Origin of the sequence: Bacillus sp. NP157 (assembly GCA_018889975.1) — a bacterium.
GTDB lineage: Bacteria > Pseudomonadota > Gammaproteobacteria > Xanthomonadales > Rhodanobacteraceae > Luteibacter.
Genome location: CP076546.1, coordinates 2,183,487 through 2,238,515 on the forward strand (window position 1 = coordinate 2,183,487; position 55,029 = coordinate 2,238,515).

General features: G+C 66.1%; 54 protein-coding genes, 10 tRNA genes and 1 other RNA gene (2 of these 65 running past the window's edge). 20 read left to right on the plus strand and 45 right to left on the minus strand.

Features of this window, described 5'->3' with window-relative positions; translation table 11 throughout:
- Both KPL74_09910 and KPL74_09915 read left to right on the plus strand, forming a co-directional pair.
- On the plus strand, positions 1-1,338 hold the 3' portion of the coding sequence (locus KPL74_09910; GenBank protein ID QWT22306.1) for a DUF3488 and transglutaminase-like domain-containing protein. The gene continues 660 nt to the left of window position 1, outside the view; the window shows 1,338 of its 1,998 coding nt (coding positions 661-1,998); its start codon lies off the left edge, out of view; it ends in the stop codon at positions 1,336-1,338.
- A gap of 42 nt (positions 1,339-1,380) precedes the next feature.
- Positions 1,381-1,986, plus strand: a complete 606-nt coding sequence (locus KPL74_09915; GenBank protein QWT22307.1) for a Slp family lipoprotein — start codon at positions 1,381-1,383, stop codon at positions 1,984-1,986.
- A gap of 143 nt (positions 1,987-2,129) precedes the next feature.
- Here KPL74_09915 and KPL74_09920 read toward each other — a convergent pair whose 3' ends face one another.
- From KPL74_09920 to KPL74_09955, 8 genes are all read right to left on the minus strand, one after another.
- The gene (locus KPL74_09920; protein QWT22308.1) at positions 2,130-2,474 is read right to left on the minus strand and encodes a histidine triad nucleotide-binding protein; all 345 of its coding nucleotides are present in this window, start codon (positions 2,472-2,474) and stop codon (positions 2,130-2,132) included.
- Positions 2,475-2,489: 15 nt separating this feature from the next.
- Positions 2,490-3,092, minus strand: a complete 603-nt coding sequence (gene recR, locus KPL74_09925; protein QWT22309.1) for a recombination mediator RecR — start codon at positions 3,090-3,092, stop codon at positions 2,490-2,492.
- Between the two features lie 18 nt (positions 3,093-3,110).
- A complete protein-coding gene (locus KPL74_09930; GenBank protein ID QWT22310.1) occupies positions 3,111-3,434 on the minus strand; it encodes a YbaB/EbfC family nucleoid-associated protein in 324 nt (107 codons plus the stop codon).
- On the minus strand, positions 3,431-5,164 hold the full coding sequence (dnaX, locus tag KPL74_09935) for a DNA polymerase III subunit gamma/tau (GenBank protein QWT22311.1): 1,734 nt from the start codon (positions 5,162-5,164) through the stop codon (positions 3,431-3,433). Before dnaX ends, KPL74_09930 begins: the two co-directional genes overlap by 4 nt.
- A 77-nt stretch (positions 5,165-5,241) precedes the next feature.
- Positions 5,242-5,338, minus strand: an RNA gene (ffs, locus tag KPL74_09940) — signal recognition particle sRNA small type.
- A gap of 205 nt (positions 5,339-5,543) precedes the next feature.
- Positions 5,544-5,634, minus strand: a tRNA-Ser gene (locus KPL74_09945).
- An 88-nt stretch (positions 5,635-5,722) separates the two neighbouring features.
- Entirely contained in the window at positions 5,723-6,481 is a 759-nt protein-coding gene (locus KPL74_09950; protein QWT22312.1) for an MBL fold metallo-hydrolase, read from the minus strand.
- Positions 6,478-7,203, minus strand: a complete 726-nt coding sequence (locus tag KPL74_09955) for a 3-deoxy-D-manno-octulosonic acid kinase (protein ID QWT22313.1) — start codon at positions 7,201-7,203, stop codon at positions 6,478-6,480. Before KPL74_09955 ends, KPL74_09950 begins: the two co-directional genes overlap by 4 nt.
- A 134-nt stretch (positions 7,204-7,337) precedes the next feature.
- Here KPL74_09955 and KPL74_09960 point away from each other — a divergent pair, with 134 nt between their 5' ends.
- A complete protein-coding gene (locus tag KPL74_09960) occupies positions 7,338-8,315 on the plus strand; it encodes a glycosyltransferase family 9 protein (protein ID QWT22314.1) in 978 nt (325 codons plus the stop codon).
- Here the strand turns inward: KPL74_09960 and KPL74_09965 are convergent, their stop codons facing one another.
- Positions 8,316-8,711 (minus strand): hypothetical protein, encoded by a 396-nt coding sequence (locus tag KPL74_09965; protein ID QWT22315.1) that lies wholly within the window; start codon positions 8,709-8,711, stop codon positions 8,316-8,318.
- A 109-nt stretch (positions 8,712-8,820) separates the two neighbouring features.
- Positions 8,821-10,128: an Nramp family divalent metal transporter gene (locus tag KPL74_09970; GenBank protein QWT22316.1), complete on the minus strand. Its 1,308-nt coding sequence runs from the start codon at positions 10,126-10,128 to the stop codon at positions 8,821-8,823.
- A 129-nt stretch (positions 10,129-10,257) separates the two neighbouring features.
- Between KPL74_09970 and KPL74_09975 the strand changes: the two genes are divergently transcribed.
- Positions 10,258-10,698, plus strand: a complete 441-nt coding sequence (locus KPL74_09975) for a hypothetical protein (GenBank protein ID QWT22317.1) — start codon at positions 10,258-10,260, stop codon at positions 10,696-10,698.
- Positions 10,699-10,719: 21 nt separating this feature from the next.
- Positions 10,720-11,373: a response regulator transcription factor gene (locus KPL74_09980; protein ID QWT22318.1), complete on the plus strand. Its 654-nt coding sequence runs from the start codon at positions 10,720-10,722 to the stop codon at positions 11,371-11,373.
- Here the strand turns inward: KPL74_09980 and KPL74_09985 are convergent.
- The gene (locus tag KPL74_09985; GenBank protein QWT22319.1) at positions 11,370-14,003 is read right to left on the minus strand and encodes a PAS-domain containing protein; all 2,634 of its coding nucleotides are present in this window, start codon (positions 14,001-14,003) and stop codon (positions 11,370-11,372) included. The two genes, KPL74_09980 and KPL74_09985, sit on opposite strands and share 4 nt — an antisense overlap.
- 116 nt (positions 14,004-14,119) lie before the next feature.
- Here KPL74_09985 and KPL74_09990 point away from each other — a divergent pair, with 116 nt between their 5' ends.
- From KPL74_09990 to KPL74_10005, 4 genes are read left to right on the plus strand one after another with little or no spacing between them, the layout of a single operon-like run.
- The gene (locus KPL74_09990) at positions 14,120-15,454 is read left to right on the plus strand and encodes a dicarboxylate/amino acid:cation symporter (GenBank protein QWT22320.1); all 1,335 of its coding nucleotides are present in this window, start codon (positions 14,120-14,122) and stop codon (positions 15,452-15,454) included.
- Positions 15,451-16,494, plus strand: a complete 1,044-nt coding sequence (locus tag KPL74_09995; protein ID QWT22321.1) for an alpha/beta hydrolase — start codon at positions 15,451-15,453, stop codon at positions 16,492-16,494. Before KPL74_09990 ends, KPL74_09995 begins: the two co-directional genes overlap by 4 nt.
- Positions 16,495-16,516: 22 nt before the next feature.
- A complete protein-coding gene (locus KPL74_10000; GenBank protein QWT22322.1) occupies positions 16,517-18,013 on the plus strand; it encodes an OprO/OprP family phosphate-selective porin in 1,497 nt (498 codons plus the stop codon).
- A 57-nt stretch (positions 18,014-18,070) separates the two neighbouring features.
- Entirely contained in the window at positions 18,071-18,313 is a 243-nt protein-coding gene (locus KPL74_10005) for a hypothetical protein (GenBank protein ID QWT22323.1), read from the plus strand.
- Positions 18,314-18,328: 15 nt separating this feature from the next.
- Here the strand turns inward: KPL74_10005 and KPL74_10010 are convergent, their stop codons facing one another.
- Positions 18,329-18,556: a hypothetical protein gene (locus tag KPL74_10010; protein QWT22324.1), complete on the minus strand. Its 228-nt coding sequence runs from the start codon at positions 18,554-18,556 to the stop codon at positions 18,329-18,331.
- Positions 18,557-18,880: 324 nt separating this feature from the next.
- Complete coding sequence (locus KPL74_10015; GenBank protein ID QWT22325.1) at positions 18,881-19,111, minus strand: hypothetical protein; 231 nt, start codon at positions 19,109-19,111, stop codon at positions 18,881-18,883.
- A gap of 156 nt (positions 19,112-19,267) precedes the next feature.
- Between KPL74_10015 and KPL74_10020 the strand changes: the two genes are divergently transcribed.
- On the plus strand, positions 19,268-20,437 hold the full coding sequence (locus tag KPL74_10020) for a GAF domain-containing sensor histidine kinase (protein ID QWT22326.1): 1,170 nt from the start codon (positions 19,268-19,270) through the stop codon (positions 20,435-20,437).
- On the opposite strand, the gene KPL74_10025 is transcribed toward KPL74_10020, so the two are convergent.
- The gene (locus KPL74_10025; protein ID QWT22327.1) at positions 20,432-21,433 is read right to left on the minus strand and encodes a hypothetical protein; all 1,002 of its coding nucleotides are present in this window, start codon (positions 21,431-21,433) and stop codon (positions 20,432-20,434) included. The genes KPL74_10020 and KPL74_10025 overlap by 6 nt on opposite strands.
- Before the next feature lie 125 nt (positions 21,434-21,558).
- Here KPL74_10025 and KPL74_10030 point away from each other — a divergent pair, with 125 nt between their 5' ends.
- A complete protein-coding gene (locus KPL74_10030) occupies positions 21,559-22,053 on the plus strand; it encodes a MarR family transcriptional regulator (GenBank protein ID QWT22328.1) in 495 nt (164 codons plus the stop codon).
- 2 nt (positions 22,054-22,055) lie between these two features.
- On the opposite strand, the gene KPL74_10035 is transcribed toward KPL74_10030, so the two are convergent.
- Positions 22,056-22,916, minus strand: coding sequence for a hypothetical protein (locus KPL74_10035; protein ID QWT22329.1), 861 nt, complete (start codon positions 22,914-22,916; stop codon positions 22,056-22,058).
- Between the two features lie 208 nt (positions 22,917-23,124).
- Positions 23,125-23,214, minus strand: a tRNA-Ser gene (locus KPL74_10040).
- A 144-nt stretch (positions 23,215-23,358) separates the two neighbouring features.
- On the opposite strand from KPL74_10040, the gene KPL74_10045 reads away from it, so the two are divergent.
- Entirely contained in the window at positions 23,359-24,066 is a 708-nt protein-coding gene (locus tag KPL74_10045; GenBank protein QWT22330.1) for a protein phosphatase 2C domain-containing protein, read from the plus strand.
- A gap of 18 nt (positions 24,067-24,084) precedes the next feature.
- On the opposite strand, the gene dnaQ is transcribed toward KPL74_10045, so the two are convergent.
- The 3 genes from dnaQ to KPL74_10060 are packed head-to-tail and all read right to left on the minus strand — an operon-like array spanning position 24,085 to position 25,970.
- A complete protein-coding gene (gene dnaQ, locus KPL74_10050) occupies positions 24,085-24,810 on the minus strand; it encodes a DNA polymerase III subunit epsilon (protein ID QWT22331.1) in 726 nt (241 codons plus the stop codon).
- Entirely contained in the window at positions 24,807-25,262 is a 456-nt protein-coding gene (gene rnhA, locus KPL74_10055; GenBank protein ID QWT22332.1) for a ribonuclease HI, read from the minus strand. The genes dnaQ and rnhA overlap by 4 nt, the downstream gene beginning before the upstream one ends.
- Positions 25,263-25,277: 15 nt before the next feature.
- On the minus strand, positions 25,278-25,970 hold the full coding sequence (locus tag KPL74_10060) for a class I SAM-dependent methyltransferase (GenBank protein QWT22333.1): 693 nt from the start codon (positions 25,968-25,970) through the stop codon (positions 25,278-25,280).
- A gap of 167 nt (positions 25,971-26,137) precedes the next feature.
- Between KPL74_10060 and gloB the strand changes: the two genes are divergently transcribed.
- Positions 26,138-26,905, plus strand: coding sequence for a hydroxyacylglutathione hydrolase (gene gloB, locus KPL74_10065; protein ID QWT22334.1), 768 nt, complete (start codon positions 26,138-26,140; stop codon positions 26,903-26,905).
- Positions 26,902-28,191 carry a transglycosylase SLT domain-containing protein gene (locus tag KPL74_10070; GenBank protein QWT22335.1) on the plus strand — a complete coding sequence of 430 codons (1,290 nt, stop codon included), beginning with the start codon at positions 26,902-26,904 and terminating at the stop codon, positions 28,189-28,191. The genes gloB and KPL74_10070 overlap by 4 nt, the downstream gene beginning before the upstream one ends.
- Positions 28,192-28,307: 116 nt before the next feature.
- Here the strand turns inward: KPL74_10070 and KPL74_10075 are convergent, their stop codons facing one another.
- The 10 genes from KPL74_10075 to soxR form a co-directional block, all read right to left on the minus strand.
- The gene (locus KPL74_10075; GenBank protein QWT22336.1) at positions 28,308-29,531 is read right to left on the minus strand and encodes a trans-2-enoyl-CoA reductase family protein; all 1,224 of its coding nucleotides are present in this window, start codon (positions 29,529-29,531) and stop codon (positions 28,308-28,310) included.
- A 146-nt stretch (positions 29,532-29,677) separates the two neighbouring features.
- The gene (locus KPL74_10080; GenBank protein ID QWT22337.1) at positions 29,678-31,588 is read right to left on the minus strand and encodes a SurA N-terminal domain-containing protein; all 1,911 of its coding nucleotides are present in this window, start codon (positions 31,586-31,588) and stop codon (positions 29,678-29,680) included.
- A gap of 86 nt (positions 31,589-31,674) precedes the next feature.
- Positions 31,675-31,751 (minus strand) — tRNA-Asp (locus KPL74_10085).
- 9 nt (positions 31,752-31,760) lie between these two features.
- Positions 31,761-31,835, minus strand: a tRNA-Val gene (locus KPL74_10090).
- A 16-nt stretch (positions 31,836-31,851) separates the two neighbouring features.
- Positions 31,852-32,124, minus strand: a complete 273-nt coding sequence (locus tag KPL74_10095) for an HU family DNA-binding protein (protein ID QWT22338.1) — start codon at positions 32,122-32,124, stop codon at positions 31,852-31,854.
- 333 nt (positions 32,125-32,457) lie between these two features.
- Entirely contained in the window at positions 32,458-34,968 is a 2,511-nt protein-coding gene (lon, locus tag KPL74_10100; protein ID QWT22339.1) for an endopeptidase La, read from the minus strand.
- Between the two features lie 169 nt (positions 34,969-35,137).
- Positions 35,138-36,427, minus strand: a complete 1,290-nt coding sequence (clpX, locus tag KPL74_10105; GenBank protein ID QWT22340.1) for an ATP-dependent Clp protease ATP-binding subunit ClpX — start codon at positions 36,425-36,427, stop codon at positions 35,138-35,140.
- 103 nt (positions 36,428-36,530) lie between these two features.
- Complete coding sequence (gene clpP, locus KPL74_10110; protein ID QWT22602.1) at positions 36,531-37,157, minus strand: ATP-dependent Clp endopeptidase proteolytic subunit ClpP; 627 nt, start codon at positions 37,155-37,157, stop codon at positions 36,531-36,533.
- Between the two features lie 59 nt (positions 37,158-37,216).
- Complete coding sequence (gene tig, locus KPL74_10115; protein QWT22341.1) at positions 37,217-38,509, minus strand: trigger factor; 1,293 nt, start codon at positions 38,507-38,509, stop codon at positions 37,217-37,219.
- 177 nt (positions 38,510-38,686) lie between these two features.
- A complete protein-coding gene (soxR, locus tag KPL74_10120; GenBank protein ID QWT22342.1) occupies positions 38,687-39,121 on the minus strand; it encodes a redox-sensitive transcriptional activator SoxR in 435 nt (144 codons plus the stop codon).
- A gap of 92 nt (positions 39,122-39,213) precedes the next feature.
- On the opposite strand from soxR, the gene KPL74_10125 reads away from it, so the two are divergent.
- Together KPL74_10125 and KPL74_10130 are read left to right on the plus strand one after the other, a co-directional pair.
- The gene (locus KPL74_10125; GenBank protein ID QWT22343.1) at positions 39,214-40,602 is read left to right on the plus strand and encodes an MFS transporter; all 1,389 of its coding nucleotides are present in this window, start codon (positions 39,214-39,216) and stop codon (positions 40,600-40,602) included.
- A gap of 351 nt (positions 40,603-40,953) precedes the next feature.
- Positions 40,954-41,499, plus strand: a complete 546-nt coding sequence (locus KPL74_10130) for a hypothetical protein (GenBank protein ID QWT22344.1) — start codon at positions 40,954-40,956, stop codon at positions 41,497-41,499.
- A 36-nt stretch (positions 41,500-41,535) separates the two neighbouring features.
- Here KPL74_10130 and KPL74_10135 read toward each other — a convergent pair.
- The 9 genes from KPL74_10135 to rlmE all read right to left on the minus strand — a co-directional run bounded on the left by KPL74_10135 (position 41,536) and on the right by rlmE (position 46,850).
- Positions 41,536-41,620 (minus strand) — tRNA-Leu (locus KPL74_10135).
- 76 nt (positions 41,621-41,696) lie between these two features.
- Positions 41,697-43,343 carry a phosphoethanolamine--lipid A transferase gene (locus tag KPL74_10140; GenBank protein QWT22345.1) on the minus strand — a complete coding sequence of 549 codons (1,647 nt, stop codon included), beginning with the start codon at positions 43,341-43,343 and terminating at the stop codon, positions 41,697-41,699.
- A 92-nt stretch (positions 43,344-43,435) separates the two neighbouring features.
- A tRNA-Lys gene (locus KPL74_10145) sits at positions 43,436-43,511 on the minus strand.
- A 25-nt stretch (positions 43,512-43,536) separates the two neighbouring features.
- Positions 43,537-43,613 (minus strand) — tRNA-His (locus KPL74_10150).
- A 13-nt stretch (positions 43,614-43,626) separates the two neighbouring features.
- A tRNA-Arg gene (locus tag KPL74_10155) sits at positions 43,627-43,703 on the minus strand.
- A gap of 24 nt (positions 43,704-43,727) precedes the next feature.
- Positions 43,728-43,804, minus strand: a tRNA-Pro gene (locus tag KPL74_10160).
- 140 nt (positions 43,805-43,944) lie between these two features.
- Positions 43,945-44,021 (minus strand) — tRNA-Arg (locus KPL74_10165).
- Between the two features lie 247 nt (positions 44,022-44,268).
- Positions 44,269-46,203 (minus strand): ATP-dependent zinc metalloprotease FtsH, encoded by a 1,935-nt coding sequence (ftsH, locus tag KPL74_10170; GenBank protein QWT22346.1) that lies wholly within the window; start codon positions 46,201-46,203, stop codon positions 44,269-44,271.
- Positions 46,200-46,850, minus strand: a complete 651-nt coding sequence (gene rlmE, locus KPL74_10175; GenBank protein ID QWT22347.1) for a 23S rRNA (uridine(2552)-2'-O)-methyltransferase RlmE — start codon at positions 46,848-46,850, stop codon at positions 46,200-46,202. Before rlmE ends, ftsH begins: the two co-directional genes overlap by 4 nt.
- A gap of 88 nt (positions 46,851-46,938) precedes the next feature.
- Here rlmE and yhbY point away from each other — a divergent pair, with 88 nt between their 5' ends.
- Genes yhbY through panE form a run of 3 tightly spaced genes read left to right on the plus strand, consistent with a single transcriptional unit; the run spans position 46,939 to position 48,564 of the window.
- On the plus strand, positions 46,939-47,235 hold the full coding sequence (yhbY, locus tag KPL74_10180; GenBank protein QWT22348.1) for a ribosome assembly RNA-binding protein YhbY: 297 nt from the start codon (positions 46,939-46,941) through the stop codon (positions 47,233-47,235).
- 6 nt (positions 47,236-47,241) lie between these two features.
- Positions 47,242-47,622, plus strand: coding sequence for an Mth938-like domain-containing protein (locus KPL74_10185; GenBank protein QWT22349.1), 381 nt, complete (start codon positions 47,242-47,244; stop codon positions 47,620-47,622).
- Between the two features lie 6 nt (positions 47,623-47,628).
- Positions 47,629-48,564, plus strand: coding sequence for a 2-dehydropantoate 2-reductase (gene panE, locus KPL74_10190; protein ID QWT22350.1), 936 nt, complete (start codon positions 47,629-47,631; stop codon positions 48,562-48,564).
- Between the two features lie 59 nt (positions 48,565-48,623).
- Here the strand turns inward: panE and KPL74_10195 are convergent, their stop codons facing one another.
- From KPL74_10195 to surE, 4 genes are read right to left on the minus strand one after another with little or no spacing between them, the layout of a single operon-like run.
- The gene (locus KPL74_10195) at positions 48,624-49,670 is read right to left on the minus strand and encodes a peptidoglycan DD-metalloendopeptidase family protein (GenBank protein QWT22351.1); all 1,047 of its coding nucleotides are present in this window, start codon (positions 49,668-49,670) and stop codon (positions 48,624-48,626) included.
- 23 nt (positions 49,671-49,693) lie between these two features.
- Positions 49,694-50,302 carry a hypothetical protein gene (locus tag KPL74_10200; GenBank protein QWT22352.1) on the minus strand — a complete coding sequence of 203 codons (609 nt, stop codon included), beginning with the start codon at positions 50,300-50,302 and terminating at the stop codon, positions 49,694-49,696.
- A gap of 29 nt (positions 50,303-50,331) precedes the next feature.
- Positions 50,332-50,967 carry a protein-L-isoaspartate(D-aspartate) O-methyltransferase gene (locus KPL74_10205; protein ID QWT22603.1) on the minus strand — a complete coding sequence of 212 codons (636 nt, stop codon included), beginning with the start codon at positions 50,965-50,967 and terminating at the stop codon, positions 50,332-50,334.
- 49 nt (positions 50,968-51,016) lie between these two features.
- Entirely contained in the window at positions 51,017-51,799 is a 783-nt protein-coding gene (gene surE, locus KPL74_10210; GenBank protein QWT22353.1) for a 5'/3'-nucleotidase SurE, read from the minus strand.
- 116 nt (positions 51,800-51,915) lie between these two features.
- On the opposite strand from surE, the gene KPL74_10215 reads away from it, so the two are divergent.
- Positions 51,916-52,458: a Smr/MutS family protein gene (locus tag KPL74_10215; protein ID QWT22354.1), complete on the plus strand. Its 543-nt coding sequence runs from the start codon at positions 51,916-51,918 to the stop codon at positions 52,456-52,458.
- An 83-nt stretch (positions 52,459-52,541) separates the two neighbouring features.
- On the opposite strand, the gene truD is transcribed toward KPL74_10215, so the two are convergent.
- The 3 genes in view from truD to ispF are tightly spaced (at most 12 nt apart) and all read right to left on the minus strand, a layout consistent with a single transcriptional unit that may run on beyond the window.
- Positions 52,542-53,558 (minus strand): tRNA pseudouridine(13) synthase TruD, encoded by a 1,017-nt coding sequence (gene truD, locus KPL74_10220; GenBank protein ID QWT22355.1) that lies wholly within the window; start codon positions 53,556-53,558, stop codon positions 52,542-52,544.
- A gap of 12 nt (positions 53,559-53,570) precedes the next feature.
- Positions 53,571-54,998 carry a magnesium transporter gene (gene mgtE, locus KPL74_10225; protein ID QWT22356.1) on the minus strand — a complete coding sequence of 476 codons (1,428 nt, stop codon included), beginning with the start codon at positions 54,996-54,998 and terminating at the stop codon, positions 53,571-53,573.
- Positions 54,995-55,029: the final stretch of a 2-C-methyl-D-erythritol 2,4-cyclodiphosphate synthase gene (gene ispF / locus KPL74_10230; protein ID QWT22357.1), read on the minus strand. Its footprint extends 442 nt past the window's final position; 35 of the gene's 477 nt are visible here — the last part of the coding sequence; its start codon lies beyond the right edge, outside the window — the gene reads right to left on this strand; the stop codon is at positions 54,995-54,997. The genes mgtE and ispF overlap by 4 nt, the downstream gene beginning before the upstream one ends.

Sequence of the window (55,029 nt, forward strand, 5' to 3'; positions counted from 1 at the left end):
GAGATGGCCGAATTGCTGGTCGACGACACGCCCGCCATGCGCGTGACCTTCGACGGCCGGGCTCCGCTGCCCGAAGGACGCTACTTCCGCGCGTATACGATGATGTCGTTCGACGGCAAGCAGTGGAGCGAAGGCTTCAGTGGCTACGCGTCGCCCGCGACGACGTTCAAGGGCGAACCACGCTTCCGCTATCACGTCACCCTTGAGCCCACCCAGCAGCGGATCCTGCCTGCGCTGGACATGCCCACGGCCCCACCGTCCATCGCCACGCTGCGTTTCGACCGAACCCTGCGAACACAGGATCCGGTTCGCACGCCGACGTCGTACGACCTGGCCGCTGCGACCGACTATCGTCTCGACGAGACCCTCAACCCGGGCCTGCGCCGGGCGGCACTGCAACTGCCTGCCGGCGTCGGCCCGCGGGCACGGGAGCTGGCCGCGGCCTGGGCCGACCACTACAACCACGACCCGCAGGCGATCGCGCGGGCGGCGCTGTCGCTGTTCCGCGATGGCGGATACAGCTACACGCTGGCGCCCGCCCCGCTGGGTGCCGACCGCATCGACGACTTCCTGTTCCAGACCCGGGAAGGCTTCTGCGAGTACTACGCGTCGTCGTTCGCGTTCCTGATGCGTGCCGCCGGCATCCCCGCCCGCGTGGTCACCGGATACCAGGGAGGCTACTGGAATACGCTTGGCCAATACCTGCTAGTGCGTCGGTCCGATGCGCACGCATGGGTCGAGGCATGGATCGAAGGGCGTGGATGGGTTCGTTACGACCCGACCGGCGCGGTCCGTCCCGAACGGGTCAGCCTCGGCGCACCGGCCGCGGCAGCCGCCGGTAACGACGGCACATCCTTCTTCGACATGGCGTGGCTGCGCAACGCGCGCGATCGCTGGGATGTCGTCAACCAATGGTGGAACGAGGCCGTTAACGGTTTTGATGCGCTACGCCAGCGGGGCATGTTGCGCCCCTTCGGCATACGGCGCACCGACGTCAGCGACCTGGCCGTGATCCTGGCGGTCGGCTGTTCCCTGCTGGTGGCGGTCGCGTTGGGCTGGGCTTTGTTCCAGCGCCGTGAAGGCGATGCACTCGACGCGTTGATGCGTCGCCTGCAACGCAAACTTGCGAAGGCCGGGGTCAGCCGGCGCACGGGCGAAGGCCCAAAGCATTTCATGGCAAGGGCGGCACGCTCACTGCCTGCGCATCGAAATGCCTTGGAAAGGTTGAGCGAGCTTTACTTGAGGTCACGTTACGCGCATGACGAACCGCCACCTGAACTGGTCGTCCAGTTTCGGCAAGGGGTTAGGGAATTCAAGCCGCGTGGCGTGGTCAAATAGGCCCATGGCGACGGTTGTGCCCGTTGCCCCGAGGAGAGTGACATGTCCATGTACAAACCGTTGGTCGTTGCCGCCGCCACCCTGGCTCTTGGCGCGTGCGCCACGGTACCGCAGCCACTGCAGGGCCAGTTCAACGACGTATCCACGGCAGGTGCCCAGCAGGGTGGCGCGCCGGGTGCGAAGGTGCGCTGGGGTGGTGAGATCATCAAGACCGAACCGGGCCCGCAGCAGACGTGCTTCTTCGTCCTGTCGCAGCCGCTCGACGACGAGGCCCGACCGACCGCCGGCAAGTCCGAGAGCTCGGGCCGCTTCGTGGCCTGCCGCGACGGTTTCTACGATCCGGAAGTGTTCGTCCGCGGTCGCGAGATCACGGTGACCGGTACCTTGCACGGCGCGGTATCGCAGAAGGTCGGCGATTTCGATTACGCCTATCCTCGGGTCGAGGCCGACGTGGTGTACCTGTGGCCGAAGCGTGTGCCGGTGAACCGCTACCCGCCAGGCTTCTATGACCCGTTCTGGGGTCCGGGCTTCGGGCCGGGCTTCGGCTACGGTGGCTGGGGTGGCTACGGCCCGTGGGGCGACCCTTACTGGTACCGTCCGCGCACGGTGATCATCCGCCAGCCGCCTCCGCCGCGTCCGGCGAAGTAAGCGGGCGTGCGCTAGCGGGGATCAAAAAAGCCGGCCATGGGCCGGCTTTTTTTTGGGACGGCTTTTTCCTGGGCCGGTTTTTTATAGACCGCCATTGGCGGGTCGCGCGCGGGCGCGCTCCTACAGGGGAAGTAGCGGATTGCTCAGCCGGGGGGCCAGTGCATCTGGCGGCCGGCCAGCAGGTGCACGTGGATGTGGAACACGGTCTGGCCGCCGTGGCCGTTGGTGTTCACCACCGTGCGGTAGCCGTCCTGGGCAAAGCCCTGCTCGCGTGCATACGCCGCCGCGGCGAGCAGCAGCTTGCCGAGCAGCTCGGCATCGCCGGGCACGGCGTCGTCCAGCGTGGCGATCGCCCGCTTGGGAATGAACAACACGTGCACCGGCGCCTGCGGATTGAGGTCGCGGAAGGCGAGCACGTCTTCGTTTTCATAAACGATATCGGCCGGGATTTCCCGGCGGACGATCTTTGCGAAAATCGTATCGGTCACGTCAATCTCCTTGGGTCAGCCGAGCGACTGGCGGCTGCCGAACGCGTGGGCCAGCGTACCTCGGTCGACGAATTCCAGCTCACCGCCCAGCGGCACGCCATGGGCCAGGCGCGTGGCCCGGATGCCTGCGGCGCGGGCCAGCTGGCCGATGTAATGCGCCGTCGCCTCGCCTTCCACCGTGGGGTTGGTGGCAATGATCATTTCTTCAACGTCGCCCTCGCCTAGCCGCTCGACCAGCAACGGCAGGCCGAGCTCTTCCGGGCCAAGGCCGTCCAGCGGCGACAGCCGGCCGAGAAGGACGAAGTAGTGGCCGCGGAAGCCCGTCGCCTGCTCGATCGCGGCAAGGTCCGACGGCGACTCCACGACGCACAGGATCTGCTTGTCGCGACTGCTGCTCGCGCAAAGCGAACACACCGGCGTTTCGCTGAAATTACGGCAACGCGTGCAGTTGCCCACGTCGCGCATCGCCGACTCCAGCGCGGCGGACAGGCGCATGCCGCCCTGCCGCTCTCGCTCGAGCAGGTGGAAAGCCATGCGCTGGGCGCTCTTGGCGCCCACGCCCGGCAGGCAGCGCAGGGCGTCGATCAGTTCGCCCAGTAGGCGGGAACCATTGCTCATCGCGTCGGCTCGCTTGCCTTAGAACGGCATCTTGAAGCCGGGCGGCAGGTTCAGGCCGGCGGTCACACCGCCCAGGCGCGAACGGCTCAGCTCAGCGATCTTGTTGACGGCATCGTTGATGGCGGCGGCAACGAGGTCTTCCGCCATCTCGGCGTCATCTGCGAATGCCTGGCGATCGATATGCACGGCGCGCACTTCGTGGCCGCCGCTCATGGTCACCGTCACGAGGCCACCACCGGCGCTGCCGGTCACTTCCGTCTTCGCCAGTTCATCCTGCGCGCGCTTCATCTCGTCCTGCATGCGCTGGGCCTGCTGCATCAGCTGACCGATTTGACCTTTCATGTTCCGGGCTCCACGGGTTTGATCGATTGGGGAATGACGCGCGCGCCGAAGTCGCGCTTGAGCGCCTGTACAAAGGGGTCGGCATCCATCGAGGCTTCGGCGTTGGCCTGGGCATCGCTGGCGGCCTGCGCGCGACGCTCGGCAGGCGTGCCGAGGTTGCCCTGGCTACCCTGGTCGGCGACGAAGCGGAAGCGCACCCGGCGACCGAGCGCCTGAGAGACCTTTTCTTCCATCTGGCTGGTGAGCGGCTCCACGGCCAGGTGCAGGTGCTGCGGCTGCAGCGCCATCACCATGGCCTCGCCATCGACCTCGCGCAACGAACAGTTCTGCGCCAGCTGGCCGATCGGGCCGCGCAGGTGCGCGCGCTCCACGATGTCGTGCCAGTCCGGCAGGCCATTGGCGCCCATCGCGATCGGACGCGCCGGCGCGGGGGCTGCCGCCGGGGCCGGGGCGCTGGCGGCCGGCGACTGCGTAGCCGGGCGCGGCGGCGCGGTGGATGCCTGCGCCTGCGCTGCCGGGCGGGACGGCGTTGCCTGTGCCTGCGGCGCCTGGCGCGAGGGGGCCGGCGCACTGGCGGCCGGGCCTTGCGAGGCCTGGCGCGCGGCCGTCGGGCCGGAGGCGCTACGCGGCGCCGGCGGCCCTTGTTCGCCATCCGCCGGCCGGAACGCGTGCATGCGCAGCAGCACCATTTCGAAGCCGATCCGCGCATCCGGCGCCATCGGCAGCTCGCGGCGACCGTTGGTGGCGATCTGGTAGTACAGCTGGACGTCTTCGGCGTTGAGCTGCCCGGCCAGCGTCGCCAGGCCGGCGTCGCTTTCTTCGGAGCGGTAGCCAGGCACCAGCTGCAGCAACTGGATGCGATGAAGCACGGTGGCGAGGTCGTCGAGCACGCCGCCGAAGTCCGGCGAGAAGGAGGCGATGCGATCGGCCTCGGCCATCAGGGCCGCGCCGTCGCCGGACGCCAGCGCCTCGAGCACGCCCAGCACCTGGCCGCGTTCGACGCTGCCCAGCATGGCGCGCACTTCGCCCGCGCGCAGCACGCCGCCGCCGTAGGCGATCGCCTGGTCGAGCAGCGACAGGCCGTCGCGCAGCGAGCCGTCCGCGCCGTGGGCGAGTTCGGTGATGGCTTCCTCGTCGTACTCGATCGCCTCGGCGCCGAGGATATGTTTCATCTGCCCCGAGATCTGGTCCGGCAGCAGGCGCTTGAGGTTGAACTTCAGGCAACGCGAAAGCACCGTCACCGGCAGCTTCTGCGGATCCGTCGTGGCGAGCAGGAACTTCACGTGCGGCGGCGGTTCTTCCAGCGTCTTCAGCAGCGCGTTGAAGGCCGGCTTGGACAGCATGTGCACCTCGTCGACGAGGTACACCTTGAAGCGACCCCGCGACGGTGCGTATTGCGCGTTCTCGATCACCTCGCGGACATCGTCCACGCCGGTATTGCTGGCCGCGTCGATCTCGAGCAGGTCGACGAAACGGCCGGCGTCCACCGCGGTGCAGACGGCGCATTCGCCGCAGGGATCGGCAGATTCACCGCGTTCGCAGTTCAGCGACTTGGCAAAGATACGCGCGATCGTCGTCTTGCCGACGCCACGGGTGCCAGTGAAGAGGTAGGCATGGTGCATGCGGCCGCTGTCGAGCGCATTGGTGAGCGCGCGGACCACATGTTCCTGGCCCACGAGTTCTGCGAACTTGCGCGGGCGCCACTTGCGTGCGAGGACCTGATAGGACATGCGATCTACCTTGGGGCGACAGTCGATTGTGCCAAGGAGAAGGGGCGCGCGATAGCGGCGGCCCGAAAAGGCGATGACCCTGCCAGCCACACCCCGGCACCCGAATCATCCGCTACCGTTGCTTCCTTCCGGACCTGGCGGAGTTTACGGACTATCGTCGCGGGGGGACCGACAGGGCCACCATAAAGACGTTGGAACTGGCGGAGAGAGCGGGATTGCTCGGGCATTCCTGCCCTCGCCCTCCGCTTCGCTCCGGGTCAGCCTACGGCTGACCAAATTTGTTCCAGACAAATTTGTCGAACCTCGCGGCCTCGATAAAGGCCCCGCAACCTCGACTAATTTGACTCCGCGCCACCTTTCGGCGTCGCGACGGTCGAACTGGCGGAGAGAGCGGGATTCGAACCCGCGATACGCGATTAACGTATACACACTTTCCAGGCGTGCTCCTTAAACCACTCGGACACCTCTCCGCACTTGTGTAGCCTCTTTCCCGGTTTCCGTTCCGGCAAAGAAGCGGAAGGATAACGGCACTGCACCTTCGAGACAAGCGTTCGAGGTTTATCCGGCAGTTGGCCGGGCGGGCTCGGGATCTGGCAACGTGACCCGCTCACCAGGGTGTGCGACGCGGTAGCCGCGGGCTTCGAGGGTTTCGCCGTCGGCGGTGCTGCCGTAGTGGTAGAGGGCCATGCGGGCACGGACGTCGGCGGGGTATTCGCGTTCCAGGTCGTCTACGCCAGTGTGCGACGGGTTGCCGACCACGCCGCAGTCGTGGGCGATGACTTCGCCGGATGCGCCGTGGATGGCCAGGGCCTCCGGTACGGGGCGGGTGTCGCCGGTGAAGACGAAGCTGCCGCGCAGGGCGATGCCGTACGAGGTGCCCTGGACGTGGTGCCGGGTCGGGAAAACGTCGAACCACAGCGCTTCGTGCCAGAAGCCTCGCGTGCATGGCACCAGGTGGAACGCTTCCCAGTAATTCACCCCGCCCTCGGCCAGCGCGCCGGGATAGTCGGCCACCCTGCCCTGCAGCCATGGCAGCAGCGCTGCATGCAGGAACACCTTGGTGCGGCCGCGTAGCGCTTCGTCGAACCAGAGCCGGAAGAACAGCCGCTCCATGCCGGCGACGTGGTCCATGTGGGTATGCGTGACGTACAGAGCCGTCGGCGGCGCACCGTAGGTATCCACGTAGCGGTCCAGCGTGTCGGGGCCGCAGTCGACCAGCAACAGCGGCTGGCCGTCGCGCTCGAGCACCACCGCCGAAGAGCCCAGGGCCACCGCGTGTGCGGCGCCGGTGCCGAGGAAGCGCAGGTCAAAGCTCATGGACGGAACGCCTCGTCGTAAGCCCGGGCCAGGGCCGGCCAGAGCACCTCGTCAAAAATGTCGCCGCCCTCGCGGGCACCGACTTTCACCAGCGAGCGCTTCAGCCGGGCCAGGTTGCCGCGTCGCCAGCCGATCCGGGGTCGACGCAGGCGGCCACGGTCGAAGTCGATCATGTAGAGGCCGTCGCCATTGACCAGGATGTTGTGCGCATTGAGATCGGCATGGCGCACGCCTTCGCGGTGGAAACGGGCCACCAGGGTGCCCACGCGCTGGGCAAGGGCTTCGTTGAACCCGCCGTCGGCCACGCATTCGGCCAGCGTCCGGGCGTCGGGAATGCGCAGGGTGATCAGGTCGGCGCGATAGCGCAGGCCTTCGCGAACGTGGCGCGCCGCCAGCGGCGGTGGCACCGGCAGGCCACGCCTTGCCAACTCGGCCAGCAGGAGGAATTCGCGGGTGCTTCGAGTCCGGGCGTTTCCGGTGAAAAGGTAGCGATCGCCGAACAGGGCTGCCACCATGCCCCCGCGGCGATAGTGACGCAACACGGCCTCGCCGGCCGGCGTTTCGATGATCGCCACGCCACCCCTGCCACCGGCTTGCGAGCGCAGGCGACCGCGGCCCGCCCATGCTTCGGGCGAGAACCAGTCAGCGTCGACTTGAGTTGCGCGGGCCGCGTCGAACAGAATCGTGCCGCCCGCGGCCTCCGTTACTCGTTGGTCTGTCATCTGAAGGGCCGCCACCTGGCGGCCTCCTGTCCGGTAACCTGATCGTGCCCAGTCTAACAAGCCGCCCCCTCCCGTCGGGAGATTCCAGCCTTTGCATCCTGCGAACGTCCGCGATCGGTGACGTAACGCACGTCGTGCCGCTCGTGCGGACCCTGCAGGCCCAGGCGCCAGGGACCCGCCTGACCTGGCTGGTCGGCAAGCTCGAACGCAAGCTGGTGGGCGACCTGCCCGGGGTCGAGTTCATCACCTTCGACAAGGGCAAGGGCCATGAAGGCATGCGCGAGGTGCGCGACGCACTGGCTGGCCGCCGCTTCGATGCCCTGCTCCACATGCAGGTGGCGTTGCGCTCCAACCTGCTCAGCCTCGCGGTGAAGGCCGACCGGCGGATCGGCTACGACCGGGCGCGGTCGAAAGACCTGCATGGACTCTTCGTCAACGAGCGGATCCCCGCGCGCAGCGGCGAGCACGTGCTCGATGCGATGGCCAGCTTCATCGAACCGCTGGGCATGCAGCAGACCGACGTGCGCTGGGATATCCCCATCGACGACGACGCGCACGCATGGGCTGCGGAGCAACTGCCCGGCGAGACGCCGACCCTGCTGGTCAGCCCGATGTCGAGCCATACGCTGCGCAACTGGCGTGTCGATCGCTATGCGGCGCTCATCGACCACGCCATGGCACGCGGCATGCGCGTCGCCCTGGTCGGCGGTCCTTCGCCCGCGGAGCGCACGCTGGCCGACCAGATCCTGGCGGCCGTGAACACCGCCCCGCTCGACCTCACGGGCAAGGACACCCTCAAGCGCTTCATGGCCCTGCTCACGCGCAGCGCCATGATCCTCACCCCGGATTCCGGACCGATGCACATGGCCAACGCGGTCGGCACGAAAGTGCTCGGACTGCACGCCGCCAGCAACCCGAACCGCTCGGGCCCGTATTCCGACCGCCGCTGGTGCGTGGATCGCTACGACGCGGCATCGCGGAAATTCCTCGGCAAACCCGCCTCGGAGATCCCCTGGGGCACGAAGATCGAAAAGGAAGGCGTGATGGATCTGGTCGAGGTGTCAGCAATGATCGAACGGCTTGAGGCCTGCGCCACCCACCTGCAGATCTGATCAGGCCTTGTAATCCTGGTACGACTTTTCTTCCACGAGGGTCGAGCCAAGTTTCAGGTTGATTTCGCGTTTCACGGCCGCGCGCTCGTCGTTCTCGAAATACACCGAGCGAGCCAGCTGGACGAAATCGTTATCGAATTCCTGCGCCTTTTCCTTCAGGCGGATGCGGTCCTCGATATCCCACAAACGCTTGTTCACGGCCAGCAGGCGACCCGTCTCGTCTTCGATGTCCGTCTTCGACGCCGCGTCGTTCTTCCACGTCGCCTCCAGCAGCTCGAACTCGGTACGTACGTTGGCCAGCTTCGCGTCGTCCTTGATCTCCTGCAGCTTGATCTGAAGGATCGTCATCTTGTCGATCAGCTCGCCGTACGACACCGGGGTCTGGATCAGGCTCATGGAACATTCTCCGTAGGTCAGGCGCGGAAGGTTAGCAGTTTCCCCTGGCCAGTCGCTTACGCGCAGCTGACCCGCGATACGCCAGCGCGCATGCGTGGCCGACGGCGGATCACAGCGTGATCAGGTCGAACGTATCCAGCAACAGCACGACGTTCAGCGCCAGCACCAGCAGAGCGGCGACGAGGGCCACCGCGATGACCGGCCGGCGCAGGGCGAACGCGCCCATGATCCGTCGCCGGGCGGAGAACCACACCAGGGCGCCCATCGGGAACGGCAGGGCGATGCTCAGCGCCACCTGGCTCAGCACCAGGGCGCGGGTCGCATCGACCCCGGCCAGGACCACGATGAAACTCGGCACCATCGTCACCGCGCGCCGCAGCCACAGCGGGATGCGGAAGTCGACGAAGCCCTGCATGATCATCTGGCCGGCCATGGTGCCGACCACCGAACTGGAAAACCCGGAGGCGATCAGCGAGACGAGGAAGATCGTCGCCGCGGCTCCGCCCAGCAGCGGCACCAGCGTCTGGTACGCCGTTTCGATTCGGGCGACGTCGGGATGGCTGCCGTGGAATGCGCTGGCCGCCATGATCACCATGGCCAGGTTGATCAGGCCGGCGACGGCAAGCGCGAGCACCACTTCCAGGTTGGACAGGTGGATGATCCGGCGGCGCTCGACGTCGGTCGTCGCTTTCACCCGTCGCTCGGTCAACCCCGAATGCAGGAACAGCGCATGCGGCATCACGGTCGCGCCGATGATGCCAACCGCCAGGGCCACGGCCATGCCATCCGGAAGGTCGGGCTTGAAGATGTGCAGGCCGACCGCGGCCCAGTCCACCGGGGCGATGAACAATTCGACCAGGTAAGACAGCCCAACCACCCCGACCAGGGCGCCGATGGTCATCTCCAGCCGACGGGCACCGCGCCCTTCGAGCAGTAGCAGGACATAGGTGACCACGCCGGTGATGCACATGCCGACCAGCAGCGGCAGGTGGAACAGCAGCGACAGGCCGATCGCACCGCCAAGGAACTCGGCCAGGTCGGTGGCCATCGCGGCCAGTTCGCTGACCACCCACATCACCCACACCAGCGGCCGTGGCAGGTGTTGACGGCAGAGTTCGGCCAGGTTGGAGCCGGTGACGATGCCGATCCGTGCCGACAGGCTCTGGAACAGCATGGCAACGAGGTTGGCGAGCAGCACCACCCAGAGCAGCGCGTAACCGTAGCGCGCGCCCGCCTGGATGTTCGTCGCAAAGTTACCGGGATCGATGTAGGCGACCGAGACCACCACGGCAGGCCCGGCGAAGGGCGCCAGCGCGGCCAGCCCCCGGCGTCGACCGTGCAAGACATCCTGCATGACCTTGGCGTCGCGAGCCTGCCTGACTTCTTCTCTCACCCTGCCGCCTGCGTGTACGCACATCGCGTTCACATACATTACAGCCGTCGCGACGTGCAGGGGGCGTGGATTATCCCGCGGCTGAACAGCTTCCCCGGCTTCGCAGGCCTTCCACGCGGGCCGGCCTATACCTGCCCTCTCGCCGGAGCCGCCATGACCACCATTCCCCGCAACATCCCCCGGATCACCGGATTCACCGCCGCCCACCAGGACGACATCGGTTACTGCGTGCTAGCCGATTTGGACGCGCTACCGGCCGAACGCTGGCTGGCCCTGTTCGCCGCCCGCTGCCAGGAAGCCTTTGCCCGGCATACCTCGCCCGACATCCGCTGGGCTGAGGGCCAGGTGTGGTTCCGGGTGCCATCGGAGAGCCTCGTGGAAGAGTACGCGCGGCTGATGGTGCAGGCGGTCAACGCGGCCGGGGCGGACGAGGCGGAGCAACAGCAACTGGAAGTCGAACGGGCGCAGTCCCTCGCGCGCAAGGCCCACGACCTGGACGACCTGCTCAATGGCATCAATGCGTCGCTGCCCGAATGGAGCAGGATCGCATCGGCGCCGCCCGCGGCCACCTCGGCAGAGCAGCCGGCCGCCTGAAGGACGCTACACTCCCGGCCCATGTCACTGAATTTGCTGATCGCCGACGACCACCCGATGTTCCGTGGTGCCCTGCTGCATGCACTCGCCGGCCTGCTGGCCGAAGGGCGCGCGCTGGAAGCGGGCAGCCACAGCGCGATGGAAGCGGTGCTTGCCAGCGGCGAGGCGGTCGACCTCGTACTGCTCGACCTGACCATGCCGGGCGCGATGGGCTTTTCGTCCCTCCTCTGGCTACGCGGCGAGCACCCCGACATCCCCGTGCTGGTGGTCTCCTCGAACGACCATCCGCGCAATGTGCGCCGCGCCCAGCAGTTCGGTGCGGCCGGCTTCGTTTCCAAATCCGCCCCGGCCGACGTGTTGCGCGACGCGGTCAGCACGGTGATGGGCGGTGGCACGGCCTTCATCGGTGCCAGGGCCGAGCGCAGCGACGAGGACGCGAAGCTGGCGGCGCGCCTCGCCAGCCTCACCCCGCAACAGTTCCGCGTGCTGATGTTGCTGGCCGAGGGGTTGCTCAACAAACAGATCGCCAGCGAACTGGGCCTCGCGGAGAACACGGTGAAGATCCACGTCACCGCGGTTCTCTCCAAGCTCGACTGCCGCTCGCGCACGCAAGCCGCCGTTTTGGTGAAATCGCTGGACATCGACGAAGGTGTCGAAGGCTCGCACCCGGGCTAGCCGGCCACCATCAACAGGCGCGTCAGGACGGCACGCAGCCGCGCCGGCGCCAGCGGCTTCACCAGATAACGCAAGCCGGCCGCCATGCCGCGTTCGATGTCGGCCTGGCCAGGCGCCAAGGCCATCAAAACGGTCGGGGGCAGCCGGCCCCAGCGCGATGCCAGCGCATCGCGCAGCGCTTCGGTCGACTGTCCATCGAGGGGATCGTCCAGCAGCAAGAGCGCCGGCGGGTCGTCGGTTTCCGCGTGACGCAACGCACCGCGCGCGGTGCCGGTCCCCGACACCTCGCAACCCCACGATGCCAGCAAGTCCAGGGTGCGCTGGCGGCTCGCCGGATCGGCATCCACGACCAGCACCCGCTTGCCGACGAAGGGCGATTCGTCGTCGCCCTCCTCCATCCGTTCGCCGGCACCCACCTCGTCGCGCGCCAGCGGCACGCTGATCGAGAACACGCTGCCACGGCCTTCCCATGAGCGTACGCCGACACGCACACCCAGCAGGCGGCCAATCCGGTCCACGATGGACAGGCCCAGGCCCGCGCTGCGGCCGTCGCGGTCGACGCCGTTGTCCAGGCGCAGGAACTCGTCGAAGATCGCCCGCGTCTTCGCTTCGGGAATGCCGACACCGGTATCCCACACTTCCACCCGGGCATCGTCGCCATCGCGACGGACGCCGAGCAGCACGCGCCCGCGCGGCGTGTAATGGATGGCATTCGAAAGGAAGTTCTGCAACACCCGGCGCAGCAACAGCGGATCGCTGCGCACGACCAGCCGCGAAGGCACGTAGCGCAATGCGAGGCCACGGGTCGCCGCGAGCACGCCGGATTGGCGGGCAAGCTCGCGTAGCAGGGGGTCGAGCGGCACCGATGCCATGCGCGGCGCCAGCGCCCCACCCTCCAGCCGCGAGATGTCGAGCAGGCTGGCCAGCAGTTCATCCTGGGTATCCAGCGCGCTGCGCACGCGCTCCAGCAGGTCGCGCTGTTCCCCGTCCAGCCGTGCATCGGCCAGGCTACCCACGAACATGCGCGCGGCGTTCAACGGTTGCAGCAGGTCGTGTACGGCGGCCGCGACGAAGCGCGTCCGCGAACGGTTGGCGCGCTCTGCCTCGGCCCTGGCGTCGCTGAGGTCACGCGTACGTTCTTCCACCCGCCGCTCCAGCGTGCTGGCCAGCGTGCGCAACTCGCGCGCCGTGGCCTTATACGCCGTGATGTCGGCATAGCTGGTGACGAAGCCACCGTCGGGCAGCGGGTTACCCCGGATTTCCAGCGTGGTGCCATCCGGGCGCTCCCGCTCATACATGTGCGGACTGCCTGCGCGCAGGTACTGCAGCCGCCGCTCGATGGCCTCGTCGGTATCGCCGGGGCCGAGCAGGCCACGCCGCGCGTTGAAGCGAAACATGTCTTCGATCGGCCGCCCCACCTGCATGTAATCGTCGGGGAAGCCAAAGATCTGCTGGTAGCGCGAATTCCACGCGACCAGGCGCAGCTGCGCGTCGACCACGCTTACCCCTTGCGGCAGGTGCTCGAGGTTGCCGTGTCCACCCTGCGCGGCCTCGTTGGCCGCGGCCACCACGCTGTCCTGTGCAGAGCGCAGCGCCGAGGCGTGGTGCGCCACCATCCGTTCGAGCTCGTCGCGGCTACGCTGGCGCAGGCGTGCCAGGCGCACGCGCTGTTGCAGGAACAGGCCGAAGAACAGCAATGGCAACCATGCGGCGAGCACGGCAAGCACCGCATTGCGCGCCGCGACCTGCGCGGGGCGCGCGTCGGCGAGCAGGTGCAGCGTCCAGGCCTGGCGTGGCATGTCGAGTGAACGCCAGACGACGTCGTGCGCGAGCCGCGGCGCATCGACCCGAACACGCACGGCACCGCCACCCGCCGGGCCAAGCACGTCACGGGCGACGCTGCGCAGCGGCCGGTCGCCATACTGCCGCGTGTTGCCCAGGTCGGCATTTTCCGACGCCGAGAGCGGATGCAGCGTGCGATACATCCACGCATCGCCACCGTTGCCAAGGAAGACGATGCCGTGCGCATCGGAAAGCAGCACGAGGTCACCGCCACGCGACCAGTCGTCGCGCAGGCCATCCAGCGTGATCTTCAGCACGACCACGCCCACGTGGCGTCCCGCATCGTCGTCGACGGCCTGCGCGATGAAATAGCCGGCTACGTTGGTCGACACGCCCAGTGCATAGAACGTGGCGTGGCCATCGCGCATGGCCTCGCGGAAGTACGGGCGGAAACCGTAGTCCAGGCCGACATTGCTCTCCGGCGTGTTCCAGTTGTTCGCCGCGATGGCGTGGCCGGTGCGGTCGATCAGGGTGAGCGTCGATGCGCGCACCGCCCCGTTGGCCCGGCCGAGCTTCGCGTTCAGCGCAGCTTCGTCGGCCGCGCCGGCGTCCCCGGCCAGCGTGGTGCGCAACTCGGGATCGAGCGCGAGAACCGTCGGCAGCACGCGATAGCGATCGATCAGGCGCTGCACGGCCAGCGCGTGCAGGTTGAGCCGATCCGCAGCGCCGTCGCCGATGCCTGCCAGCGCCCGGCGCCATGCGACCCATCCGCCCAGCGCCGCGCTTCCCGCCACCAGCAGTAGCACGATCAGGGGAAAAACGAGGCGGCGCAGTCGGTTTCGGGCCATGGGCAGGGCTCGATGGTCGCATACCGGGAGGCCATCTAGCCGGAATGTGCTATGGGGCCACGGGCCGCGGCGCGTTACAAAACCGCCACACGCGAAACCGCGACCCAGACCTGCCCATGCATACCCCGACCGCCACCCCTGCTGCCACGCCCCTGCCGTTCTACCGCCAGACCTACGTGCAGGTGCTGTTCGCCATCGCGCTGGGCGCCGTGATCGGCCACTACTGGCCCAGCTTCGCCGAATCGCTCAAGCCGCTGGGCGATGCCTTCATCAAGCTGGTGAAGATGATCATCGCCCCGGTGATCTTCCTCACCGTGGTGACCGGCATCGCCGGCATGCCGCACCTCAACGCGGTGGGCCGGGTGGTGCTCAAGGCCATGGCTTACTTCCTGGTGTTCTCCACGCTGGCGCTGGTGGTGGGCATGGTCGTCGCCAACGTCGTGCAACCGGGTGCGGGGCTGAACATCGATGCCGCCTCGCTGTCGACGAAGGAGATCGCGACCTATGCCTCGAAGGCGCACGACATCTCCCTGACCGGGTTCCTGCTCGACATCATCCCCGACACGGTGGTCGGCGCGTTCACCTCGGGCAACATATTGCAGGTGCTGCTGTTCGCCGTGCTGTTCGGCATGTCGCTTACCCTCGCCGGCGAGCGCGCGCGGCCCGTGGTGGCGTTCTTCGAGGCGATGACGGCACCGGTGTTCACCCTCGTCCACCTGCTGATGAAGGCGGCGCCGGTCGGTGCATTCGGCGCGATCGCCTTCACCATCGGCCGCTACGGCATCGGTTCGCTGTCCAACCTGCTGTTCCTCGTGGCCACGTTCTACGCCACGGCGCTGCTCTTCATCGTGGTCGTGCTCGGCAGCGTGGCGCGGCTCATCGGCTTCTCGATCTTCCGGCTGCTGCGCTACCTGAAGGCCGAACTCCTGCTGGTGCTCGGCACGTCGTCGTCGGAGGCCGCCCTGCCCTCGCTGATGGAAAAGATGGAACGGGCCGGCTGCAACAAGTCGGTGGTCGGCCTGGTCGTGCCGACCGGCTATTCGTTCAACCTCGACGGCACCAACATCTACATGACCCTGGCGGCCCTGTTTATCGCGCAGGCGACCAACACGCCGCTGACGCTGGGCGAACAGGTCGCGCTGCTGCTGGTCGCCATGGTCAGTTCCAAGGGTGCCGCGGGCGTGACCGGCGCGGGTTTCGTCACGCTGGCCGCCACGCTCTCGGTCGTGCCCTCGCTGCCCGTCGCCGGCATGGCACTCATCCTCGGCGTCGATCGCTTCATGAGCGAATGCCGCTCGCTCACCAATTTCATTGGCAATGCAGTGGCCACCATCGTGGTCGCGCGCTGGGAAGGTGCGCTCGACCGCGACGCGCTCGATGCCGCCCTTTCGCCGCGTGCCACCGGCACCGCCACGCCATCGCTCGTCGTCAACCAGGGGGATTCACCATGACGCCTTTTCGTGCCGCGCTGCTCAGCGCCGCCGTCGCACTCGCCTGCCTCGGGACGCCTGCGGCGCAAGCCGCGCCCGATGCCGCACAACCGGTAACGTATCCGCTGTGGCCAGGCACGCCGCCCGGTGGCGGTGGACCCTCGGGGCCGGAACGCATCGGCCAGTCCGGCACGGGCGTGGGCGCGGTCTCGAACATCAGCCGCCCGCGCATCGAGGTGTACAAGCCGGCGCATCCGAACGGCGCCGCGGTGCTGCTGATCGGCGGCGGCGGTTATTTCCGGATCGGCATCGGCCATGAAGTGATGCCGACGGCGAAGTGGCTGGCAGCCCTCGGCGTGACACCGGTGGTGTTGTATTACCGCCTGCCCGCGGACCGCTGGCCCGCGGCGGCACCCTTCCAGGACGCCCAGCGCGCCATGCGCCTGCTGCGTGCCCATGCCGGCGAGCTGGGCATCGACGCGAAGCGCATCGGCGTGCTCGGTTTCTCCGCGGGCGGCAACCTCGCGGGCATCGCCGAAACGCGTTTCGCCGATACGTTCTATCCCGCCGTGGATGACGCCGACCGCTTGTCGGCACGGCCGGACTTCGCCGCGCTGATCTATCCCGTGGTGTCGCTGCAGAAGCCCTACGACACCACCCGTTCCAGCCGCGAACTGGCGACGCAGTCCGATGCCGTGCAGGCGTATTCGGTGGAGCTGCATGTCACCCACGACACCCCGCCAACCTTCCTCGCCCAGGCGGCCGACGACCCGATCGCCAACATCGGCAATAGCCTGGTGATGTTCGACGCGCTCCACCGCAACGCCGTGGATACCGAAATGCACGTGTTCGACACGGGCGGCCACGGTTGGGGGCTGGGCGATCCCGGCTCGGCACCGTCGGCATGGCCGCGGCTGTTCGCCGCGTGGGCACGCCGTGCCGGCTTCTTCCAGGGCGTCGACACCGGTCCGTTCGCCGCGTCGCCAGGCGCAGCGCCCGTGCGTGCGCCAGCCGGTGCGACCGATGCGTCGGCCGCCGACGACAGCAACGACGACAACTGACCGGACGACGAGACCAATGACCATGAAGTCCCGCCTTTATCCGGCGCTGGCTGCCGTGCTGTTCGCCAGTGCGTCGTCCCCGCTGCTCGCCGCCGAACACCAGGTAACCAATGCCGAGCTGCTGAAACTCATCAAGGCGCAGGCGGGTGAAATCGCCGAGCTCAAGCAACGCCTCGCCGCGGTGGAACACGGCCAACCCGCGATGGCCACCGCGTCGACGAACGCCGCCGCCGGACAGGTGGTATCCACCACTGGCGAGGATGCCAAACGACAGGCCCAGGTCGACGCCGCGATCGCCGATACCCGCGAGAGCGAACTGGCCGTGGCCCAGGCCCGTGGCACCGGCGCCACGGCGGCGGGCGGCGGCAGCACCCGCTGGGGTCGCGGCAACGAAGCCGGACCGACGTTCCGCAGCGACGACGGGTTCTTCTCGTTCAAGCCGGATGGCCGCCTGCTGATCGACTTCACCCGCACCGCTGGATCGCAGTACGAAACACGCAACATCAGCGGCGCGCAGATCACCAGCGCCCGGCTCGGTGGCGAAGGCACCATCGGCGCGCTGGGTTACCACGTCGAGGCCGATTTCGCCGACAACGTCGTCGCCCTGCGCCAGACCTACCTGACCTACGCAACGAAGCTGTTCGGCAACACGACGAAGTTCTACCTCGGTAACTTCCTGAAGGATCTCGGCACCGAGGGCTCGTCCGAATCCGCGCGCGTGCCCTTCATGCTGCGCAACGCGGCGACGGCGGTCGGCCAGCCCGTGGTCAGCTACTTCGGCATGGGTGGGCAGATGCGGATGTATGGCAGCAACTGGCACTACAGCCTGTCGATCAACGGCAACGCGCCGAACAGCTCTACCTCCGGCAGCGCGACCGACAGCACCACCTACCTGACCCGCGCGCACTGGAACCCGTGGAAAACCCAGGACGGCTTCCTGCATGTTGGCGCCTGGTACTACTACGAGAAGATCAGCAACGGCGTCGCCAGCATCAACAACACGCCGGCCATCGCGCTGGACTACAACGACAACCTCGCGGTGTCGGCCAGTTCCATCGCCAATCCCACGCAGGACCGCGGCAAGGGCTACGAGCTGGGCGGCGTGCTGCGCAACTTCTGGCTCATGACCGAGTACGGCAAGCGCACGATCGACTCCAGCACGGCCGATTCGGTGACCCGGCATGGCTCATCGTTCGCGGCGGGCTGGATGATCACCGGCGAGGCGCCGGGCTTCTCCAGCCGCTCGGGCAGCTGGAAGGGCGTGAAGGTGAACCATCCGGTGACCTCCGGCGGCTGGGGCGCGTTCGAGCTCGCCGGTCGTGTAGACCACTACGACTACGCCGACGCCCCGCGTGGCGGCACGGGCAAGAGCTACACGCTGGGGATGAACTGGTACCTCAACGACTGGTCGCGGCTGATGCTGAACTGGGTCCACTGGAACACCGACAACAAGGTCGGCAGCTTCCAGGGCCCGGATGCAGGCAACTCCATCGGCATGCGGGCGCAGGTGGTCTTCTAGGCTAAAGCTGGCGCGCAATCCGCCGATGTCATTGCCATACCCAGGGATGTCCATGCCATGCCGGTCCAGCACGCCCGCCACCAGAACCTGCGCAAAGTCCTCGCCCAGCTCGACGCCGAAGGGATCGTCGGCTACGCCGAGCAGGCCCTGCATATCGGCAATGTCACCGCCGGCAAGCTGGCGGCCATGGACCAGGGCGGCACGATCGACGTGCTGTTCTCGGAGCATGTGGAGTGGGTGCTGCACCGGCGCCGCGGCTGGATGGACGAGCTGCACGAGAACGACCCGCTCGAGGCCTGATCGTTCCGGACCGGGTCAAGGCGCCGGCGGGTTTCCGCGGGCGATCCTCAGCACCGGCATGCCCTTCATCACCGCCATCGCGATGAACTCGACCGCGTTGACCACGGCCCATAGCGCCGTGGCCCAGCCCGGCCAGGTGGGCAGCGTCGCCGCAGCGACGATGAAGAGCGCGATGGCGGCCACCTTGAACACCAGGTCGCTGGCGGCCGGCGGCCTGACGGCGAATGTCACCCTTCGACGCATGGCCCCCTCGATCCTGGACATGGCTGCGACCGTTGCAGATAAAGCCTTGATATTCCCGATGTCTTCCGCTGTCGATAGACCAGCAGAACTAGGCCGGGAAGGCATCGTGTCCACGGGGAGCGGCAAGTCGCTGAGCGGAACGGTGACGGGCACGGGACGAGCTCAGGGTGGGATGGCGCGCATCATCACCTGTTCCGGGCGGGCATGCCTTTCCAGCGGCTTTCCTGCGCATGACAGCACGCCAATTCGTGACGGAGATCACAAACGAGGGCTTGCATGGTGCTTACCGCCCCTCGCCTGGCGCGGGGCGAGGTGCGGGCTGACTTAGCTCAAAGGGGTGTGCACCGGTGCCCAGCCGCCCGAGATCGTCTCTTTCAGGACGTCACAGATGCCCGTCGCGCGCAGGCGCGAGGCGGTTTCCAGGGCAAAGGCGACGGCTCGACCTTCGGTCGGAAACGTCTCGAAGGTGCCGCCGGGGGTCAAAACGCGCCACGCGCGCTCGTTGATCGCGGGGTAGAAGATGAAGATACGGCGCCGGCCGACGGCGGCGTTCACTTGCGGTGGTCCACGTTCATTCAACAGCCCTCAACCAATCGTCAGGTGTCTCACGGACAGGGTTAAGCGCCTGTGATCCGCGTCGCAGTCTGCGAACCCGCTGCGATCCCGTATCATGAACGGATGCCCAATAGCCCTCGCCCGACTCCCCTGACCGTGGATGCCTCCGTCGAGGCGATCCAGGCCCTCTCGATCGTGCCCAAGGTGCTGGAGACGGTGTGCAAGGTCACGGGCATGCGCTTTGCCGCCATCGCCCGGGTGACCGACGACCGCTGGACTGCCTGCGCCGTGCTCGACCACCTGGATTTCGGCCTCAAGCCGGGCGGCGACCTGGTCCTGGATTCGACGATCTGCGACGAGATCCGTGTCCACCACCAGCCGGTGATCTTTGGCGACGCCAGCCGCCATCCCGTCTTCTCCACCCACCATACGCCGCGGATCTACGGCCTGCAGAGTTATGTGTCGGTGCCGATCATGGTCGACGGCGACACGTTCTTCGGCACCCTCTGCGCGATCGACAGCCAGCCCCGCGATTTCGACGAGGGGACCATCGTCGCGACCCTGACCCTGTTCGCCCAACTCATCGCCTCGAACCTTGCGCTGCAGGATCGGGCGATGGTCGCCGAGGATGCCCTGCGAACCGAGCTGGACACCGGGACCTTGCGCGAGCAGTTCCTCGCCGTGGTCGGCCATGACCTGCGCAGCCCCCTGCAAGGGGCACGCCTCGCCGCGGAACAGCTCGCCGACCTGCCGCAGACCGACCGCGGCCAACGGCTGGTGCGCCTGCTCGCGCTCAGCGTCGGGCGCATGTCCGGGCTCATCGACGACATCATGGATTTTGCCCGTGGCCGCCTCGGCGGCGGCGTCGAGATGGACCTGCGCGAGCGCTCGGACCTGCAGGCGGTGATCGTCTCCGCGGTCGAAGAGGTATGCCAAGGCCAGCCTCACTGCGAGATCGTCATCGAAGGCGCCATCGACGGCGTCGTTCGCTTCGACGGCAAGCGCATGCGCCAGCTCCTGGCTAACCTGCTCAACAATGCGGTGGCCCACGGTGACCCGACCGAACGGATCCGCGTGCACTGCGCGTCGCGCATCGACACGGTCGACATCAGCGTGGCGAACCAGGGCAAGCCGATCCCGGCGGACATCCTGCCCCGGTTGTTCGAACCCTTCGTCCGGCCGGAAGAAACGTCACCACGCCCGGGCCTTGGTCTTGGGCTTTACATCGCCTCGGAGATTGCCAGGGGCCATGCGGCGGCCATCCGGGTGAGTTCGACCCGCGAGGACGGGACGGTGTTCACGGTGCATCTGCCGCGCGGGTCATGAATCCAGTAGCGAGGGCATGAAAACGTCCTCGATGCCGAAGCGTTTTGACGTGAGTCCCTGCTCGTGGTGATAGCGCAGGATGGCGTCGAGCGCGGCACGGTTCGCCTCGATCCCGTAGGGCCACCAGTCGTCGCCCAGCAGCTCGCGATTCCGGGCGACCAGTCCCGTCAGCCACGGCTGCATCGTGTCCATGTTGTTGAACGTCATGCCTCTCACATAGCGCTCCCCGGCAGCATCCTTCGCGGCGCAGAAGCCACGGTAGATCGACTTAACCAACGCGGGATCCGCCTCGGCGAGTTCGCGGGTCACGACCACCGTGTGCATGATCGGGAAGATGCCGGTGCGCTGGTAGTACGTGCGCTCCATGGCCTCATGGTTTTCGAACAGGTGCCCCACGCGTGGCGATCCGGCCAGCACGCAACGCGGGATGTCCGCCGAAATAAGCGCATCGATCTCGCCCGCTTCGAGCAGTTCACCAAGGTCCACGTCCTTTGGCGCGTATTCAACCTCGACGCCGTCGGGCACGGGGCGCGGCACGAAGTCGATCGGATCCATCGGGAAGTCGATGCCGCCGATGAGCCAGCGACTTTGCCCGGGTTTCCAGTCGGATTGGTCGGCGAGGATGCCCTTCGACATCACGCCCGAGTCATGCCCGTAGAGCGCCAGTTCGCCGATCCGCTTGCCGGCGAGGTCTTCGGGCCGCCTGATGCCACTGGCCTTGTTCACGTAGATCGCCGCGTGGCGGAACGCGCGGTTGGGAAAAACGGGGATGGCGACGAACGGTGATTCCCCCTGCGCGAACGTGCGCAGGTAGTAAGTCATGCCGAGCTCGGATACGTCGCAGGCACGCCGACGGACCATCTTCTCGAAGATCTGCGTGACGATCCGGTCGGAATGGAAGGTGGCATCGACACCCTCGATAGCGACGCTGCCATCGGCAAGGGCGCGGGTGCGGTCGTAGTTCCAGAACGCGATGTCTAGCTTGCGGCTGCGCATGGGCGGTCCTCCACGGGGAAAGCCTGATGCGTAGATCATAAATACGTTTATATTAAGAAGGTGTCGTCGATGCGTTAGTGCACGGCCCACCCTTGCCGACCCCGCAAAGGTTACGATCCAGACACATGACCCCCGATCCGCGCACCCTGAAGAAGCTATTCGCCAACGTGTCCCTTGGGGCACCGGAAAATGCCGTCGGCTTCGTGTTGTGGCGCGTCGTGCATCGTTACCAGCGTGAAATCGATCGCGTCCTTGCGCCCCTCGATCTCACCCACCTGCAATTCACCACGCTCGCCATGGCAGCATGGCTCTGCCAGTCGAATGGGCCGACCACGCAAACGGCGGTGGCACAGGCCGCCGAGATCCACCCCATGCAGGTGTCCCTGATGCTCAAGGCGCTGGAAGCCAAGGGCATGATCGTGCGCGAGCGCAGCACCAGCGACGTACGCGCCAAGGTGATCCGCATGACCAGCGCAGGCGTGGCTGCGCTACGACGCGCCATGCCGCTCGCCATCAAGGTACAGGTGGACATGTTCGGCGATGAGGGCGCCGTCGGCGGCGGACTACTTGAAACGCTGAATCGTGTTGAGCATCGAGCGCGACAGTCGGACGATTCGTAGGCTCAGCGCACTGCGCTACCAGTCGAAGCCGAGGCCGGGGGCGGTGGTGCGACGTCCGACTGGCTTTCATCGTTGACTGGGTTCGAATGCCCGCGGTTCCCAACCAGGGACGACATCGCCGCGCCCCCGGTGAGGAGGGCGCTCGCAAGCATCAGCATGCCCCAGACTCGATGCTTCCAGTGCACGAGGTCGTCGACCTTGCCGATCACAGTGTCGACCTTGACCTCAAGGACGTCGACACTACCGCCCAGGACCTCGACACGACCTCCCAGTACGTCCACACGACCACACAGCTCGTGAACTGTATCGTTCATGCCATCAACCTTGTCGCTGAGCTTTTCGACCTTTGCTTCGAGATCCCTGTTGGCTCTGGTCAGCCGCACATCGACCCCGTTGATGGCCGTGGTCAAACGCCTTTCGACTCCATTCATCGCATCCGTTAGCCGCGACTCGACGCCCTCGATCGCCTTGGTCATTCGGCCCTCGACGCCCTCGATGGCGTCGCTCAAGCGCGAATCGACCTGCCGCAGTGAAGCGGAGAACGCCGCAAGCGACCGGTCGAGCGACTCGGCGTGTCGCGCGGCCGCTTCCGCCTGCGCCGCAGCATGTCGCGCAGCGGCCTCCGTCTGCGCAGCCGTATGTCGCGACTCGGCCTCCTTCTGCGCCGCCGTGTGTCGTGCTTCTGCTTCCTTCTGCGCCGCCGTGTGTCGCGCATCCATGCTCTTCAGCGATTCAGCCCACTGCTGGCCAGTTGCCTTCCTTGCCTCGATAAGATCCAAGGTGCGCTGGTCGACGCGCGCCAGTGTCGATGCGATGCTCGCCAGCATGTCACTGCTGATCTCGGAATACGCCGCTGTCGTCATGTGTTTCTCCCGGAAGGCGCACGCAAAGTGCACGCCAGGCGCCAAGATTAAAACGGCACGACGCGTTCGGAACTCAAGGTTTTCAGTGATTTGCGTCAGCCGACACTGAGCGATGGGTAGGCCAATACCTACATACGTTCGTGATTTGTAGGGCGCTGGAAAAACAAAAGCCCCGCATCGCTGCGAGGCTTTCGTAATCACTGAATAATGGCGGAGAGGGAGGGATTCGAACCCTCGGTACGCTTACACGTACGCCTGATTTCGAGTCAGGTACATTCGACCACTCTGCCACCTCTCCGCAGGGTCGACGGCAGGCCGCGAGGCTCACCGAGTCGGCAATGATAGTGGGTCTTCCGTGCCGTGACAACAGGCTTTTGATGCGGCATCCTGCCAACGCATCCGGGGCTTTCCAGGCCCCCTACCCCAGCTGCCCAGGCCCTTCATGATCGAGTTCGGACACGGCACCCACACAGGTCTTCGCCGCCTGCGTAACGAAGATAGTTACTACGCCGACGCTGGCCTGGGCCTGTTCCTGGTCGTCGATGGCATGGGCGGGCACCAGCATGGCGAAGTGGCCTCGGCGATGGCCCGCGACGGCGTCGTCGCCCAGGTCACGGCCGGTCAGTCATTGGTTGATGCGATCCAGCGGGTCAACGAAGCACTGATCGCCCGCTCCAGCGGTTTGAAGGAGTCGCGGCCGATGGGCACCACCATCGCGGCCATCCGCGTGTCGGGTCGCTCGTATGAAGCAGCGTGGGTCGGTGACAGCCGCATCTATCGCTGGAGCCATGGCGCCCTGGAGCGCCTCTCGCACGACCACTCGATCGTCGAAGCACTGGTCGAAACCGGCGAGCTGACCGAAGCACAGGCGCGCAGCCATCCGCAGCGAAGCGTGCTGACCCAGGCACTCGGAATCACCGCACCCGACCAACTGCACATCGGCCTCGCGCGGGGCGAGCTGGCTGCCGGCGGACGGCTCCTGCTGTGCACCGACGGCCTGACCGACGAAGTGACCGACGCGCGGATCGCCGAGCTCGTGGCGCGGACGGACATCGCCGCCCAGGAGTGTGTCGATCACCTCGTGCTCGAAGCGCTGGCGGGCACCGGTCGCGACAACATCACCGCGATCCTGGTGCGCGCCGCGGGCTAGCCCGCAAGGCAGCAGCCCTTAGTGGACGGTGTCGGCGGCGTCCAGCTGCCGCCAGATCGCCTGGCCACCGGACGACTTGTCCAGCGCATCCAACCGCTGCGCATGCAGCGCCAGTTCCTCGTCGTTGGCGCGCAGCACGACGGGACGACGATGGATGACGATCTCGCCAAGCGCATTGGCCGCGTTGGCCTCCGCACCGGGGTCGAAGACGAAATCCAGGCCGACCTGGCCCGAGGTCATCGCGACATAGACATCCGCCAGCAGCTGGGCGTCGAGCAGGCCGCCGTGGAGATCGCGATGGGTATTGTCGACGCCGAGGCGCTTGCACAGCGCATCCAGGCTATTGCGCTGGCCCGGGTACATCGTGCGCGCCATCGCCAGCGTGTCGAGCACGGTCGCATGGTCGGTGACCACGCCGTACTGCGGGCCCAGGCGCTGCAGCTCCGCATTGATGAAGCCCACGTCGAACGCCGCGTTGTGGATGATCAGCTCGGCGCCCTTGATGTAAGCGAGGAACTCATCGACCTTGTCGCGGAACAACGGCTTGTCGAGGAGGAATTCGTCCTCGATGCCGGTCACCGCACGCGCGCCTTCGTCGATGGCGCGTTGCGGATTCAGGTAGGTATGGAAATGGTTGCCCGACGGCCGGCGGCCGATCAGTTCCACCGCGCCGATTTCAATCAGGCGGTGGCCAAGGTGAGCCTCGAGGCCGGTGGTTTCGGTATCGAGGACGATCTGCCTCATGCCACCTGCCCCTTCGCCTTGTAGATCAGCGCCTGGTCGCGCGCAGCCACGTCCACGCGTTCGTTTTCCACATGGCCGGCGTGGCCCTTCACCCATTCCCACGTCACCGTGTGGGACGCCGTGGCCGCGTCGAGGCGGAGCCACAGGTCCTGGTTCTTGACCGGCTTCTTGTCGGCGGTGAGCCAGCCGTTCCGGCGCCACTTGGGCACCCACTCCTGCAGGCCCTGCATGACGTACTTCGAATCGGTCATCAGGTGCACCTTGCAAGGGCGGCTGAGCGCTTCCAGGGCGGAGATCGCGCCCATCAGCTCCATGCGGTTGTTGGTAGTGTCCGGTTCGCCGCCGGAGAGCATCTTTTCCATGCCCTTGGCGCGTAGCAGTGCGGCCCAGCCACCGGGACCGGGGTTGCCCAGGCAGGCGCCATCGGTAAAGGCTTCAACAAGATCGGTCATGGACAGGTATCGACTTCAGGAAATGTGTTCACGGGCGTGGCGGCGCGCGCCGGACGCAAAGGTTCCGGGTATCGGCGCAGGCACCGCCGCGGGGCGGGGGCGCAAGGGTACCGCCGCCGGACGTTTTTTGCGCGCGACCAGCAGATAGCCGCCGCCGACCATCGACTCACCGACCGGCGAGCCGCCGATGCGCGGCCAGGCACTGCCGAGGCGCCGCGGCATCGATAGCTCGAAATCGTCGCGCACGAGGCGCTGGCTCCACCACCACGGCCAGGTCAGGCGTGGCCGGGCGCCGCGGCTCTGCCTGGCGACCCACGGCGACCACAGCCCCAGCGGATGGATGCCGGTGATTGCGATCATCCCGCCCGGCTCGAGTACACGAATCGCCTCATCGAGCAGGTTGTCCTGGCGCACGGTGGTTTCCAGCGCATGGCGCAGCAGGACCACTCCAAACGCCTCGTCGGTGAACGGCAGGGGCTCCAGGCCACTGGCCAGCACGTCGCCACCCAAGGCAGCGCCGGCGACCCGCACGGTGGCCCAGTGGCCCAGCAGGGGGATGGCCGGCGCCTCGGCGCCGAGGGCCGCCGTCAGATGCAGCCCGTGCTCGCCCGTGCAGCGGTTCAACAGCGGCGCGAGCACCCGGTTCTCGTCCGCAAGAAGCTTGCGGACATGTGGCGTCGCATAGATGTCGGAGACGAAGGTGGGCATGTAGGACGAGTGTAGTGAGGTTGAACGCCCTCCGCATCGTTAACAACTGGCTAACGAGTGGGATATACCCGGCTGATATAGTCCGGCCGCCCCACCCCTGCCAGCCCGGCAGGGTCGCGGCCAAAACCTGGGTGTTCGCGCCCTATCGACGTCACGGAGTTCGCCCGATGCAATGGGTTCCCGTCGCGGCCTTGAGCGACAACTACATCTGGCTGGTCGCCGATGACGAAGGCAACGCTTTCGTCGTGGATCCCGGTGAAGCCGCCCCCGTCGAAGCTGCGCTGCAGGCGCGCGGCTGGACGTTGCGCGCGATCCTGCTCACGCATCACCACAACGACCACATCGGCGGCGTGTTCGACCTCGTGCGCGACCACGACATCGAGGTGATCGCGCCGCTCGATACGCGCATTCCTTACAAAACGCAGATCGTGGGCCAGGGCGATACCGTCGTGCTGGATAGCCCGCATGCCACGTTCCAGGTGCTCGAGGTGCCGGGCCACACCACGTCGCACATCGCCTACGCCGGCGAAGGCTTCCTGTTCTGTGGCGACACGCTTTTCAGCGTCGGCTGCGGTCGTCTCTTCGAAGGCACGCCGGAGCAGATGCTGGCCTCGCTGGACAAGTTCGCCCATTTGCCGCCGGAGACCCTGGTCTGCTGCGCGCATGAATACACCGCGTCGAACATCCGCTTCGCGCTCAGCGTGGATCCGGAGAACGACCCCCTGCGCCGCCGTCGTGACGAGGTGGCGCGCCTGCGCGAGGAGGGCCGCCCCAGCGTGCCCAGCCGCCTCGCCGACGAGCTCGCCACCAACCCCTTCCTGCGCGTGGACAGCGAGGCTGTCGCCCGCTGGGCCGTGGCCCATGGCAAGGAACACGCCACGCGGGCGGAGCGCTTTGCCGCGCTACGCCAGGCCAAGGACACCTTCACCGCATGAATCCACTGGTACGCCGGCTGTTGCCGACCCTGATACCCCTCGCACTCAGTGCCTGCGCCGGCACGCCGCCACGCGCGATCGGCCCGCTGGCCACGCCCGCCGCGCCGTCCACCATCGATACGGTGCAGGACGTGAACATGTCGCCCAAGCTGGCGCGGCCTGCCCCGCCGGCCGACTTCTGGGGCGACATGCGCGACAGCTTCGCCATGCCCGGCTGCGAGGCCGACCCGCAGGTGATGGCCTGGGCGCGTACCTACACGAAGATGCCGAACCGCTTCGAACAGCAGATCAACGAAGTGCTTCCGCTGATCGTCTACGCGCACAAGTCGGCGATGCAGCACAGCGTGGCCGGTGAGTTCGCCCTGTTGCCGTGGGTGGAAAGCCAGTATCGCCACGTGCCCGGCGCGAAGAACCGCCCGGCCGGCATGTGGCAGATCATGCCGCAGACGGCGCACACCCTTGGCTTGCGCGTGGACAAGAATTACGACGAGCGCCTGGACATCACCAAGTCGACCGAGTCGGTGATGTCGATGATGCGCCGTTACTACGACGACCTGGGCGACTGGCGCCTGGTCGACGTGGCCTATAACGCCGGCGAGTTCGGCCTGAAGAAAACCATCGACAAGCATGGCGGTCCCACGGCCTACGACGGCCTGCCCGACGTGCCGATGAAGGCGAACACCCGCGAACACCTGGTCAAGCTCATGGCGATCGCCTGCGTCGTGCGCGACCCGGCCCGCTTCAACGTGCAGCTGCCGAAGCAGGATCGCGACGACGCGCTGCAGGTGGTGAAGGTCGACAATCCGCAGTCACTCGCCCAGGCGGCGAAACAGTCGGGCCTGTCGATGAACGACCTGCGCGATTTCAACCCGGCGTTCCGCACCACCCGGGGCACGATCACCTCGTCGCTGCTGCTGCCGAAGACGGCAGCCGACCAGTACAAGCTGGGACCGGTGGATCCGGTCGCCGACCTGCCTGCCGCGCAGGCCGACGACGACGCCGTCGCCGATGCTGCGCCGGCCAGGGCGGCCACGGGCAAGGCGACGAAGGGCTCATCCAAGGCGTCGAAGCCTGCAAGGAATGCGAAGACGCTGGCGAAGGCATCGGGCAAGCCGGCGAAGAAAGACGAAGCGAAGACCATCGTCTACAAGGTCAACAACGGCGAATCGCTGTGGACCATCGCGCGCCGCCACCAGGTCAGCGTGGAACAGCTGATGAAGTGGAACGACCTGGACACCGCCGCCGTGAAGCCCGGCCAGGTCCTCAAGCTCACCGCCTCCCGGTAATCGACAGCCGCCCACTCATGTAGGAGCGCGCCTGCGCGCGAAAGGCATCCACTGCCGCCCACGCATGCAGGAGCGCGCCTGCGCGCGATGGGGTCCATCGCGCGCACCGGTGTCGATCAGAGCTGGACGACGTCCCACTGCACGTCGGGACTGACATCGGCGGCGTAATCCACGCCCTCGACCTCGAACCCGAACAGCTTGATGAAGTCGTGCTTGTAGCCGGCGTAGTCGGTGTCGTCCCACAGGTTCTGCGTGGTCACCGTCGGCCAGAGCGCCTTGCACTCGTCCTGCACGTCGTCACGCAGCTCCCAATCGTCCAGGCGCACGCGGCCTTCCGCATCGGTTTCGGCCGGTTTGCCGTCGGTGCGATAGAGGCGATCGTGGAACAGGCGATTGATCTGTTCGATCGTGCCCTCGTGGATGCCCTTCGCCTTCATGATCTTGAAGACCATCGACACGTAGAGCGGGATCACCGGGATGGCCGAGCTGGCCTGGGTGACCACCGACTTCATGACGCCGACGTACGACCGCAGGTTGAGGCCTGCATGGCGCTCGCCAAGCGACTTCGCCGTGCGGTCCAGGTGCTGCTTGGCCTGGCCCAGCGTGCCGTGCCAGTAGATCGGCCACGTGATCGAGGTACCCACGTAGCTGTAGGCGATCGTGGTGGCGTTGTCGGCGAGCACGCCGGCCTCGGCCAGCGCATCGATCCACAACGTCCAGTCCTCGCCACCCATGACGGTCACGGTGTCCTGCACTTCCTGCGGATTCGCCGGCTCGACGGTGGCCTGGATCACTTCGTTCTTGTTGGTGTCGACCGACGATGCGGTGAACGTCTCGCCCATCGTCTTCAGGGCCGAACGCACCAGCGTGCCAGGTTCGCCCATCGCCGTGCCTTCGGGCAGCTTGCGCACCGGGGAGGCCAGCGAATAGACGACGAGGTCGACCTTGCCGCCCATCTCGTTCCTGATGATCTCGATGGCCTTCGCGCGGGTCTCGTTGGCGAAGGCGTCGCCGTTGATCGACTTCGCGAACAGGCCAGCCTCGCGGGCGAGGCGATCGAAGGCGCTGGCGTTGTACCAGCCGGCCGTGCCGGTCTTGGCATCGCTGGACGGCTTCTCGAAAAACACACCCAGGGTCGCGGCACCGTGGCCGAAGGCCGCGGTGATGCGCGACGCCAGGCCGTAGCCGGTGGACGAGCCGATCACCAACACGTTCTTCGGACCATCGGCGAAGCTGCCGCTGGCCCTGGTGATGGCGATCTGCTCTTCGACATTCTTCGCACAGCCGACCGGATGGGCGGTGGTGCAGATGAAGCCACGAACCTTGGGTTGGATGATCACGGGTTGTCCCTTTGACGCGGTAAGACCGCCATTCTAAATCGGGACGTGGTCCATGCGCTGCCGCATGTTAAAGCCGGGGATCGACCGGCCAGCCCGGCTGGAAAGCCTAGGCAAAAAAAACCCCGCCGAAGCGGGGTTTTCGTGGATCACATGCGGTCGGTGGCGATGGTGATCTTGGCCCTGGCGCGTAGCGCATCCAGGTATTCGATCGTCGCGGCGCGAGCCATGGCATCCATCATCTGGCCGCGCAGCGCGTCACGCTCCGGCTTGGCGACCTTCGACGGGTCACCGTCGGTGACCTTGTCGACCGAGACCAGGGCATAGGTGCCATTGTCCATGGCGACGGCCGACCAGATTGCCTTGCCCGACACCGGACGCGGCAGCGAGAACGCTTCACGCAGCACGGCCGGCGGAACATCCTTTGCTTCACCCAGCTTGTTGCGGACCAGGCCGGTGGCCGTGTGCAGCGGGGCGCCGGCGATCGCCGCGGCATCGCCGCCCTGGCCGAGCTTCACGGCGAGTTCTTCGGCCTGCTTCTTCGCAAGCGTCTCGACGCGCTCGTCGAGGATGCGCTGACGGATGGCGTCCTTCACCGACGCGAGCGGCTGCGCCGTGGCCGGGTTGTGCTTGGCCAGGTGCATGATGATGGCGTCGCCCTTGCCGAGCTGCACCAGCGACGAGTTGTTGCCCTGGTTGAGCACGTCTTCGGCGAATGCCGCCTGGACGAACTTCGGATCCTGCGGGATGCCTTCGCCACCCTTGTGGCCGAACAGCGGGCTGGTCTTGATCTCCAGGCCCAGCTCCTTGGCGGCCGAATCGAGCGAGCCCGGGTTGCGCTCGGCGAGGTCCGCCATCTGGCCGGCCTTCTCGTTGTACAGGCGCTCGCCTTCGGCCTTGGCCCAATCGGTGGCGAGCTGCGCGCGCACTTCCGCGAACGGCTTGGCATCACCCTCGCGCGCATCGCGCACCCAGATGATGTGGTAACCCTCGTCCGGCGAAAGGATCGGCTCCTTGCTCACGGCACCCTTGGCCATGCTGAAGAGCGCGGTGTCGAACGCCGGGTTGGTCACGCCTTTTTCCAGCCAGCCCAGGTCACCACCCGAACGCTTCGAGCCCGCGTCGTCCGAGTTCTCGGTGGCCAGCTTGGCGAAGTTTTCCGGCGTGGCTTCGGCAGCGATCTTCTTTGCCTTTTCCAGCGCGGCCTTCTGCTGGTCCGGCGTGGCGTTCTTCGGCACGTTGACGAGGATGTGCGAGGCCAGGCGCTGTTCCGGCTGCGCATAGCGCTGCTTGAACTTGTCGTAGTACTGGTGGAGCTGGTCGTCGGTGGGCTCGCCCACCTTCAGTGCGTCCTGCTTCACTTCCAGGTACTGCACGGAGACCTGCTCCGGCGTGGTGTAGTCGGCGACGTGCGACTTGTAGAACGCGTCGATGTCGCTATCCGACACCGTGGCATCCGTGAGCGACGGACGGCCCAGCGCAACGAAGCGCAGATCGCGCTGCTGGTCGTGCAAGCGGAAGAAATTGTCGACGTCGGCATCGCTGACCAGCGTGGTGGCCGAGATGGCCTCCGGCAGCATCTGCGTGGCGAGGTCGGCGCGCACCTTGGCTTCGTACATCGAGGGCGACATGCCCTGCGAGGCGAGCACGGCGCGGTACGCATCGGGATTGAAGCGGCCACCGACGGCGAAACCCTGGTCGCTGCCGATGGTGTCGCGCACGGAGGCGTCGGACACGGCGAGACCGAGATCGGTGTTCGCCTTCTGCAGCAACACCTGGTTGATCATGCCGTCGAGGATCTGCTTCTTCAGCTCGGGCTTTTCCAGGTCCGCCACGGTGTAGGGCGAATTCGGCTGGGCCGCGAGCTGCTGGCGCAGTTCGGTGAGGCGGTTCTGCCAGTCCTGCTGGGTGATCTCGTGGTCGTCCACCTTCGCGACGTAGGTGTCCACGCGCGAAACGAAGTACGACTCGATGCCGAAGAAGGCCACTGCGAAAACGCAGATGCCGAGGACAACGGCAGCGGGCCAACCGTGGATCTTGTTACGCAGGGCTTGCAGCATGATGCAACTCGCACAGGTGGCACCGGCAAACCGTTGCCGGCGGTAGATAAAGCAAAGGCGCCACGCGGGCGCCTTTGCAGGACGAATGGCGGAGTGGACGGGACTCGAACCCGCGACCTCCGGCGTGACAGGCCAGCATTCTAACCGACTGAACTACCACTCCACTTCCGTTTGGTGGGTGCTGAGGGGATCGAACCCCCGACCAGCGCCGTGTAAAGGCGACGCTCTACCGCTGAGCTAAGCACCCACTAACGCAAGACTCGTTAGTTTACGGCCTTCTTGAGATCGTTGCCAGCCTTGAAGGCCGGGACGTTCGAAGCGGCGATCTTGATCTCTTCGTTGGTGCGCGGGTTGCGGCCCGTGCGGGCGGCGCGGGAACGCACCTCGAACGAGCCAAAGCCCACGATGGCGATCTTCTCGCCCTTCGCCAGGCTCTCGCCCACCGCTTCGATGAACGCATTGAGCGCGTTCTCGGCTTCGATCTTCTTCAGATTGGCCTTTTCAGCGATGGCGGCGACGAGTTCGGATTTGTTCATTACGTGACTCCCTAAAGGTAATTCGGAACGCCGAACGGCGATCCCGGAGGAAAAGACGTCAGGTCTGCGGGCCTGCCAGGGGCTTGGCCGGCGACCCCGCGATGCATGGCGCCCTTGCGGCGCGGGCAATGGCGGAGTGGTCTTTATACCAGCGCCCTACCCCGGCCGCAACACGAGCAATACCAACGTTTTCAGCGCATGTGCATCCACTCGGGAGGCTTGTGCCTGACAACGAAAAATATTATCGCGGGCGATTAATGACAGGACCGCGAAAACAAAAAGAGCGCACCTCAAAGGTGCGCCCTTTTCGCGGAGGCGGAACGATACAGCAAATCAGTGGGTGAGTGACGGCGAATTCTTGCCTTTGCCGCCCTTGCCGGCCTTGCGCGTCACCGCGACGCCCTTGCCTTCCTCGCCGGCTTTCACCGGGCCGATGGGACGCTCCAGCGCGAGGTCGAGCACTTCGTCGATCCACTTCACCGGATGGATATCCAGCGAGCTGGTGATGTTCTCCGGCAGGTCGACCAGATCCTTCTTGTTCTCGTCCGGGATGATCACCGTGGTGATGCCACCGCGATGCGCAGCGAGCAGCTTTTCCTTCAGGCCACCGATCGGCAGCACGCGGCCACGCAGGGTGATCTCGCCGGTCATCGCGACTTCGGAGCGAACCGGCACCTTGGTCAAGGCCGACACGAGCGCCGTGCACATCGCGATACCTGCGCTGGGGCCATCCTTCGGCGTCGCGCCTTCCGGCACGTGGATGTGGATATCCAGCTTCTCGTGGAAGTCCGGCTCGATGCCCAGGCCCGCGGCACGTGCACGCACCACGCTCAGCGCGGCCTGGATCGATTCCTTCATCACATCGCCAAGCTGGCCGGTGTGGACGAGGCGGCCCTTGCCCGGCACCACCGAGGCTTCGATGCTGAGCAGGTCACCACCGACCTGGGTCCAGGCCAGGCCCGTGACCAGGCCCACTTCGTTCTGCTGTTCGGCACGACCGAAGTCGAAGCGACGCACGCCGAGGTAGTGGTCAAGGTTGCTCGCGTCGACGCGCACCTTGCCCGGGGCGAGTGCCTTGCCCTTCGCGGCCTTGGCCGGGGCCTTGGCGACCTTCGCTTTCGCGCTGGCCGGCACGGTGCCCAGGGCGATCTCCTTCACTACCTTGCGGCAGATCTTGGAGATCTCGCGCTCGAGGTTACGCACGCCCGATTCGCGCGTGTAGAAACGCACGATGTCGCGCAGCGCATCTTCGGCGATCGACAGCTCGTCGCCCTCGAGGCCATTGGCCTTGAGCTGCTTCGGCACGAGGTACTTCAGCGCGATGTTGAGCTTTTCGTCTTCGGTGTAACCCGGGATGCGGATCACTTCCATGCGGTCCAGCAACGGGCCCGGGATGTTCAGCGAGTTGGCGGTCGCCACCCACATCACTTCGGACAGGTCGAGGTCGACTTCGAGGTAGTGATCGTTGAAGGCGTTGTTCTGTTCCGGATCGAGCACTTCCAGCAGCGCCGACGACGGGTCGCCACGGAAGTCCATCGACATCTTGTCGATTTCGTCGAGGACGAACAGCGGGTTCTTCGTGCCAACCTTGTTGAGGTTCTGCACGATGCGGCCCGGCATCGAACCGATGTACGTACGGCGATGGCCACGGATTTCCGCTTCGTCGCGCACGCCACCCAGGCTCATGCGGACGAACTTGCGGTTCGTCGCCTTGGCGATGGACTGGCCGAGCGAGGTCTTGCCGACGCCGGGCGGACCGACCAGGCAGAGGATCGGGCCCTTCATCGTGTTCACGCGCTGCTGCACCGCCAGGTATTCAAGGATGCGCTCCTTGACCTTCTCCAGCCCGAAGTGGTCGGCGTCGAGGGTTTCCTGGGCGAGCGCGAGATCCTTGCGGACCTTGCTGCGCTTCTTCCACGGCACGCCCACCACCCAATCAAGGTAGTTGCGCACCACGGTGGCCTCGGCAGACATCGGCGACATCTGCTTGAGCTTGTTGAATTCCTGGCGCGCCTTCGCGAGCACGGCCTTGGGCATGCCGGCGGCATCGATCTTCTTCTGCAGCTCCTCGATCTCGTTGGTGCCGTCTTCGCCCTCACCCAGTTCCTTCTGGATGGCCTTCATCTGTTCGTTGAGGTAGTACTCGCGCTGGCTCTTTTCCATCTGCGACTTCACGCGGCCGCGGATGCGCTTCTCCACCTGCTGCAGGTCCATCTCGCCATCGACGAGGCCGATCAGCAGCTCGAGGCGCTGGCCGACGTCGGCCGTTTCGAGCACGCGCTGCTTGTCGCCCATGCGCACGGAAAGATGCGCGGCGATGGAGTCGGCCAGGCGCGACGGATCGTCGATGCCCGACAGCGTCGCCAGGATCTCCGGCGGCAGCTTGCGGCTCTGCTTGACCAGCTGCTCGAACAGCGAGACCAGCGATCGCGAGACCACGTCGAGTTCGCGCTCGTTGCTCGTGTAAACGGGCTCGATCACGCGGGCACGGCCGCTCATCATGCCGGCTTCGTCTTCGAACGCTTCGATCTGGACGCGCGATTGCCCCTCGACCAGCACCTTCACGGTGCCATCGGGCAGCTTCAGCAACTGGAGGACGCCAGCCAGCGTGCCGACCTGGTGCAGGTCGCCGATGGTCGGGTCGTCGATATCGGGGCTCTTCTGCGCCACCAGCAGGATCTGGCGTTCACCTTCCATCGCCTGCTCGAGCGCACGCATGGATTTATCACGCCCGACGAACAGCGGAATGACCATGTGCGGATAGACCACGACATCGCGCAGGGGGAGGACCGGCAACAGGTCCAGCGCGGCTTCGCTCGTGGTTTGGCTGCGATTCTTCGCCATGTTTTTGGGGTTTCCCTCAAAGGATGTGGGGCTCGCCCCGACACTGCGCCGGAGCCACCATGCTAGTCAAGTGGAGGTTGACGAGAGGACCATCAAGGCCTCGGCCTACAAACGAAAACGGCCCCGGCGCTCACCGCGCCGGGGCCGTCCGATATCGCGCACAAGCCGATCAGGCCGCGTCGCCACCCTCGCCCGCGATCCGCTGCTGCAGGTTGCCGCGGTAGATCAGGTAAGGCTCGGCCTGGCCATCGATGACGGCATCGTCGACGACCACCTTGCTGACATGCTCCAGCGACGGCAGCTCGAACATCGTGTCGAGCAGCACCTGCTCGAGGATGGTACGCAGGCCGCGCGCACCGGTCTTGCGCTTGAGCGCGCGACGGGCGATGGCGGACAGCGCTTCCGGCCGGAATTCCAGCTCGGCACCTTCCATGTCGAACAGCTTGCGGAACTGCTTGGTAACGGCGTTCTTCGGCTCGGTGAGGATCTGCACCAGGGCAGCCTCGTCGAGCTCGTCGAGCGTGGCCACGACCGGCAGGCGACCCACGAACTCCGGGATGAGACCGAACCGGACCAGGTCCGCCGGTTCCACCTCGGACAGCATCTTGCCGACGTTCTCGGTGCGCTCTTTCGAACGGACCTCGGCGCCGAAGCCGATGCCGGTGGTCTCGCTACGCTGCTGGATCACCTTCTCCAGGCCGGCAAACGCGCCGCCGCAGATGAAGAGGATGTTGCGCGTATCGACCTGCAGGAATTCCTGCTGCGGATGCTTGCGGCCACCCTGCGGGGGCACCGAAGCCAGCGTGCCTTCGATCAGCTTCAGCAGTGCCTGCTGCACGCCTTCGCCGGACACGTCGCGGGTGATCGACGGGTTCTCGCTCTTGCGCGAGATCTTGTCGATTTCATCGATGTAAACGATGCCGCTCTGCGCCTTCTCGACGTCGTAGTCGCACTTCTGCAGGAGCTTCTGGATGATGTTCTCGACGTCTTCGCCGACATAGCCGGCTTCGGTCAGCGTCGTGGCATCCGCGATGGTGAACGGCACGTTGAGCAGGCGCGCCAGCGTTTCGGCCAGCAGCGTCTTGCCCGAACCGGTCGGACCGATCAGGAGGATGTTCGACTTGCCGAGCTCGACGTCGTCGTTCTTCTGGCGCGATTCCATGCGCTTGTAGTGGTTATAGACGGCCACCGACAGCGCTTTCTTGGCGCGTGTCTGGCCCACCACGTACTGGTCGAGGGCTTCCATGATTTCGCGGGGCTTCGGAAGCTGGGTCCGGCCGGAGGCCGCCTTCTCTTCCAGTTCCTCGCGAATGATGTCGTTGCACAGCTCAACGCATTCGTCGCAGATGAACACGCTGGGGCCGGCGATCAGCTTGCGCACTTCGTGCTGGCTCTTGCCGCAGAAGGAGCAGTACAGAATCTTGCCGTCGTTGGAACGGCCTTGCCGCTCGTCGCTCATGCTTTGGGCCCTACTAAGGATCTAGATGCGCTTTGAGAATAGCACAGCACCCCGCCCCGGGAAGCCGGGGCGAAGTGCTGGATTTCACAAGCGAAAAAACCAATCAAGCCGACTTGACGGTGTCAACGGTGCGCCTGTCGAGGACCGAGTCGATCAGCCCGTAAGCCTGGGCTTCCGCGCCGCTCATGAAGCGGTCGCGCTCGGTGTCGCGGGCGATTTCCTCGACCGTCTTGCCGCTGTGGTTCGCCAGGATGGCATTGAGACGCTCACGCATCGTGAGAATTTCACGCGCGTGGATCTCGATGTCCGTGGCCTGGCCGGAAATGCCGCCAGCCCAGGGCTGGTGGATCATGATCCGCGAATGCGGCAGCGAGTAACGCTTGCCGGCCGCACCCGCCGCCAGCAGCAGGGCGCCCATCGAGGCGGCCTGGCCGATGCACATGGTGCTGACGTCCGGCTTCACGAACTGCATCGTGTCGTAGATCGCCATGCCCGCGGTGACGGAACCACCCGGGCTGTTGATGTACAGGTTGATGTCCTTGTCCGGGTTTTCCGATTCAAGGAACAGGAGCTGCGCGACGATCACGTTGGCCATGTAGTCGTCGACCGGGCCAACCGCGAAGATCACGCGCTCCTTGAGGAGGCGCGAGTAAATGTCGTACGAACGCTCGCCGCGCGAGGTCTGTTCGACGACGATGGGCACCAGGTTGAGGTTCTGGATCGGAGCCATGGACATGGGGTCTCTCCTAGGTATGGGGCCCGGTTGATACTGTACAGCGGCGCGCTGACTTACGCGCCGATCGGCCGCATTACCTCGTCGAAGCCCAGCTCCTGGTCGGTGGACTTGGCGTTGTCCGCCACCCACTCCGCGACCTGGTCTTCCATCACGCGGTTCTGCAGTCCCTGCATCAGTTGGGGGTCACCGTTATACAGTTCAATGACCTTTTCCGGCTCTTCATAGGTAGAGGCAATCGCTGCGAGCATTTCGCCCATGCGCTTGCGGTCCAGGCGAAGCTCGTTCTTGCGGGCGATCTCACCCATCAGCAGCGCGGCAATGACGCGCTTGCGGGCGAACGGCAGGGCTTCAGCGACCATCTCCGGCGACGGCTGCTGGCCGCGCGGGAGGTTGCCGGCGGCCAGGCTCTGCGCCTCGGCATCGGCCATCAGGTCGGGCACGTCCAGCTCGGCGTAGGCGCCGGCCAGCTTCTCGGCCACTTCGGACTTCAGGCGGGCCATCAGGGTCGCCTTCAGCTCGCGCTCGAGGTTGGCCCGCACTTCCTTGCGGAAGGTGTCGATGCTGCCATCGGCCACGCCGAACAGCTGGATGAACTCGTCGTCCACCGCCGGGAGGTTCGGCTCCTGCACCTTCACGATCTTGAAGGTGACCTTGGCGGTCTTGCCGGCGAGGTCCGGGTTACGGAAGTCTTCCGGGAAAGCCACGTCCTGGACGAGGTCTTCGCCGGCCGAGCGGCCGGTCAGGGCCTCGTCGAGGGCCTTGAACAGGGTGCCCGAGCCGATCACGCTGCCGGCACGCTCCAGGCCTTCGGCCGGGAAGCGGTAGTCGCCGGATTCGGCGGCGTATTCGAACATGACGAAATCGCCTTCCTTCGAAGCGCGGGCGACTTCGTCGAAGCTGCGACGCTGGGTGCGCAGGGTTTCGATCATCTTGTCGATGTCCGAATCCTTCACCTCGGCCTTGGGACGGTTAATCTCAAGGGAGGCGACGTCGATGGCCGGGAACTCCGGCATGATTTCGAACGTGGCGGTGTAGGCGATTTCGCCGTCGACCGGGTTGCCCGTGGTGTCCACCGACGGGTTGGCGATCGGCTGCAGCTTTTCCTGCGTGACCGCTTCGCGCAGCGTGGTGCCGATCAGGTCGGACAAGGCCTCGCCACGGACCTGCGCGCCGAAGCGCTGCTTGATCACCGTGGTGGGCACCTTGCCCGGACGGAAGCCCTTCAGGCGGACCGTGCGGCCCATTTCCGCGATGCGCTCGGAGACCTGCGCCTCCAGGCGCTCGGCCGGGAACTTCACCGTGAGCTTGCGCCCGAGCTTGCCGACATTCTCAACCGAAACCTGCATGACCTCTCCTGAAACCGCCGCAAAACGCGGCGCGATGGCGACATCCGTCGCCTTGACCGAAAACCAAGGGTTTCACCGCGAGCGCCTGGCCCTACCCCGGCCGCAGCCGGTACTGGCGAAAAACCCCGCAAATGACTGCCCATTCTACGTTTTGCCATCACACCCCCGCAACAGGGCTCAAGCCCGGTTCCAGCGCCGGGGACCACCCCCCTCCTTTGCCAGTGCATCGCCGGGATTGGCGAGGGCGCAAGCCGTCAGGGAAAGGCAGCCGCAGCCGATGCAATCGCCCAGCCGGTCTCGCAGGTTGGTGAGCTGGGCGGTCCGTTCGTCGAGGTCCTCGCGCCAGCGGGCCGAGAGGGCCGCCCAGTCGTCGCGACCCGGCGCCCTACCGGCCGGGAGGCCGGCGAACGCTTCCCCGACGGGCTCGAGCGGAATGCCCACCCGCTGGGCGGCGCGGATGATCGCGAGCCGGCGGAGCACGTCGGCGTGGTATCGACGCTGGTTGCCTGGGGTCCGCAGGCTGTGGATCAGCCCCTTCCGCTCATAAAAGTGCAAGGCGGACACTGCCACGCCGGCTCGCCTTGCCGCTTCACCCACGCTCAGCTCGCGCATCGCTTGACCTCAACCATGGTTAAGGTCCGATCCTGCGGCCTCCTGTCGCCGCGCGCAAGCGTGAGACAATGGCCATTCCCCAAGGATTGAACATGAACGTGGGCACGTCCGACCCCAAGCTGCTCGACCCCTCCCCGCCCACCGCCGAAGGCATCCTCGCTCCCCGCTACCGCGCCGCCACCCTTGGCATGGTGGCCCTGATCTCGCTGCTGGCCTTCGAGGCGCTCGCGGTCACGACGGCCATGCCCACGGTTGCCCGCGAGCTCGACGGCCTGCGTATATACGCCCTCGCCTTCGGCGGCGTGCTGGCGACCAGCGTCATCGGCATGGTGGTTTCCGGGCGATGGAGCGACCAGCGCGGGCCTGCGCCAGCGATGTGGACCGGCCTGGCCGGCTTCATCCTCGGCCTGCTCGTGGCCGGCTTCGCCCATGGCATGACGATGCTGTTGCTCGGCCGGCTGATCCAGGGCCTCGGCATGGGCCTGCTGTCCCCGGCGCTCTATGTCATCGTCGGACGCCTCTACCCCGACCATCTGCGGCCGAGGGTCTTCGCCTCGTTCTCCGCAGGCTGGGTCGTGCCGGCACTGATCGGCCCCGCGATCAGCGGCCTGATCGTCGAGCACGCCGGCTGGCGCTGGGTCTTCCTTGGCGTGCCGCTGCTGGCGATCCCCGCGGCGCTCGGCGTGCGCGGTGCCTTGCGTACGCTGGAAGCACCGACGCACCACGCCGACGCGAAGCCGGGTCGCATGCTCAACGCGTTCGGTGCATCGCTCGGCGCCTGCCTGATGTTCGTCGCCGGCCAGGAACGCGGCTGGCTTGCCCTCGCGCTGTTCGCTCCCGCGGTGCTGCTCCTCATCGGATGCGGCCGGCGCCTCCTGCCGACCGGCACGCTGCGCGCGGCGCGTGGGCTTCCCGCCCTCGTCGGCCTGCGCGGCCTGGTGGCATCGTCGTTCTTCGGCGCGGAAGCATTCCTGCCGCTGGTGTTTTCGCAGCAACACGGCCTGTCGCCCACCTGGTCCGGGATCGGCATCAGCGTCGGCGCCGTCGGCTGGTTCTCGGGCTCGTGGTACCAGGGCCACCTGGCGAAGATCTCGCGCCAGGCCCTGCTCTACCGCGGCACGGCCTTGCTTGCCCTCGGCAGCATCGTCACCGGCCTGGCCACGTTCTCGTTCGTTCCCGTGCCGCTTGCGGTGCTCGGCTGGCTGACCACCGGGCTCGGTATCGGCATGGTCTACGGCACGGTGTCGACGCTCGCGCTGTCGATGTCCGCAGCACACGAACAAGGCACGAACAGTTCGGCCCTGCAGTTGTGCGAGTCGCTGGCGGTCGCGTCGACGCTCGCCATCGGCGGCTCGTTGTTTGCGGCTTTGCTCAACGTTTCGGCCACGATGGCCTTCGGCGCGAACTTCGCGATCACCGCCGCGCTGGCCCTGCTCGCAAACGTCGTTGCACGGCGTACCGGCGCGCCTTCGGCCGCTTAGATAAGGGTTTTCCTACACGCGCCATGGATTGACGCCGATACCCCAGGCGTCGCCTGGTGCGTATCGTCCGTTCCCTCGGCTTCAATGGATAGGAACGGACGACGGTGACGGATCAGGACAGAGGTACGCGTCAGGAAGACGTATGGTCGAACACATCTCGCCAGCGCTATCCAGCTGACCCATGCAGCATGGATTCCATGGCCTTGCGTGGCGAGATCGACAAGCTGTTCCACACGGCGTATTGGTATCCGTTCTGGATGATCATCGGCATGGCGGTATTCCTGGTCGCGCTCATCCTCGCGTTGAATGTGTTCTGATCGACCGCAGGCGGCGCATGCATGGAGAGAGGCATTGAAACGACAGGTTCCGATCGCATGGATTGCCGTGGCGGCTGCACTGCTTTCAACGAGCCGGCTCGCTTCTGCCGCTCAAATGCTCGATGTGCAGGTCATCGGCCGTTCGATATCGAACAGCGCACCATCCAGTGTCGTCACGGTGACGATCCGGAATATCGGGAACGTGCCCGCATACCTGCCGAAACCGTTCACACCGACGGTGACGCCTGACGGTCACTTGCAGAACAATCTTTTCGATGTGCGCGATCGCACGGGCCAACCGGCACCGTTCATTGGCCGGTACGTGAAGGTGATCCCGGATGACCCGGATACTTACTACCTGAAGCTTTTGCCGGGGCAGTTCGTCACTCACGACCTCGACCTGGCGGCCGACTACGATCTCTCTCGCGGCGGGGTCTTTAGCGCGGCTTATGAGCAGCGGTTCACGACCGAGGTGCGGCAAGACGCCCGGGGAGAGATTACAAGCAAGGAATTCGTGCAGAAGAGCGAAATCGCGACCGTTCGGGCCGGAAACCAAACACGGCCGTCCTGCTGTGACTAACGAAAACCCTGGCTGGCCAGGGTGTCCCACACACGTTGGTGCGAAAGGGGGGACTCGAACCCCCACGGATTTCTCCGCCAGAACCTAAATCTGGTGCGTCTACCAATTCCGCCACTCTCGCTTCGCGGCGCCATTCTAGGTGGTGCGCGGTCACCGGTCCACCGCGCGCGACCCTGGCAATCCCAGGCTTCCCTGGCTCAGCCCCGGCAACCTGCCAGCAGGTCCAGGTCCGGCTTGTACACCGTGGTGCGGGTATCGAAGAAGCCAAGCAGGGTGTGGAACACGTTGTCCTGGCTGGCCGGCTGTACGCGGCGCTGGTCGACGCACGCCAGTCGGATCCCGGCGTCGCGGACCCAACCGGGCGACAGCCACATCAGCATCGGGATGTGCTTCTGCTGGCTGGGTGCCGTGGCCCAGTCGGCGCCGTGCAGGTAGACATCCTTCTCGCCCAGCGATTCGCCGTGGTCGGAGAGGTACATCATGGCGCTGTCGACGTCGGGCTCGGCCTTGAGCGCGTCGACCACCTTGCCAAGGATGTGATCGGTGTACAGGATCGTGTTGTCGTAGCTGGCGACCGTCTGCGCGTAGGTGCAGGTCTGCACCTCGGCGGTGTCGCAGCCGGGCTTGAACACGTTGAACTCGGCCGGGTAGCGCTGGAAATAGGACGGGCCGTGGCTGCCCTTGATGTGCAACACGAGCAGCGCGGGCGAGCGCATCTTCGCGAGGCGTTCGGGCAGGTCCTCGATCAGCACCTGGTCGATGCAGCCATCGGCGTCGCACAGGCCGGCGACCTTCTCGTTGGTCAGGTCATCGTTGGGCACGCGCGCGCAAACGTCCTTGCAACCCTCGTCGTTGTCGCGCCAGAACACGTCCACGCCTGCATGCTGCAGGACATCGAGCGCATTCCAGTGCGCCTTCGCCACCGGCTTATCGAACTTCTCGCGGGTCATGTCGGAGAACATGCAGGGCACGGACACGGTGGTCGCCGTACCGCACGACCATGCATCGCTGAAGTAAATCGCCCCTGCCCGCTTCATCTCGGGATTCGTCTCGCGCGCGTAGCCCTGCAACGACTGGTTTTCCGCACGCGCGGTCTCGCCCACCACCAGCACGACGACCCGCTTGCGTGCGGCCATGGCGGCATTCGGTGCAAGGGTCGCATCGGTACCGATCGGCACCATCGTCCGCTTCTTGCGGAACACATCGCGCTGCAGGTAGTGGAACGTGCCACTGAGCGCGGCGTACGGGTTGAACACCTCGTACATCGGGCGATGGTTGCGCTCGAAGTAGACGTAGTTGCGCCCGGCCAGCATCGGCGGCACCAGTAGCAGCACGACGGCGCCGAGGATGACCGCCGTCCGCACGGCGAGGCTGCGCCACATGGGCATGAAGCGCACGGGCACCATCAGCACGAGCACCGCCGGCAGGATACCGAACAGCGTGATCCAGCCCACCGAGCCGAGCGTGATCAGCGCCGCGGCTTCCGCACGCGTCGTCTCGAAGATGCTCTGGATGATCTCCTCGTTGAGCCGCACGCCGAAGGTCGAGGCGTAGTACGCGCTAGCCGCCGAGACGAGGATGAGCAGGGCCAGCAAGGGCTTGCCGATCCGCGGCCACATCACCAGGGCCAGGGTCAGGACGAGGTTGCCGACCAACCGACAAAAAACGGTAACGCTGAGGGCCCAGAATCCATCCACGCCGCTCGAGGCGGACAGTGCCTGGTGCACCTCGGTCCACAGGCTGCGATTCAGTATCGCCAGGATGTATACGGCGACGATGGCGCCCAGCAACCATGCTGGCAGTGCCCACTTCGCGCGTCCCGACGGACGGTCTTGGATGATCATGGATGGCAGAACCCGCGGCCAAGGAAAAGCCGTATGCGAAATCAGGACAAAAGAAAAAGGCACTTAGATTGCTCTAAGTGCCTTATTCAAATTGGTGGGCCGTGTAAGATTCGAACTTACGACCAATTGATTAAGAGTCAACTGCTCTACCAACTGAGCTAACGGCCCGTAAACTAAATTGTACAACTAAAAGTGGGGTGGACGATGGGATTCGAACCCACGACATCCGGAATCACAATCCGGTACTCTAACCAACTGAGCTACGCCCACCATAAACCTGAACTGGCGCGCCCGACAGGAATCGAACCTGCAACCGTCGGCTTAGAAGGCCGATGCTCTATCCGGTTGAGCTACAGGCGCAGGCACTGTACGTAGAGCACCAATTGGTCGGGGCAGAGGGATTCGAACCCCCGACATCCAGCTCCCAAAGCTGGCGCTCTACCAGACTGAGCTATACCCCGAAACCTTAAAGCGTCACCGATACCGCCGGGTGAAGCCTTCAGATGCTACGGGTCAAAGCCTAGCCCGTCAATCCGTATGAACACACCACACTTTCCGCGGCCGATACCGATGCGCAAGCACGTCGATATCGGTTTAAAAATGGTGCGCCCGGAGAGATTCGAACTCCCGACCACCAAGTTCGTAGCCTGGTACTCTATCCAACTGAGCTACGGGCGCACACTTAAAACCTTTGACCCGGTGACCACCGCTGCGAAGCGTTGGCGCCGTGTCGAGAAGCGGAATTATTCAGATATCGAGGGTGTGCGTCAACACTTTTCTGAAACTTTTTTTCGCGCAACGGTAACGATTGGGCTAAATGGACGGCTAAATCATTGTCGCAGCGGGGTTTGAGCCGACCGCATCGAAGGCGATTTTTTCCGTCGATCGATAACGAAGAAGGGCGACCAACGGCCGCCCTTCCCTTTTACAGCTGCGTCGCCGGCTTGCCGACCTTGTCGGTGGCCCCGGAATCGCCGCGAGGCGGCGGCGGAGGCGGCGGGGTGGACCCGGGCTTCTGCCAGTCAGCCGGCGGCCCAGGCTCGCGACCATTCATGATGTCGTCGATCTGGCGCGCGTCGATGGTTTCGTACAGCAGCAGTGCCTCGGCCATCGCGTGCAGCTTGTCGATGTTGGAGGTGAGCAGGTCCTTGCTGCGCGCGTAGGCGCGATCGAGGATCGTGCGCACCACTTCGTCGATCTTGCGGGCGGTCTCGTTGGAGACGCTCTTGTGCTGCGTGACGGAGCGACCGATGAAGACCTCGTCTTCCTCTTCGCCGTACATCACCGGGCCAAGCTCGTCCGACAGGCCCCACTTCGTGGCCATGTTGCGCGCCATCTTGGTGGCACGCTCGATGTCGTTCGACGCACCCGTGGTGATCTTGTCGTGCCCGAAGATGACCTCTTCCGCCACGCGGCCGCCGTACAGCGACGCCAGCTGCGATTCGATCGCCACCTTGTTCATGCTGTAGCGATCGCCTTCCGGCAGGTACATGGTGACGCCCAGGGCGCGACCGCGCGGGATGATCGTGACCTTGTAGACCGGGTCGTGCTCGGGCACGAGGCGACCGATGATCGCGTGGCCCGCTTCGTGGTACGCGGTCAGCCGCTTCTCTTCGTCGTTCATCGCCATGGAGCGGCGCTCGGCACCCATGAGGATCTTGTCGCGGGCGCGGTCCATGTGGCTCATGCGCACTTCGCGGGCGTTCTCGCGTGCCGCGAACAGTGCAGCCTCGTTGACGAGGTTGGCCAGGTCCGCACCGGAGAAGCCAGGCGTACCGCGGGCGATCGTCATCGGTTCGACGTCGGCAGCGGTCGGCACCTTGCGCATGTGCACCTTGAGGATCTGCTCACGGCCCTTCACGTCCGGCAGGCCCACGACGACCTGGCGGTCGAAGCGGCCCGGACGCAGCAGTGCCGGGTCGAGCACGTCCGGACGGTTGGTGGCGGCGATGACGATGATGCCTTCGGTGCCTTCGAAACCGTCCATCTCAACCAGCAGCTGGTTGAGGGTCTGCTCACGCTCGTCGTGGCCACCGCCCATGCCGGCGCCGCGGTGGCGGCCGACCGCATCGATTTCATCGATGAAGATGATGCAGGGCGCGTGCTTCTTGGCCTGCTCGAACATGTCGCGGACGCGGCTTGCGCCCACGCCGACGAACATCTCGACGAAGTCGGAACCGGAAATGGAGAAGAACGGCACCTTGGCTTCGCCGGCGATGGCCTTGGCCAGCAGCGTCTTGCCGGTACCCGGGGGGCCGACCATCAGGACGCCGCGCGGGATCTTGCCGCCCAGCTTCTGGAACTTGCCCGGGTCGCGCAGGAACTCGACCAGTTCGCCGACTTCTTCCTTGGCTTCGTCGCAACCGGCGACGTCGCTGAAGTTGACCTTGACCTGGTCTTCGCCCTGCAGCTTGGCCCGCGAGCGGCCGAAGCTCATGGCGCCGCGACCACCCGACCCCGCCTGCATCTGGCGCATGAACCAGATCAGCACGGCGACGAAGATGATGATGGGCAGCCAGTTGAACAGCAGGCCGATCAACGAGAAGCCGTTGTCGGCAGGCTCCTGGCGAAGCTCGACGCCCTTGTCGCGCATCTGCTTGACCAGGTCGCTGGTGGACAGGCCAACCACCGGCACCACGGTGCGGTAGCTGCCACCGTCTTTCAGCTTGCCGGTGATGGTGGGCGGTGCGGACGAGGTGATCGTGGCGTTGGCCACGTTACCGTTATCCACCTGCTGGGCGAACGCGGTGTAGGACATGTCCTGCGACGCGCCGCTGTGGGGATTGAAGGTCTGGAAGACGGTAAGCAAAACCACCGCGATGATCAGCCAGAGCAACAGGTTTTTAGCCATCTCATTCATGCGCGGTTCTCGCCAGGTTGCCGGTTCGCGGATTTCAGTCCGGTCCCCAGCGCATAGACCTCTCGCGAACGCGCGCGGGAGGCCTTCGGTTTACGCATCGTCACGCGACTGAAGTCGGCGCGCAAGGTCTTTAGGTACTCGTCGAAACCCGGCCCCTGGAACAGTTTCACCAGGAACGAGCCCCCGGGCGTCAGCCAGTCCAGGGCAAATTGCCGGGCGAGGTCGCAGAGGTCCATGGCGCGGATCTGGTCGGCGAGGGCCACACCCGACATATTGGGGGCCATGTCGGACAGCACAAGATCGACCTTATTGCCGTCCAGCATGCCTTCGAGCTCGCGCAGGACGCTTTCTTCGCGGAAATCGCCCTGCATGAAGTCCACGCCCGACAAACCGACCATGGGCAGGATGTCCAGGGCGATGACCTTGCCCGTCTCGCCCAGGCGCTTGCGGGCCAGCTGGGACCAGCCACCCGGGGCGGCGCCCAGGTCGACGATGGTCATGCCAGGCTTGATCAGGCGATCTTTCTCAAGCACTTCTTCCAGCTTGAAAACGGCGCGCGAACGCATCCCCTCCGCCTGGGCGCGTTTCACATAGGGATCGTCGAAGTGCTCCTTGAGCCAGCGGGAGCTGCTTTTACTGCGTGCCATCGGCCGGGGAATCCGCCAGATAAAGAAGAGAGGGGGGCGCGCATGATACCCTTTGGGCCCTCTCCCCCGCGAATCGAACCTGAACGCAATGTCGCTCTCCCCTACGCAGCGCCGCTACCTCCGCAGCCTGGCGCATGACCTTTCCCCGGTGATCCTGCTTGGCAACAAGGGTGCCACCGAGGCCGTGGCCAAGGAACTGGGCAACGCCCTGGACCAGCATGAGCTGGTCAAGGTGAAGCTGTCTGGCGGCGACAAGGAAGAGCGCCAGGCGCAGATTGCCTTCCTCGCTGGCGAGACCCGTGCCGAAACCGTCCAGGAAATCGGCCACGTCGTCGTCCTGTTCCGCCGTAACGAACAGGATCCGAAGCTCGCCCTGCCCCGGTAAGCCGTCATGGACCTCTCGCTTGATCGCCCCGGCGAATACCTCTTCGTACGCCGGGTCAGCGCCGACACCGTCACGGTGGTCGACCGCGACTTCCACGCCAGCCTGCTGATCACCCCCGAACAGGTGGTGGAAGACTGGCCGGTGACCGACGCGAAGCAGATGAGTCTCGCCGACGTCGAGACCATCGTCGCCCTGAAGCCGGACATCGTCGTGATCGGCACCGGCGAGCGCCAGGTGTTCCCCTCGGCCGAGGTGATGGCCGGCTTCCTGCGCCGTGGCATCGGCGTCGAAGCCATGACCAGCGGCGCCGCCGCCCGCACCTACAGCCTGCTCTCCGGCGAAGGTCGCCGCGTGCTGGCTGCCTTCATCCTTCCCCCGCGAGGCTAAACCGCCATGCGTATCCTGGTCCTCGGCGCCGGCGGGACCGGCGGTTACTTCGGCGGGCGCCTTGCCCAGGCCGGCCTCGACGTCACCTTCCTCGTCCGCCCTGCCCGGGCAGCCGTGCTGGACGAAAAAGGCCTGGTCATCCGCAGCCCCTTCGGCGACGCCACCTTACGGGTGAACCACGTCACGGCCGAGACCGTGGGCGATGCGGGCACCTTCGACCTCGTGCTGCTTTCATGCAAGGCCTACGACCTGCACTCGGCGATCGAGGCGATCGACCCGGCGGTGGGCGAAGGCACGGCCATCGTCCCCATCCTCAACGGCCTTGCGCATTACCCCGTGCTGGACGCGCGCTTCGGCCCCGACAAGGTCATCGGTGGCATGTGCGTCATCAGCGCAGGCAAAGGGCCCGATGGCGAAGTCATGCACTACGGCAACGGTGCCTCGGTCACCTTTGGCGAACGCGACGGCGCCAGCCACGGCGGTCGCTGCGAGACACTGGCCGAAGCCTTCGCTGCGGCTAAGGTCGACCATGTCCATTCAGCGGACATCGGCCGCGACCTGTGGGCGAAGTTCACCTTCCTCACCACGCTGGCCGGCGCCACCTGCCTGTTCCGGGCGAGCATCGGCGACATCGTCGGGACCGACGACGGGCGTCGCCTGACCGAGCAGCTTTACGACGAATGCCTTGCCGTGGCGCGCGCCTCGGGCCAGGCCGTGCCGGACCAGGCGCGCGGCATGGCGTGGAAAGTACTGACGCAGGAGGGCTCGCCGTTGACCGCGTCGATGCTGCGCGACCTGGAGTCAGGCCAGCGGATCGAAGGCGACCACATCGTCGGCGACATGTTGCGCCGGGCGCATGCGCAGGGGATCAAGGCACCGATGCTGGAAACGGCATGGGCGCACCTGCAGGCGTTCGAGAATCGGAAAGCCCGGGCGGCCTAGCGCGAGACGGCTGTCACGCCCAAGCCCGCGCCCCCATTTCCCATCCCCCACCCCCGCCCTTACTTCGGCGGCAGGTATTGCAACGGGTCGACCGGATTGCCATCGCGACGGATCTGGAACTGCAGTTCGTCGCGGGTGGCGCCCGACGAACCCATCTCGGCGACGGTCTGTCCCGCCTTCACCTTCTCGCCTTCCTTGACCAGTCGCTTGCGGTTGTGACCGTAAGCGGAGAGGAAGCTGTCGCTGTGCTTGATGATCACCAGCTCGCCATAGCCGACCAGGCCGTTGCCGCTGTAGACCACCACGCCATCGGCGGTGGCACGCACGGGGTCGCCCGCCTTGCCGCCGATCTCGATGCCGGGAATGGCGTCGCCCGATGAGAAGCGTTTGATCAGCGTGCCGTCGGCCGGCCAGCGCCAGGCGATACCGCCGGCGTTACGCGTGGCCCCGCTGGCGATGATCGGGGTGGAGGCAGGCGGGTTTTCCACTGGCGGCGGCGTAGCCGTGGGCGCGGCGCTCGGCGGTGTCGGCGGAGGAACCACGGACTCGGCCGGTTTGCCGGCGACCACCACCGGGGTGTTCGTGGTCGTGGCCGGCGCAGGCGCGGCCTCGGACTCGGTCACGGCCTGGAAGCCCGGTTGGGCACTGGCAACGGGAACCGTCGCCGGGTGGGCCGGGGGCACCGGCGCGGGCTGACCCGAGGCAGGCGGCGCAGACGCGGGCGGCGGCGCCGCGGCCACGACCGGCGCCGCATGCGCCGACGCGGGCGCCGGCCGTGCGTCGCCCGGCGGCGACAAGCGCAGGTCCTGGCCAGGCCAGATCGTGTACGACGAATCGATGTTGTTCCACTTCGCCAGGTCGCGGAAATCGACCTTGTTGCGGAACGCGATGCTGTAGAGGGTGTCGCCCTTCACCACGCGGTAGCTGCCACCGGGCGGGGGCGGCGTCGGCGCGACGGTATGCGGCGACCCGTAGTTGCCGCCGCCGCTGCCGGCAGGCCGGGTGACGACCACCGTGTGCCGGGTCGGATCGAGATCGCTGCAACCCACGGCCAGCAGCACGCCGCCGGCGACGGCAGCCAGGCCAAGCAGACGCCACGCGCGCATCGCAGGTTTCCTTTCTCGGTCACTCATCGCAGCAAGAACCACCAGGCAGCCAGGAGGATGACGGCTACGATAACAGCCCAACCTATCCACTCGATGTGTTTGCGCAGCATCTGCTCCGCCCGTTCACCGAACAGCCGGATGAGCAGGGCCAACAGCCAGACCCGCTTGCCACGCCCGATCAGCATGCACAGCAGGAACGGGACCAGGGGCACGCCGACGATGCCGGACGCCCAGGTGACGAACTTCATCGGCACCACGGGCTGCAGCGCCGCCATGGCGAGCACGATGTACAGGCCGAGCGCGTGCGACTGCATGTCCTCGCGCAGGCTGGCGACGCCCTCTTCGATATGCGTCAGCAGGTGCATCGACGCCAGCAGCGGCTTCAGCGCCTCATAGGCGAAGTGCCCCAGCGCGTAGCCCACCAGCGAACCCAGCAGGGAAAACAGCAGGCTCCAGTTCGCATAGCGGAACGCCTTGCGCGGCTCCGCCAGCATCATCGGGGCCAGCATCACCTCCGGCATGATCGGGAAGATGAAGGCTTCGGCGAACGACAGGCCGGCCAGGTAGCGCACCGCGTGGCGATGGCGCGCCCACGTGATGGCACGCTCGTAAAGCGATCCAAACAGCCGCATTCAGCGGGCTCCCCTGTGTGAAAGGCGCATCAGCCGATGCCGCCCAAGAGTGGTACGAAGCTGACCGCGCCCAGTTCCTCGCGGGTCACCTCGCCCTTGTCGTCCTTGCGCATCCGGACCAGCACCTGCTGGCTCGGGCTGCCCACGGGAGCCACCAGCACGCCGCCGGGCTTGAGCTGGTCGAGCAACTTCAGCGGCACGCGATCGCCGGCCGCGGTGAGGATGATGCCGTCGAACGGCGCATCGGATTCCCAGCCCAGCTTGCCGTCGTCGTGCCGCGAACGCAGGTTCTCGATGCCCAGCTGGCGGAAGCGGCGACGCGCCTGGCGCAGCAGCTCTTCGATGCGTTCCACGGTGTAGACGGTCGGCACGATGCCGGCGAGGACGGCGGCCTGGTAGCCGGAGCCCGTGCCGATTTCGAGCACGCGGTCGGGCACGCCGTGCTCGATCAGGGCCTCGGTCATCCGCGCCACGATCCACGGCTGCGAGATGGTCTGGCCGTGGCCGATCGGCAAGGCGGTGTTTTCGTAAGCGCGCGAATGCAGCGCCTGGTCGATGAAATGGTGCCGGGGCAGCTGGCGGATGACCTCGAGCACGCGCTCGTCGCGGATGCCTTCTTCGGCGAGCCGGGCGGCGAGGCGGTCACGGGCGCGCTGCGAGGTCATGCCCTCCCCGCGCAGGGCCGAAGGCGGCAGGGCGTGCATGTTCACCACGTCAGGCGGCCTCCTCGTTGTCCATCGAGGCGGTCAGCGAGAGCATCCAGCTACTCACTTTCTCAAGAGCCTGGAACCGGGTGAGGTCGGTATGGATCGGCGTGACCGAAACGAAGCCGCGGGCCACCGCGTTGAAATCCGTACCCGGGCCTTCGTCTTCGACCTTGCCCGGCGGGCCGATCCACCACATGTCGCGGCCGCGCGGGTCCGCCGTGCGGATGGCGGGCGCCGAGCGATGGCGCTTGCCCAGGCGGGTGACTTCGAAGCCCTGGATCTCATCCCACGGAAGATCGGGGACGTTGACGTTGAGGATCGTGTCCGCCGGCAGCGGATCCACGACCAGCCGGCGGACCAGCATCAGCACGGCGTTGGCGGCGGATTCGAAATGCTCGCCCGAGCCTTCCTTCGTCACCAGCGACACGGCGATCGCCGGCAAGCCGAGGAAGCGCCCCTCCATCGCGGCCGACACGGTGCCGGAATAGATCACGTCGTCGCCAAGGTTGGCGCAGTTGTTGATGCCGGAGACGACGATGTCGGTCTCGTGCTCGAGCAGGCCCGACAGCGCCAGATGCACGCAGTCGGTCGGCGTACCCGAGACACGGTAGCGGCCATCCTCCATGCGCTGTACGCGGATGGGCGAATCGAGGGTGAGCGAATTGCTTGCGCCGGAGCGGTCGCGGTCGGGAGCCACCACCGTCACCGTGCCGAACCCGGCAAGACGCCCGGCAAGGACCCGGATGCCCGGAGCCTCCACGCCGTCGTCGTTGCTAACCAGAACTTGCATGCTGATCCAGATCGAAAAACGGGGCTGGCGGCCCCACATCATCGACGGGCCGCAGGACCTCCCAAGTCTACCGGACCGGGACGCGGGATTCACCGGAACCGGCTAGGATGAACCGAATGAAACGACGCAATGCCTCGGTGCACGACGACGACAGCCGCCTGTTTCGCGAGGCGATCGGCGACGTTCGGCCCATGGTGGCCAAGGAAGTCGTGCCAGAGCGGCCGCGCCCGGAGCCGGTGCCGATGATGCGCCTGGCCGACGAAGCGGCCGTTCCCGCCGAATCGCTGCTGTTCGAATACGACCCCGCCGAACTCGAAGTCGGCGAAGAATTGTCGTACCTGCGCGACGGCTACCCGCCGAAACTGTTGAAACAGCTCAAGCGCGGCCAGTTCAGCATCCAGGCCGACGTGGACCTGCACCAGATGAACGCGGCGGCGGCGCAGATGACCATCGCGGAGTTCCTGGCCGAGTGCCATCGCGATGGCATCCGCTGCGTGCGGATCATCCACGGCAAGGGGCTGCGCTCGAAAGCCGCCGGCCCCGTGCTGAAGGGCCTGACCGACAAACTGCTGCGCCGCCGCGACGACGTCGTCGCATTCGCCTCCGCGCGACCGATGCAAGGCGGCACCGGCGCCGTCGTCGTCCTGCTCAAACCCTAGGTTGTAGGAGCGCGACTACGCGCGAACAGACTCCCTCGACGCCAGGCCTCCCCGCACAGTCGGCCCACCTCGTAAAAGCCACCCTACCCCGTCACCGCAATCTCGCGAACCACCGTCGTCGCATACGCCCCCGCCGGCAGCACGAAACCCACCTCCAGCGCACCATCCTCGAGCCAGCGCCACGCAAAGTCGGACGGCTTGAGACGCAACGCCCGGCGCTCCTGATCCATCCGCGCGCCCACCAGCCCTTCGGCCAGGTCGGGATCGCGCGCCGCGACGGACGCTTCCAGCGCCGCGGCATCGCCGCCAGCCGGCGACTCGCCACTGCCCCACAACGGGCCGGTCGGATGGATGTCGAAACGCGCAAGCCGTTCGGCAAGCGTGTCGTTGAACGCTTCCGGCCCGAACCACGAGCGCGAGCCGTCCAGGCCCCAGATCTCGCCGTCCAGCCCCGCATCCCACGTCCCGCCCGCTACGCGCTCGGCAAGCACGCCATTGAAGATGTGCGAGCGTGCCGCGGAAAGCAGGATCGAACGCTTGTCGCGATCCACCCGGCGCCCCTTGAACATCGCGCGTGCCTGTTCGACGTTGTTGCCGCCCAGGCCAAAACGCTGTTCGCCAAAATAGTTCGGCACGCCACGTTCGGCGATGGCCGCCAGGCGCGCCTCCGCTTCGGCGCGATCGCCCTCGACCTCGCGCAGCACGATCACGAAACGATTGCCACGCAACGCACCGCGCTTGATCTTGCGCGAATGCCGTCCGAGCGAGGTCAAGGTGACATCGGCGTGCGGGAACGCGCTCCAGTCCGGATCGGCCTTGCCGGGCAGCTGCACGGTGAACACCTGGCGGGTTACCGCATGACGGTCTTTCATGCCCGCGTAGCCGACGTTCATCGGCGCGATGCCGGCGAACTTCGCCACCTCGCGTGCGACCCAGTCGGTGTTCGCGCCACGCTTTTCCACCTGCAGGAACACGTGCTCGCCCGCGCCGTCCGGTTCGTAGCCAAGGACCTCTTCGACGAAGAAATCCTCGGCGGCACTGCGCAGGCGGCCGCGCAGCGGCGGCGCGCCGAAGGCGAAGGGCAGTTCGTTCTCACTCATGACTTACAGCCTTTACATCAGGAACAGGGTGGCCAGGCCCAGGAATATGAAAAAGCCGCCGCTATCGGTCATGGCGGTGATCAGCACGCTGGAGCCGAGCGCGGGATCGCGGCCCAGCTTCACCATCAGCATCGGGATGCCCACGCCCATGAAGGCGGCCAGCAACAGGTTCAAGGTCATCGCGGCGGTCATGACCAGGCCCAGCGACGGGCTGTGATACAGCAGCCAGGCGACGACGCCGATCACGCCGCCCCAGACCAGGCCATTGATCAGTGCGACGCCAAGCTCCTTGCGCCACAGCCGACCGGCCTGGGCCACCGTCACCTGCTCCAGCGCCATGGCGCGGACGATCATGGTGATGGTCTGGTTTCCGGAGTTGCCACCGATGCCGGCGACGATCGGCATCAGCGCCGCCAGTGCCACCAGGCGTTCGATCGAATGCTCGAACAGACCGATGACGCGCGATGCGATGAAGGCGGTGACCAGGTTGGTGGCCAGCCACGCCCAGCGATTGCGCACGGATTTCCACACGGACGCGAAGATGTCTTCCTCTTCGCGCAGGCCGCCACGCGACAGCGCTTCGGCCTCGCCTTCCTCGCGGATGAAGTCGATCATCGCGTCCACGGCCAGGCGTCCGATCAGGCGCATCTGCGCATCGACCACCGGGGCGGTGACCAGGTCGTAGCGCTCGAAGGCCTGCGCCACGTCGTACGCGTCGTCTTCCGGGCGGAATGTATTGACGTCGGGCGCCATGATCTCGTGGACCATCCGGTCCGGCGAGTTCACCAGCAACCAATGCAGCGGAAGCACGCCGGTGAGCACGTGGTCGCCATTGATGACGAACAGCTTGTCGGTCTGCGCGGGCAGCTCTTCGAAGCGGCGCAGGTAACGCAGCACCACTTCCAGGCTGATGTCTTCGCGGATGGTGACCATCTCGAAGTCCATCAGCGCACCGACCTGGTCGTCCTCGAACGACATCGCCGCCTGCACGCGCTCGCGATCCTGCGCATCGAGGCTGGCCATGAGTTCCGGCAGCACTTCGGTGGGCAGGTCATCGACGAGGTCGGCGAGTTCGTCGGCGTCCAGCGGCTCGACGGCTGCGAGGATCTCGCGATCGTCCATGTCGGCGATCAGCGATTCACGCACCGAGTCGGACACTTCGAGCAGGATCTCGCCGTCGCGATCGCTGCGCACGCGCTGCCAGACCGCAATGCGATCTTCCAGCGGCAGCGATTCGAGTACGTCGGCAAGGTCGGCGGGATGCAAGCCATCCAGCGTGGCCTGCAGCGCGGCGTCCGCCGCATCCAGGGCGCTTTCGTCGCCGTCCGGCGCGGCACCGGCGAATTCCAGCAGGCCCTCGCGTCGACGCAGCAGCTCGTTGATCGCCTCGAGCCTGTCGTGCAGGCGCGGCGTCGACGGGCGCGGGTCGAGCTCGGTCATGCCGGCTGGACCAGCACGGAGGCCAGCGCCG

What these genes read in the sequence shown, in the direction of transcription:
- KPL74_10095 (QWT22338.1), bottom strand. Translation starts at nt 32,124, where the DNA reads ATGAACAAATCCGAACTCGTCGCCGCCATCGCTGAAAAGGCCAATCTG.
- KPL74_09915 (QWT22307.1), top strand. Translation starts at nt 1,381, where the DNA reads ATGTCCATGTACAAACCGTTGGTCGTTGCCGCCGCCACCCTGGCTCTT.
- rnhA (QWT22332.1), bottom strand. Translation starts at nt 25,262, where the DNA reads ATGACCGATCTTGTTGAAGCCTTTACCGATGGCGCCTGCCTGGGCAAC.
- KPL74_10080 (QWT22337.1), bottom strand. Translation starts at nt 31,588, where the DNA reads ATGCTGCAAGCCCTGCGTAACAAGATCCACGGTTGGCCCGCTGCCGTT.
- KPL74_10195 (QWT22351.1), bottom strand. Translation starts at nt 49,670, where the DNA reads ATGCGCGCGTGGCGTCTGCTTGGCCTGGCTGCCGTCGCCGGCGGCGTG.
- KPL74_10185 (QWT22349.1), top strand. Translation starts at nt 47,242, where the DNA reads ATGGACCTCTCGCTTGATCGCCCCGGCGAATACCTCTTCGTACGCCGG.
- KPL74_09980 (QWT22318.1), top strand. Translation starts at nt 10,720, where the DNA reads ATGTCACTGAATTTGCTGATCGCCGACGACCACCCGATGTTCCGTGGT.
- KPL74_09955 (QWT22313.1), bottom strand. Translation starts at nt 7,203, where the DNA reads ATGACAGACCAACGAGTAACGGAGGCCGCGGGCGGCACGATTCTGTTC.
- KPL74_09930 (QWT22310.1), bottom strand. Translation starts at nt 3,434, where the DNA reads ATGAAAGGTCAAATCGGTCAGCTGATGCAGCAGGCCCAGCGCATGCAG.
- KPL74_10000 (QWT22322.1), top strand. Translation starts at nt 16,517, where the DNA reads ATGAAGTCCCGCCTTTATCCGGCGCTGGCTGCCGTGCTGTTCGCCAGT.
- KPL74_10010 (QWT22324.1), bottom strand. Translation starts at nt 18,556, where the DNA reads ATGCGTCGAAGGGTGACATTCGCCGTCAGGCCGCCGGCCGCCAGCGAC.
- lon (QWT22339.1), bottom strand. Translation starts at nt 34,968, where the DNA reads ATGGCGAAGAATCGCAGCCAAACCACGAGCGAAGCCGCGCTGGACCTG.
- KPL74_10035 (QWT22329.1), bottom strand. Translation starts at nt 22,916, where the DNA reads ATGACGACAGCGGCGTATTCCGAGATCAGCAGTGACATGCTGGCGAGC.
- KPL74_10125 (QWT22343.1), top strand. Translation starts at nt 39,214, where the DNA reads ATGAACGTGGGCACGTCCGACCCCAAGCTGCTCGACCCCTCCCCGCCC.
- dnaQ (QWT22331.1), bottom strand. Translation starts at nt 24,810, where the DNA reads ATGAGGCAGATCGTCCTCGATACCGAAACCACCGGCCTCGAGGCTCAC.
- KPL74_10140 (QWT22345.1), bottom strand. Translation starts at nt 43,343, where the DNA reads ATGATCATCCAAGACCGTCCGTCGGGACGCGCGAAGTGGGCACTGCCA.
- KPL74_09965 (QWT22315.1), bottom strand. Translation starts at nt 8,711, where the DNA reads ATGAGCCTGATCCAGACCCCGGTGTCGTACGGCGAGCTGATCGACAAG.
- yhbY (QWT22348.1), top strand. Translation starts at nt 46,939, where the DNA reads ATGTCGCTCTCCCCTACGCAGCGCCGCTACCTCCGCAGCCTGGCGCAT.
- truD (QWT22355.1), bottom strand. Translation starts at nt 53,558, where the DNA reads ATGAGTGAGAACGAACTGCCCTTCGCCTTCGGCGCGCCGCCGCTGCGC.
- KPL74_09970 (QWT22316.1), bottom strand. Translation starts at nt 10,128, where the DNA reads ATGTGCGTACACGCAGGCGGCAGGGTGAGAGAAGAAGTCAGGCAGGCT.
- KPL74_10025 (QWT22327.1), bottom strand. Translation starts at nt 21,433, where the DNA reads ATGCGCAGCCGCAAGCTAGACATCGCGTTCTGGAACTACGACCGCACC.
- dnaX (QWT22311.1), bottom strand. Translation starts at nt 5,164, where the DNA reads ATGTCCTATCAGGTCCTCGCACGCAAGTGGCGCCCGCGCAAGTTCGCA.
- KPL74_09950 (QWT22312.1), bottom strand. Translation starts at nt 6,481, where the DNA reads ATGAGCTTTGACCTGCGCTTCCTCGGCACCGGCGCCGCACACGCGGTG.
- KPL74_09985 (QWT22319.1), bottom strand. Translation starts at nt 14,003, where the DNA reads ATGGCCCGAAACCGACTGCGCCGCCTCGTTTTTCCCCTGATCGTGCTA.
- soxR (QWT22342.1), bottom strand. Translation starts at nt 39,121, where the DNA reads ATGCGCGAGCTGAGCGTGGGTGAAGCGGCAAGGCGAGCCGGCGTGGCA.
- KPL74_10200 (QWT22352.1), bottom strand. Translation starts at nt 50,302, where the DNA reads ATGCGGCTGTTTGGATCGCTTTACGAGCGTGCCATCACGTGGGCGCGC.
- KPL74_10005 (QWT22323.1), top strand. Translation starts at nt 18,071, where the DNA reads ATGCCGGTCCAGCACGCCCGCCACCAGAACCTGCGCAAAGTCCTCGCC.
- surE (QWT22353.1), bottom strand. Translation starts at nt 51,799, where the DNA reads ATGCAAGTTCTGGTTAGCAACGACGACGGCGTGGAGGCTCCGGGCATC.
- gloB (QWT22334.1), top strand. Translation starts at nt 26,138, where the DNA reads ATGCAATGGGTTCCCGTCGCGGCCTTGAGCGACAACTACATCTGGCTG.
- tig (QWT22341.1), bottom strand. Translation starts at nt 38,509, where the DNA reads ATGCAGGTTTCGGTTGAGAATGTCGGCAAGCTCGGGCGCAAGCTCACG.
- KPL74_09975 (QWT22317.1), top strand. Translation starts at nt 10,258, where the DNA reads ATGACCACCATTCCCCGCAACATCCCCCGGATCACCGGATTCACCGCC.
- KPL74_10060 (QWT22333.1), bottom strand. Translation starts at nt 25,970, where the DNA reads ATGCCCACCTTCGTCTCCGACATCTATGCGACGCCACATGTCCGCAAG.
- KPL74_09990 (QWT22320.1), top strand. Translation starts at nt 14,120, where the DNA reads ATGCATACCCCGACCGCCACCCCTGCTGCCACGCCCCTGCCGTTCTAC.
- panE (QWT22350.1), top strand. Translation starts at nt 47,629, where the DNA reads ATGCGTATCCTGGTCCTCGGCGCCGGCGGGACCGGCGGTTACTTCGGC.
- KPL74_10205 (QWT22603.1), bottom strand. Translation starts at nt 50,967, where the DNA reads ATGACCTCGCAGCGCGCCCGTGACCGCCTCGCCGCCCGGCTCGCCGAA.
- clpP (QWT22602.1), bottom strand. Translation starts at nt 37,157, where the DNA reads ATGGCTCCGATCCAGAACCTCAACCTGGTGCCCATCGTCGTCGAACAG.
- recR (QWT22309.1), bottom strand. Translation starts at nt 3,092, where the DNA reads ATGAGCAATGGTTCCCGCCTACTGGGCGAACTGATCGACGCCCTGCGC.
- mgtE (QWT22356.1), bottom strand. Translation starts at nt 54,998, where the DNA reads ATGACCGAGCTCGACCCGCGCCCGTCGACGCCGCGCCTGCACGACAGG.
- ftsH (QWT22346.1), bottom strand. Translation starts at nt 46,203, where the DNA reads ATGAATGAGATGGCTAAAAACCTGTTGCTCTGGCTGATCATCGCGGTG.
- clpX (QWT22340.1), bottom strand. Translation starts at nt 36,427, where the DNA reads ATGAGCGACGAGCGGCAAGGCCGTTCCAACGACGGCAAGATTCTGTAC.
- KPL74_10030 (QWT22328.1), top strand. Translation starts at nt 21,559, where the DNA reads ATGACCCCCGATCCGCGCACCCTGAAGAAGCTATTCGCCAACGTGTCC.
- KPL74_10070 (QWT22335.1), top strand. Translation starts at nt 26,902, where the DNA reads ATGAATCCACTGGTACGCCGGCTGTTGCCGACCCTGATACCCCTCGCA.
- KPL74_10045 (QWT22330.1), top strand. Translation starts at nt 23,359, where the DNA reads ATGATCGAGTTCGGACACGGCACCCACACAGGTCTTCGCCGCCTGCGT.
- KPL74_09995 (QWT22321.1), top strand. Translation starts at nt 15,451, where the DNA reads ATGACGCCTTTTCGTGCCGCGCTGCTCAGCGCCGCCGTCGCACTCGCC.
- KPL74_10215 (QWT22354.1), top strand. Translation starts at nt 51,916, where the DNA reads ATGAAACGACGCAATGCCTCGGTGCACGACGACGACAGCCGCCTGTTT.
- rlmE (QWT22347.1), bottom strand. Translation starts at nt 46,850, where the DNA reads ATGGCACGCAGTAAAAGCAGCTCCCGCTGGCTCAAGGAGCACTTCGAC.